Annotated in this window: 51 protein-coding genes (1 of these 51 only partly in view); 21 read left to right on the top strand and 30 right to left on the bottom strand. The window is 46.0% G+C overall.

Annotated elements, in window-relative coordinates:
* Nucleotides 1-38 precede the first annotated feature (38 nt).
* Nucleotides 39-764: a helix-turn-helix transcriptional regulator gene (locus tag ITG12_RS24590; protein WP_248874384.1), complete on the bottom strand. Its 726-nt coding sequence runs from the start codon at nucleotides 762-764 to the stop codon at nucleotides 39-41.
* Nucleotides 765-1,543: 779 nt separating this feature from the next.
* On the opposite strand from ITG12_RS24590, the gene ITG12_RS24585 reads away from it, so the two are divergent.
* The 5 genes from ITG12_RS24585 to ITG12_RS24565 all read left to right on the top strand — a co-directional run bounded on the left by ITG12_RS24585 (nucleotide 1,544) and on the right by ITG12_RS24565 (nucleotide 8,953).
* A complete protein-coding gene (locus ITG12_RS24585; protein ID WP_038879960.1) occupies nucleotides 1,544-2,353 on the top strand; it encodes an AraC family transcriptional regulator in 810 nt (269 codons plus the stop codon).
* Between the two features lie 415 nt (nucleotides 2,354-2,768).
* On the top strand, nucleotides 2,769-5,900 hold the full coding sequence (gene putA, locus ITG12_RS24580; RefSeq protein ID WP_248874382.1) for a bifunctional proline dehydrogenase/L-glutamate gamma-semialdehyde dehydrogenase PutA: 3,132 nt from the start codon (nucleotides 2,769-2,771) through the stop codon (nucleotides 5,898-5,900).
* An 11-nt stretch (nucleotides 5,901-5,911) separates the two neighbouring features.
* On the top strand, nucleotides 5,912-6,619 hold the full coding sequence (locus tag ITG12_RS24575) for a 1-pyrroline-5-carboxylate dehydrogenase (protein ID WP_038871556.1): 708 nt from the start codon (nucleotides 5,912-5,914) through the stop codon (nucleotides 6,617-6,619).
* Nucleotides 6,620-6,756: 137 nt separating this feature from the next.
* Nucleotides 6,757-8,250 carry a sodium/proline symporter PutP gene (gene putP, locus ITG12_RS24570; protein ID WP_038871553.1) on the top strand — a complete coding sequence of 498 codons (1,494 nt, stop codon included), beginning with the start codon at nucleotides 6,757-6,759 and terminating at the stop codon, nucleotides 8,248-8,250.
* Nucleotides 8,251-8,443: 193 nt separating this feature from the next.
* Nucleotides 8,444-8,953, top strand: a complete 510-nt coding sequence (locus ITG12_RS24565; protein ID WP_248874380.1) for a MerR family transcriptional regulator — start codon at nucleotides 8,444-8,446, stop codon at nucleotides 8,951-8,953.
* Between the two features lie 123 nt (nucleotides 8,954-9,076).
* Here ITG12_RS24565 and ITG12_RS24560 read toward each other — a convergent pair whose 3' ends face one another.
* Nucleotides 9,077-9,607: a GNAT family N-acetyltransferase gene (locus ITG12_RS24560; protein WP_248874378.1), complete on the bottom strand. Its 531-nt coding sequence runs from the start codon at nucleotides 9,605-9,607 to the stop codon at nucleotides 9,077-9,079.
* 148 nt (nucleotides 9,608-9,755) lie between these two features.
* On the opposite strand from ITG12_RS24560, the gene ITG12_RS24555 reads away from it, so the two are divergent.
* The gene (locus ITG12_RS24555; RefSeq protein ID WP_038871547.1) at nucleotides 9,756-9,995 is read left to right on the top strand and encodes an RNA recognition motif containing protein; all 240 of its coding nucleotides are present in this window, start codon (nucleotides 9,756-9,758) and stop codon (nucleotides 9,993-9,995) included.
* A 40-nt stretch (nucleotides 9,996-10,035) separates the two neighbouring features.
* Here the strand turns inward: ITG12_RS24555 and ITG12_RS24550 are convergent, their stop codons facing one another.
* The gene (locus ITG12_RS24550; protein WP_248874376.1) at nucleotides 10,036-10,560 is read right to left on the bottom strand and encodes a GNAT family N-acetyltransferase; all 525 of its coding nucleotides are present in this window, start codon (nucleotides 10,558-10,560) and stop codon (nucleotides 10,036-10,038) included.
* Between the two features lie 7 nt (nucleotides 10,561-10,567).
* Nucleotides 10,568-11,173 (bottom strand): histidine phosphatase family protein, encoded by a 606-nt coding sequence (locus tag ITG12_RS24545; RefSeq protein WP_248874374.1) that lies wholly within the window; start codon nucleotides 11,171-11,173, stop codon nucleotides 10,568-10,570.
* Between the two features lie 444 nt (nucleotides 11,174-11,617).
* Here ITG12_RS24545 and ITG12_RS24540 point away from each other — a divergent pair, with 444 nt between their 5' ends.
* On the top strand, nucleotides 11,618-11,866 hold the full coding sequence (locus ITG12_RS24540) for a hypothetical protein (protein ID WP_038871541.1): 249 nt from the start codon (nucleotides 11,618-11,620) through the stop codon (nucleotides 11,864-11,866).
* A 7-nt stretch (nucleotides 11,867-11,873) separates the two neighbouring features.
* On the opposite strand, the gene ITG12_RS24535 is transcribed toward ITG12_RS24540, so the two are convergent.
* Entirely contained in the window at nucleotides 11,874-12,041 is a 168-nt protein-coding gene (locus ITG12_RS24535) for a hypothetical protein (RefSeq protein WP_005428989.1), read from the bottom strand.
* 322 nt (nucleotides 12,042-12,363) lie between these two features.
* Here ITG12_RS24535 and ITG12_RS24530 point away from each other — a divergent pair, with 322 nt between their 5' ends.
* Nucleotides 12,364-12,840 carry an Lrp/AsnC ligand binding domain-containing protein gene (locus tag ITG12_RS24530; protein WP_038871538.1) on the top strand — a complete coding sequence of 159 codons (477 nt, stop codon included), beginning with the start codon at nucleotides 12,364-12,366 and terminating at the stop codon, nucleotides 12,838-12,840.
* A gap of 68 nt (nucleotides 12,841-12,908) precedes the next feature.
* Here the strand turns inward: ITG12_RS24530 and ITG12_RS24525 are convergent, their stop codons facing one another.
* Both ITG12_RS24525 and ITG12_RS24520 read right to left on the bottom strand, forming a co-directional pair.
* Nucleotides 12,909-13,616, bottom strand: a complete 708-nt coding sequence (locus tag ITG12_RS24525) for a DUF445 family protein (RefSeq protein ID WP_038871536.1) — start codon at nucleotides 13,614-13,616, stop codon at nucleotides 12,909-12,911.
* 635 nt (nucleotides 13,617-14,251) lie between these two features.
* The gene (locus ITG12_RS24520) at nucleotides 14,252-16,090 is read right to left on the bottom strand and encodes an ABC transporter ATP-binding protein (protein ID WP_042605099.1); all 1,839 of its coding nucleotides are present in this window, start codon (nucleotides 16,088-16,090) and stop codon (nucleotides 14,252-14,254) included.
* Nucleotides 16,091-16,495: 405 nt separating this feature from the next.
* On the opposite strand from ITG12_RS24520, the gene ITG12_RS24515 reads away from it, so the two are divergent.
* Together ITG12_RS24515 and ITG12_RS24510 are read left to right on the top strand one after the other, a co-directional pair.
* Nucleotides 16,496-17,497, top strand: coding sequence for an arginine deiminase-related protein (locus ITG12_RS24515; protein ID WP_248874372.1), 1,002 nt, complete (start codon nucleotides 16,496-16,498; stop codon nucleotides 17,495-17,497).
* Nucleotides 17,498-17,704: 207 nt separating this feature from the next.
* Nucleotides 17,705-22,201: an Ig-like domain-containing protein gene (locus ITG12_RS24510; RefSeq protein ID WP_248874370.1), complete on the top strand. Its 4,497-nt coding sequence runs from the start codon at nucleotides 17,705-17,707 to the stop codon at nucleotides 22,199-22,201.
* A 698-nt stretch (nucleotides 22,202-22,899) separates the two neighbouring features.
* Here the strand turns inward: ITG12_RS24510 and ITG12_RS24505 are convergent.
* The 4 genes from ITG12_RS24505 to ITG12_RS24490 form a co-directional block, all read right to left on the bottom strand.
* Entirely contained in the window at nucleotides 22,900-24,177 is a 1,278-nt protein-coding gene (locus ITG12_RS24505) for a RidA family protein (protein ID WP_248874368.1), read from the bottom strand.
* A gap of 143 nt (nucleotides 24,178-24,320) precedes the next feature.
* Nucleotides 24,321-25,367, bottom strand: a complete 1,047-nt coding sequence (argF, locus tag ITG12_RS24500; RefSeq protein WP_248874366.1) for an ornithine carbamoyltransferase — start codon at nucleotides 25,365-25,367, stop codon at nucleotides 24,321-24,323.
* A 75-nt stretch (nucleotides 25,368-25,442) separates the two neighbouring features.
* Complete coding sequence (gene aguA / locus ITG12_RS24495) at nucleotides 25,443-26,534, bottom strand: agmatine deiminase (protein ID WP_038871530.1); 1,092 nt, start codon at nucleotides 26,532-26,534, stop codon at nucleotides 25,443-25,445.
* A gap of 14 nt (nucleotides 26,535-26,548) precedes the next feature.
* Entirely contained in the window at nucleotides 26,549-27,952 is a 1,404-nt protein-coding gene (locus ITG12_RS24490; protein WP_248874364.1) for an APC family permease, read from the bottom strand.
* 406 nt (nucleotides 27,953-28,358) lie between these two features.
* Here ITG12_RS24490 and arcC point away from each other — a divergent pair, with 406 nt between their 5' ends.
* Together arcC and ITG12_RS24480 are read left to right on the top strand one after the other, a co-directional pair.
* Entirely contained in the window at nucleotides 28,359-29,267 is a 909-nt protein-coding gene (gene arcC / locus ITG12_RS24485) for a carbamate kinase (RefSeq protein WP_248874362.1), read from the top strand.
* 126 nt (nucleotides 29,268-29,393) lie between these two features.
* Nucleotides 29,394-30,011 carry a TetR/AcrR family transcriptional regulator gene (locus tag ITG12_RS24480; protein ID WP_038871524.1) on the top strand — a complete coding sequence of 206 codons (618 nt, stop codon included), beginning with the start codon at nucleotides 29,394-29,396 and terminating at the stop codon, nucleotides 30,009-30,011.
* 50 nt (nucleotides 30,012-30,061) lie between these two features.
* Here ITG12_RS24480 and ITG12_RS24475 read toward each other — a convergent pair whose 3' ends face one another.
* The 9 genes from ITG12_RS24475 to ITG12_RS24435 all read right to left on the bottom strand — a co-directional run bounded on the left by ITG12_RS24475 (nucleotide 30,062) and on the right by ITG12_RS24435 (nucleotide 39,967).
* Nucleotides 30,062-30,457, bottom strand: coding sequence for a hypothetical protein (locus ITG12_RS24475; RefSeq protein ID WP_038871521.1), 396 nt, complete (start codon nucleotides 30,455-30,457; stop codon nucleotides 30,062-30,064).
* A 67-nt stretch (nucleotides 30,458-30,524) separates the two neighbouring features.
* Nucleotides 30,525-32,576, bottom strand: coding sequence for a glycoside hydrolase family 3 N-terminal domain-containing protein (locus ITG12_RS24470; RefSeq protein ID WP_248874360.1), 2,052 nt, complete (start codon nucleotides 32,574-32,576; stop codon nucleotides 30,525-30,527).
* 319 nt (nucleotides 32,577-32,895) lie between these two features.
* Complete coding sequence (locus ITG12_RS24465) at nucleotides 32,896-33,420, bottom strand: YgjV family protein (protein WP_038879884.1); 525 nt, start codon at nucleotides 33,418-33,420, stop codon at nucleotides 32,896-32,898.
* A gap of 128 nt (nucleotides 33,421-33,548) precedes the next feature.
* Nucleotides 33,549-34,178, bottom strand: a complete 630-nt coding sequence (locus ITG12_RS24460; protein ID WP_038879881.1) for a bifunctional 4-hydroxy-2-oxoglutarate aldolase/2-dehydro-3-deoxy-phosphogluconate aldolase — start codon at nucleotides 34,176-34,178, stop codon at nucleotides 33,549-33,551.
* Between the two features lie 9 nt (nucleotides 34,179-34,187).
* Complete coding sequence (locus ITG12_RS24455; protein ID WP_038879878.1) at nucleotides 34,188-35,165, bottom strand: sugar kinase; 978 nt, start codon at nucleotides 35,163-35,165, stop codon at nucleotides 34,188-34,190.
* A 3-nt stretch (nucleotides 35,166-35,168) separates the two neighbouring features.
* The gene (gene uxaC, locus ITG12_RS24450; RefSeq protein ID WP_038879876.1) at nucleotides 35,169-36,581 is read right to left on the bottom strand and encodes a glucuronate isomerase; all 1,413 of its coding nucleotides are present in this window, start codon (nucleotides 36,579-36,581) and stop codon (nucleotides 35,169-35,171) included.
* Nucleotides 36,582-36,593: 12 nt separating this feature from the next.
* A complete protein-coding gene (locus tag ITG12_RS24445; protein WP_248874358.1) occupies nucleotides 36,594-38,057 on the bottom strand; it encodes a fructuronate reductase in 1,464 nt (487 codons plus the stop codon).
* A gap of 81 nt (nucleotides 38,058-38,138) precedes the next feature.
* Nucleotides 38,139-39,440 carry a TRAP transporter large permease gene (locus ITG12_RS24440; RefSeq protein ID WP_009706640.1) on the bottom strand — a complete coding sequence of 434 codons (1,302 nt, stop codon included), beginning with the start codon at nucleotides 39,438-39,440 and terminating at the stop codon, nucleotides 38,139-38,141.
* Between the two features lie 11 nt (nucleotides 39,441-39,451).
* Complete coding sequence (locus ITG12_RS24435; RefSeq protein WP_038871502.1) at nucleotides 39,452-39,967, bottom strand: TRAP transporter small permease; 516 nt, start codon at nucleotides 39,965-39,967, stop codon at nucleotides 39,452-39,454.
* A 321-nt stretch (nucleotides 39,968-40,288) separates the two neighbouring features.
* Between ITG12_RS24435 and ITG12_RS24430 the strand changes: the two genes are divergently transcribed.
* The 3 genes from ITG12_RS24430 (at nucleotide 40,289) to uxuA (ending at nucleotide 43,488) form a co-directional block, all read left to right on the top strand.
* A complete protein-coding gene (locus ITG12_RS24430; RefSeq protein WP_038879870.1) occupies nucleotides 40,289-41,272 on the top strand; it encodes a TRAP transporter substrate-binding protein in 984 nt (327 codons plus the stop codon).
* 107 nt (nucleotides 41,273-41,379) lie between these two features.
* Nucleotides 41,380-42,171 carry an FCD domain-containing protein gene (locus ITG12_RS24425; protein WP_038871498.1) on the top strand — a complete coding sequence of 264 codons (792 nt, stop codon included), beginning with the start codon at nucleotides 41,380-41,382 and terminating at the stop codon, nucleotides 42,169-42,171.
* 129 nt (nucleotides 42,172-42,300) lie between these two features.
* Nucleotides 42,301-43,488, top strand: a complete 1,188-nt coding sequence (gene uxuA, locus ITG12_RS24420; protein WP_038879867.1) for a mannonate dehydratase — start codon at nucleotides 42,301-42,303, stop codon at nucleotides 43,486-43,488.
* A gap of 61 nt (nucleotides 43,489-43,549) precedes the next feature.
* Here uxuA and ITG12_RS24415 read toward each other — a convergent pair whose 3' ends face one another.
* Nucleotides 43,550-44,440 (bottom strand): LysR family transcriptional regulator, encoded by an 891-nt coding sequence (locus tag ITG12_RS24415; protein WP_038879864.1) that lies wholly within the window; start codon nucleotides 44,438-44,440, stop codon nucleotides 43,550-43,552.
* 149 nt (nucleotides 44,441-44,589) lie between these two features.
* Between ITG12_RS24415 and ITG12_RS24410 the strand changes: the two genes are divergently transcribed.
* From ITG12_RS24410 to ITG12_RS24400, 3 genes are all read left to right on the top strand, one after another.
* Entirely contained in the window at nucleotides 44,590-45,126 is a 537-nt protein-coding gene (locus tag ITG12_RS24410) for a nuclear transport factor 2 family protein (protein ID WP_038879861.1), read from the top strand.
* Nucleotides 45,127-45,235: 109 nt separating this feature from the next.
* Nucleotides 45,236-45,778, top strand: coding sequence for a peroxiredoxin-like family protein (locus ITG12_RS24405; RefSeq protein WP_038879858.1), 543 nt, complete (start codon nucleotides 45,236-45,238; stop codon nucleotides 45,776-45,778).
* 162 nt (nucleotides 45,779-45,940) lie between these two features.
* Nucleotides 45,941-47,179, top strand: a complete 1,239-nt coding sequence (locus tag ITG12_RS24400; RefSeq protein WP_038879855.1) for a DEAD/DEAH box helicase — start codon at nucleotides 45,941-45,943, stop codon at nucleotides 47,177-47,179.
* Between the two features lie 60 nt (nucleotides 47,180-47,239).
* Here ITG12_RS24400 and ompV read toward each other — a convergent pair whose 3' ends face one another.
* The 8 genes from ompV to ITG12_RS24360 all read right to left on the bottom strand — a co-directional run bounded on the left by ompV (nucleotide 47,240) and on the right by ITG12_RS24360 (nucleotide 54,828).
* Nucleotides 47,240-48,016, bottom strand: a complete 777-nt coding sequence (gene ompV / locus ITG12_RS24395) for an outer membrane protein OmpV (RefSeq protein WP_038871471.1) — start codon at nucleotides 48,014-48,016, stop codon at nucleotides 47,240-47,242.
* A gap of 187 nt (nucleotides 48,017-48,203) precedes the next feature.
* Nucleotides 48,204-49,370, bottom strand: a complete 1,167-nt coding sequence (locus ITG12_RS24390; protein ID WP_038879852.1) for a MalY/PatB family protein — start codon at nucleotides 49,368-49,370, stop codon at nucleotides 48,204-48,206.
* Nucleotides 49,371-49,382: 12 nt separating this feature from the next.
* A complete protein-coding gene (gene nhaC / locus ITG12_RS24385) occupies nucleotides 49,383-50,858 on the bottom strand; it encodes a Na+/H+ antiporter NhaC (RefSeq protein ID WP_248874356.1) in 1,476 nt (491 codons plus the stop codon).
* 137 nt (nucleotides 50,859-50,995) lie between these two features.
* Nucleotides 50,996-52,006 carry a LacI family DNA-binding transcriptional regulator gene (locus tag ITG12_RS24380; RefSeq protein ID WP_039973949.1) on the bottom strand — a complete coding sequence of 337 codons (1,011 nt, stop codon included), beginning with the start codon at nucleotides 52,004-52,006 and terminating at the stop codon, nucleotides 50,996-50,998.
* Between the two features lie 207 nt (nucleotides 52,007-52,213).
* The gene (locus tag ITG12_RS24375) at nucleotides 52,214-52,993 is read right to left on the bottom strand and encodes a methyltransferase-like protein 9 (RefSeq protein WP_248874355.1); all 780 of its coding nucleotides are present in this window, start codon (nucleotides 52,991-52,993) and stop codon (nucleotides 52,214-52,216) included.
* Between the two features lie 137 nt (nucleotides 52,994-53,130).
* The gene (locus ITG12_RS24370) at nucleotides 53,131-53,637 is read right to left on the bottom strand and encodes a GNAT family N-acetyltransferase (protein WP_248875088.1); all 507 of its coding nucleotides are present in this window, start codon (nucleotides 53,635-53,637) and stop codon (nucleotides 53,131-53,133) included.
* A 200-nt stretch (nucleotides 53,638-53,837) separates the two neighbouring features.
* Nucleotides 53,838-54,530: an MOSC domain-containing protein gene (locus ITG12_RS24365; RefSeq protein WP_038879837.1), complete on the bottom strand. Its 693-nt coding sequence runs from the start codon at nucleotides 54,528-54,530 to the stop codon at nucleotides 53,838-53,840.
* Nucleotides 54,531-54,585: 55 nt separating this feature from the next.
* Entirely contained in the window at nucleotides 54,586-54,828 is a 243-nt protein-coding gene (locus tag ITG12_RS24360; protein WP_009706629.1) for a hypothetical protein, read from the bottom strand.
* Nucleotides 54,829-54,912: 84 nt separating this feature from the next.
* Between ITG12_RS24360 and ITG12_RS24355 the strand changes: the two genes are divergently transcribed.
* Nucleotides 54,913-55,728: a helix-turn-helix transcriptional regulator gene (locus ITG12_RS24355; RefSeq protein WP_038879835.1), complete on the top strand. Its 816-nt coding sequence runs from the start codon at nucleotides 54,913-54,915 to the stop codon at nucleotides 55,726-55,728.
* Nucleotides 55,729-55,769: 41 nt separating this feature from the next.
* Here the strand turns inward: ITG12_RS24355 and ITG12_RS24350 are convergent, their stop codons facing one another.
* The gene (locus ITG12_RS24350) at nucleotides 55,770-56,252 is read right to left on the bottom strand and encodes an Lrp/AsnC family transcriptional regulator (protein ID WP_005434199.1); all 483 of its coding nucleotides are present in this window, start codon (nucleotides 56,250-56,252) and stop codon (nucleotides 55,770-55,772) included.
* A 121-nt stretch (nucleotides 56,253-56,373) separates the two neighbouring features.
* Between ITG12_RS24350 and ITG12_RS24345 the strand changes: the two genes are divergently transcribed.
* Nucleotides 56,374-56,973, top strand: a complete 600-nt coding sequence (locus ITG12_RS24345; protein ID WP_038879834.1) for a LysE family translocator — start codon at nucleotides 56,374-56,376, stop codon at nucleotides 56,971-56,973.
* Between the two features lie 95 nt (nucleotides 56,974-57,068).
* A protein-coding gene (locus ITG12_RS24340) for a zinc-dependent alcohol dehydrogenase family protein (protein ID WP_038879833.1) crosses the window boundary here: on the top strand, nucleotides 57,069-57,671 show its 5' portion. It continues 411 nt past the right edge of the window; the window shows 603 of its 1,014 coding nt (coding positions 1-603); it begins with the start codon at nucleotides 57,069-57,071; the stop codon falls past the right edge of the window.

Here is a 57,671-nt window from a genome sequence, read left to right as displayed (position 1 = left end):
TTGCACAGAATCAAGAATCAAGAATCAAGAATCAAGAATCACCGTTCGCCGTTAAGCACCACAGAGAGCTGATGTTTAAGTAGGGTCTTTGGCACAATGGAGCCGTAACCAGCTTCCATCGCTTTGTCGATCAACTCATTCTTGCTGTTGGCTTCAAACTTCGTACGTAGACGAGCAACATGCCCCTCTACTGTTTTAGTGGAAATACCCATGACCTGAGAGATGAATTGCGGTTTTTTTCCATACAGCAATAGGAATAAGGTTTCTTGTTCGCGGCAGGTTAGCTTTTCGGGTTCGGGTTCGGGTTTCAGGTTAGAGAAGCGGAAGATTGATTTTTTGCTCGGGTTTCCACCAATGGCTCGACAAACCCAGTAGCCAACTTCAATGACCGCGGTGTCGGTCAGTTCACGCCCATAAAAGATGGTGCCAATTATGTTGCCATCGTCATCTCGCCACGGCGTTTTAGTAAAGATATGCGCTCGCCAATGACCATCAGGATAGGGGTGGATATCGAGGATCTTCAGTGACTCGCCAGTCTCAATAACATGCTTATCTTGCTCTTGAAACTCTTTTGCACACTCAATGGTTGGGCTCGCCATTTCAAAGTCTGTCTTTCCAATACAGGCTTCAGGTGAATCGTAGCCTATCAATTCTGCGTATTCCTGATTCACATATCGGAATACTGACGCTTTATCTTTGCATCCCCAACAACCCGGTAGCTGTCGGAGGAGCGACTGTTCTATGGTATTGACTGGAATATTCACAAGAGGGCTCACTACTGCTACGTATCGCCTGCTTTATTGCAGGTCAGTGTTCTCACTTCGATTATCCTGAAATTTCTCTTACGAAATCGTTCCTTGATCATGCTTTCAGGAATTGCGCCAGACAAACTGGAAAAGAGAGAAGATAGATCAAGTTAGCTCAGCGTGATGATTAAGCTCAGGATACGGTGAGGTGGCCCATATAATATCAGCTTATGCCATTGTTTTCATTGGCGTAGAGCAAAAAAAAGGCCAGCCTGAAGACGGGCTGGCAACACAAGATATAATCTTGTCGACGTGTAGAAGAGGTTCTAAATTACATAGCGAGGGTCTGCTAAGTAAGTTAGAGGTATCAAGTAGATACCGGTGAACTCAGGGTCGTATGCATCCTAGAGCTCGAGGTCTAATGTATTGAATTGAGCGTATATTGGTAAGGGGGGAATTCCCTCTATGTTGCTGTTTTCTGGTTAATTCATGCGCTTTTGATCGTAATTTTGACCTCTTGACTTACATTGGTGTGCACTTCAACCGCAAAGATCTTTTGAGTCGAGCTGTCTCAACTTTAGTAATTTTGACTATCTATCCGTTTTTGTTAAAAAAATTGGTTGCACATTGACCGTAAGTTACTCTTACATGATCATCGTTCCGGAACTATGATCATGTAGAATGCCTTGATCGTGTTGGTTTGATCTTGTGCGATTGAGTTGGGGAAGATTTGCAACCCCACCGAGAAGGTATATGATGCCAAGGTGTAAGCCGACCGTGAAAGACGACAGTTTTAAATGAGTGATTCAAATAACCCGAAAGCCCCGCTGTATAAAGAGATCGCGCTGCCTAAACCAGCAGAGTTGATCACGCTTCCGTCTTATATGGATTGCCATGATCATGCTTACACGCAGATCGTGATCGGTTTGAAAGGCCAAGCGGAATTTGAAGTTCGTGGACAGGGTAATTTAGTTGGTCCGGGACAAGGTTGCATCGTAACGGCGTCTTCTGATCATGCTTTCGGCGGCGTGATTCATCAATCAGACATTTTGGTGCTCAACATGCCAAAGCCTGCTAATGATGACCCTGAGATGCTACAGAAAATCAATAATCTAGAGCGCTCTCACCTTTACTTCCAACTGGATGGTCAAATCCAAAAGCTGATTCAGATGTTGGTACAGGAGATGCGTAATCATCCTGATGATTTACTGCTTAGTCGCGCTTGTAACGATACTGTGATTGCGTTGATGCAACGCCATATCTCTTCATTTGAAACATCAAAAAAAGATTCACGATTCGATTTGGATGCGATAGATCGTTACATCGAGCAGCATTTGAGCCATAAAATCAGTGTTGCGCAGTTGGCAGGTAGTGTGTTCTTGGGCGAAAGCCAGTTCCACAGCTTATTTAAAGAGCAAATGGGTATAACGCCGCATCAGTATGTGCTAGGTAAACGTATTGATATGGCGCGTGATTTGATTGAGCAAGGCCACCTTACGTTCGGCCAGATAGCCGAATTTACAGGTTTTTCTAGCCAAAGTACTTTCACGCATACTTTTACTCGTTTACAAGGTTTGTCACCTTCGCAGTATAAGAAACAGAGTTAATAAAATATCTTTCTTTTTGTTCGTCTTGTTGCTTATTGATAGAACGCCGCGCATTGGTCGCGGCTTTTTTACGTCTGTATTTTGCACAGGAAAGTCGAACTTTTTTGCGTAATTCCCCTTTAAATTTTCAGTGTTTTTGCCCATTCCTCACAAAATCACAATCTAAATCCTTCTTATTCAAATAAAAATTGCCCAAAACCTGTCTACTTTTGTTGTAAATGACATGCAAAAATTAATTTTTACAACACAATATATTATCTAATTGCGTGTGACTATGTAGATGTTTTGTTATAAAAGCGAGTTTTTAGCAAAAAGCTCGGAGTTTTTGACAAGTATTCTTCTCGGGCTCAAAATACACTGCCAGCCATTGATGATCCTCGAAGCGGTTTTCGAGGAGAGAGATTGAGGAAAACGCATGTTTACTGCAACAAACGTGTTAACACCGGAATTTATCGAGCAACCGCTTGATAAGTTGTGGTCACTGATCTCGCCATTGTACATGGTGGACGAGTCTCAATGGCTAGAGCAATTATTGCCACTAGCAACGCCGACAGCGGAAGAAAAGTCGGCAATCACGACCCAAACAACTCAGCTTATCGAAGCCATTCGTGCCGATAAGAAGTCAATTCAGATGATTGATGCGCTGTTGTTGGAATACAGCCTAGATACTCAAGAAGGCATCTTGTTGATGTGTCTTGCAGAAGCGTTGATGCGTATTCCGGATTCAGCGACGGCCGATGCACTGATTAAAGACAAATTAAGTGTTGCGGATTGGAAATCTCACCTTAAGAGTTCAGATTCTGTCTTCGTTAACGCTTCAACTTGGGGGTTGATGCTGACAGGTAAAGTGATTGGCATTGGTGACCAAGAAACCCAGAGCCCAAGTCAGGCTGTAAACCGTCTGGTGAACAAATTCTCTGAACCTGTGATTCGTAAAGCCATGTATCAGGCAATGAAGATCATGGGTCACCAGTTTGTACGTGGTCGTACGATTGAAGAAGCACAAAAGAACGGTCGGCCAATGCGCGACAAAGGTTTCACTTACTCATTCGATATGTTGGGTGAAGCGGCGCTAACCACGGCAGACGCAAGTAAGTACTTCAAAGACTACCTAATGGCGATTGAAGCCGTAGGTCGAGAAACGTATGGCAGTGACACGAGTCCTGCGCCTTCTGTTTCTATCAAGCTTTCAGCACTTCACCCACGTTACGAAGTAGCGAATGAAGAACGCGTGATGACTGAGCTTTACGATACGCTGACGCAACTGCTTAAGCGCGCTATCGAAGTGGATGTTGCCATCACGATTGATGCAGAAGAAGCAGACCGCCTTGAGCTGTCACTGAAGCTGTTCGAAAAACTGTACTGTAGCGATCTACTCAAAGGTTGGGGCAAGTTTGGTCTTGTGGTTCAAGCCTACTCGAAACGTGCGCTGCCAGTATTGGCATGGTTGAACGGTTTAGCGAAAGAGCAGGGCGATCTTATCCCACTGCGTCTCGTGAAAGGCGCGTACTGGGACAGCGAAATTAAGTGGTCGCAACAAGCGGGTTACGAGAATTACCCTGTTTACACGCGCAAAGAAGCGACGGATGTTGCTTACCTCGCGTGTGCACGCTTCCTACTAAGTGAAGGCGTGCGCGGTAATATCTTCCCGCAGTTTGCTAGTCACAACGCGCACACTGTTACTGCAATTGCTGTGATGGCAGAGCACAAAGATTACGAATTCCAGCGTCTGCATGGTATGGGCGATTCGCTTTATAACCATGTGATGGACACTTATGGTCAGCCAGTACGTATTTACGCGCCAGTCGGTAGCCATGCGGACCTACTGCCTTACTTGGTTCGTCGCTTACTAGAAAACGGCGCGAACAGTTCATTTGTGCACCGTTTGGTCGATGCACGTTGTCCAATTTCAGAGCTGACGCATCACCCTGTTGATGTGCTGACCTCTTTTGAGACGCTACACAACGGTCAAATCCCAATGCCAACTGGCATCTTCCCAGAACGTAGAAACTCATACGGTGTGAACGTTGATATCGACAGCGAAGCGAAGCCGTTTGAAGCGCAGGTTGAAAGTTTCCTAACCCAGAAGTGGACTGCGGGTCCGATCATTAACGGCGTGAAACATGCCGAAAGCATGATCAAGGAAAACTCCGCAGAGATCATTACTGCTCCTTACGATCGTCGTATTGAGGTGGGCCAGGTGGCTTTCGCAAGCCTTGATCATGTTTCCGCTGCGATCGAAGCGGCTGATGCTGCATTCCCAGAGTGGAAAGGCACCGTTATTGAACAAAAAGCGGCGTGTCTGGATAAGCTTGCGGATCTGATGGAAGAAAACTTGGCTGAGCTGGTGGCGATTTGTCACCAAGAAGCGGGCAAGACTATCCATGACAGCATTGATGAAGTGCGTGAAGCGGTCGACTTCTGTCGTTACTACGCGAAACAAGCGCAAAACCTTCAACCGTTCGAACTAGAAGGCTTTGATGGCGTGAAACGTATTTCGAGCCGCGAAGGGCTAGGCGTATTCGTTTGTATCAGCCCATGGAACTTCCCATTAGCGATTTTCCTTGGTCAAATCACAGCGGCATTGGTTGCAGGTAACACAGTTGTGGCTAAGCCAGCTGAGCAAACTAGCTTAATTGCGGCGCGTGCGATCGAATTGATGTTAGAAGCCGGTTTCCCAGCGGGCGTGATTCAGCTATTGCCGGGTCGTGGTGGTGAAATTGGTCATGCACTAACGTCTCATGATGCGATTGCAGGTGTAGCATTTACTGGTTCGACGGCAACGGCGCAGCGCATCAACGTGACGCTTGCCGAGCGCAGCGCGAAGCCAGTCCCGTTTATCGCTGAAACTGGCGGTCAAAACGCCATGATTGTGGATAGTACGGCACTACCAGAACAAGTTGTGCGTGACGTTATTCGTTCCGCTTTCGCTTCTGCAGGTCAACGTTGTTCTGCTCTGCGCGTTCTGTTCGTTCAAGAAGACGTTGCGGATCGCATCATCAATCTTATCCAAGGTGCAATGAATGAGCTGCATGTTGGTATTCCTTACCTACACAAAACCGATGTAGGGCCGGTTATCGACAGCAATGCAAAAAATAAACTCCTTGCTCACCTAGAGCACATGACAAGCACACAAACCAAAGTTGCTCAATTGCAATTGGATGAAACGTGCCAGCACGGTGATTTTGTGTCGCCAAGTGCGTTCGAAATCTCGGGCATTGATGTTCTGAAAGAAGAGCAATTCGGCCCTATCTTGCACATTGTTCGCTTTAAAGCGTCTGAGTTGCCAAACGTAGTTGAGCAAATCAACCAAACCGGTTTTGGCCTCACAATGGGCATCCACAGCCGTAATGAAACCACTTACCGTTGGGTTGAAAAACACGCTCGCGTGGGTAACTGCTACATCAACCGCGATCAGGTTGGTGCGGTCGTTGGCGTTCAGCCATTTGGTGGTCAAGGTTTGTCTGGTACAGGTCCGAAGGCGGGTGGTCCTCACTACCTATACCGCTTCACTAAACAACATCTTGTTCAAGCAGAGAAGGCGTAAGGAGTCGCATTATGGTTCATCAGATCACGTATTTTAAAGATGCATTCTCTGCTTGGGAGCAGTGGAATCTGACCGATTTTGATTACAAATGTGAGCATTTGCTGGCATTTAAATCTGCGATAGAAGAGCAGCATAGCGTGGCTGGCAAAGTGGTGTCTTACCACTTGCAACAAGCGTCAGCTCTGTTAGCGGAAACTCATCAGTTAGTGGGCCCTACGGGCGAAACTAACGAGCTGTACGCGGCGGGGCGTGGTGTGGCTTTGGTCGTTTGTGAAAACAACCTAGCGAATACTGAGAACGCACTGTACAGCACTTTTGCAATGATCACCTGTGCCCTGATTGCGGGCAACAGTGTGGTGATTTGTAGTGACAATACAGAACTTAATCAGATGGTTAAGCAGGCTGTAACGTCAGCAAACTTCCCATCTAACTTAATCCAAGTGGTTGCGTACGACGCGTCTTCCCCGCTGTTAGACAGCGACGTACGTAGTGTTGGTTATGTTGGGCATTCACAGGTTGAGCATGCGCTTAACCTGCAACTGGCTAAGCGTGACGGTGCCATCGTCGGTTTAGTTTCTGAAACGGATTTAGAGTCACCGACATTGACTCATGATCCTCATCTGTCGTTGCGCTTCATTACTGAGCGTACTCGAACGATAAATATTACAGCAGTGGGCGGTAACGCGACTCTACTCGAGTTGGGAAGCGACTCCCACTAACCTGACTTGTGATACCAATCTGAATCAAAAGAGCCTGAGAGCTTACTCGGGTTGGTATCTCTTACTTTGATGTATTGCTGCGATGGCAAAATATCAAAGCGGGCAAGGAAGGAAATAATTATAACGAGGACTATCAAATGATAGAAAATAGCTTTGCTATCACGACCACTTTTGTGGCGTATTTACTAATTATGGTTGCCATTGGCGTTTACGCGTATAAGAGGACTTCCAATTCATCTGACTACTTTCTAGGTGGTCGTAGCCTTGGTCCATGGCCAGCGGCACTCTCTGCGGGCGCATCAGACATGAGTGGTTGGTTGCTGCTGGGTCTTCCGGGGTATGCGTATGCAGCAGGTATCGAAGCGTTCTGGCTAGCGGGTGGTCTGCTACTGGGTACGTGGGCAAACTGGTTGATCAATGCGAAGCGTCTACGTACGTATAGTATTCAAACCGATTCACTAACGCTGCCTGAGTTCCTGTCGCGTCGCTTCAACGATAAGTCGAAACTGATTCAGACAATCTCTGCGTTCTTCATTCTTTTATTCTTCCTTTTCTACACCAGCTCAGGCTTGGTTGCAGGGGGTAAACTGTTTGAAACCGTATTCGGCTTGGATTACAGCATTGCCGTTATCATCGGTACCGTGTGTGTGGTTTCGTACACGCTATTTGGTGGCTTCCTGGCGGTATCTTGGACGGATTTAGTACAAGGTCTATTGATGGCGGCAGCACTGATGATTGTGCCTGTTGCTGTAATGGACGGTGGTCTAGGTCAACTAGCGACTGACATGCACAACATCAACCCAGAGCTATTAACGCTATGGAACGATGTGAAAGGTGAACCCCTATCGGCTATCGCGATCATTTCGCTAGCGGCTTGGGGCCTAGGCTACTTTGGTCAGCCACATATCCTAGCGCGTTTTAAAGCTTCTCGTTCAAACAAAGACCTAACAACAGCGCGTCGTATCGCTGTGGGTTGGACTGCGCTGTCTATGGCGGGTGCAATGCTTGTGGGTCTTGTTGGTCTAGTGTGGGTAACAGGTCACCCTGGTACCCAACTGGATGATGGTGAGAAAATCTTCATGCTATTGGTGAATACGGTATTCCACCCAGTCATTGCAGGTATCCTACTGGCGGCAATTCTTGCGGCGGTAATGAGTACTGCAGATTCACAGCTTCTAGTATCTTCATCAGCTCTTGCTGAAGACTTCTACAAGCAAGTGATTAAGCCAGATGCAACGTCTGAAGAAGTGGTAATGATTGGCCGTGTAGGCGTTATCGTGATTTCTCTTATCGCGCTATTCCTAGCAATGACGCCAGATAGCTCTGTTCTAGGTCTTGTATCTTACGCTTGGGCAGGCTTTGGTGCTGCGTTTGGTCCGGCAGTTGTACTTAGCCTTTATTGGAGCGGTATGAACCGTAACGGCGCACTAGCAGGTATCCTAATCGGTGGTGTGACTATCGTGGTTTGGAAACAGCTAACAGGCGGTTGGTTCGATGTGTACGAAATCGTACCGGGCATCATCTTCTCTACTATCGCTATCGTGGTTGTGAGCAAAATGACTGGCGGTGCTGCGCAAGACGTACTAGAGCAACACAAAGAGTACCAGAAGAAGTTGGTTGAACTAGACTAATCATTCTCAAGTGAAAACAAAGCCCGCGACCATCGCGGGCTTTTTTGTGTTTACTCTATGGTTGATGGTCGATGGTGATTTGAATGACCACTAACACCTCAATTAGAGAATTTCTGAGGTATAGTAAAAAACGTGTTGACCCGTCTATCAGTGTAGGGCTGATGCTATGTCTGTACCGACAAAAGGAGCCACTATGCTAACCGTAACCCAACTGGCCAGAGAGTGTGGACTCTCCCGTACTACGATTCTTTACTATGAACGTGAAGGCTTGCTAGCGCCTGCACATCGTTCAGAAAACGGTTATCGATGGTATGGAGAAAAAGAGATGCAGCGTTTAAAAACGATCTCGTCTTATCGTTCTTATGGGTTACCGATTTCCAGCATACGCACTTTGTTGGCACAGAAAGGCAAATCTCAAGCGGAGATCTTGAAAGACCATTTCAGTGAGCTCGAACGCGAGATTCAAAACCTACGAGCGCAGCAAAAAGCGATCGTGGTGCTATTACAAGAACCACAACTGATAGAGGATAATATTGTGACTAAAGAACGTTGGGTACAAATCATGCAAGCTGCGGGTTTCTCTGAAAACGACATGGTGACATGGCACCAGAAATTTGAAGAGATGGAGCCTGCTGAGCACCAAAAATTCCTTGAATCTTTGGGGATTGAGCAAGACGAAATTGTGCGCATTCGTGCTCTATAATTAGCGCCTAAGCAGCGCATAAAAACCGGTTAAATAAGAATAAGCCTCTTCGTGAGGCTTATTCTTATGGCGTTATATTCAATAGAAAAAAGTTTAATAACAGGCAGCTTGATAACAAACCGTTTAGTTGCGGATTTTTGAGTAAACTACAGTGTTGCTCAATTCCCCTGAGGTAGACAGGCGGTCGTGTCTCAACTCGCCTTCAAAATCATAGCCACAACGCTCTGCGACGGCGCGGCTTTTTAGGTTGGTTGAATCTGCCGTAATAGCAATGCGCCTCGCACCAAGATCTTCAAACGCGTAGCGCTCTAGTTCAAGCACCGCTTCGGAGATGTAACCATTGCCCACTGCGGTATCATCTAACCAGTAACCGATCTCAAATGCTGGTATTTCTTGGTCTCTAATCATCAAGCCTACGGCGCCAATTAAGCGATCGCTTTCCTTTTCGATGATGAAGTAACGTAATTCCTCTTCGAAGTTTTCAAAGTTGGCGATGGCTTTTTCTGTTCCCTCAATCATGGCTTCTAGTGTGAGCACATGTGGCACCCAAGGAAGGTACGTTTCGAGCGTCTTCTGGCTGCGCACAACCGCTTGATGTGCTTCTTCTGCACGTTCCAAACAAGCAGGGACTAACTTAAGACGTTTCGTTTCCATGTCGATTCTCCTTTGGGTGAAAAATGAACGAAAAATCATTTAATCAGATGTACTTAGAATGATCTAGTCGTTAGTACAATATTATTCGCTTGGTTTGCTTGGAAGAACCTGAGAGAATCGTACGGTTATTAAACCAACTAGGTTCATTATGAAACTTTTAGTAAGAAACTTGGCTCGTGAAACGACCGAGCAAGATATGCGCACATTATTCTCAGCGCACGGCAAAGTAGAACTTTGTACTCTGGTTCTTGATCAAGAAACGGGTCTATCGAAAGGGTTTGGCTTTGTGATCATGCCAGATGAAGCAGAAGCAATTGCTGCACTAGAAGCGCTAAACCTTTCTAGCGTCGCGAAAAGCAAAATCCGCGTGAAAGTCGCTCAAGACTAAGATAGAGAAAAGCCAGCATCATCGCTGGCTTTTTTGTCCTTCAAACGAACGTTTTTTGATAGACACAAACTTCACGCTCAGCCCCTTTAGGGCCAACCCAAGTGTTTTCGACATAAGGTACATTGAGTTTGTTTATCACCGATTTGGAACGGTGGTTTTCTACTAAGTGCAGTACCTTAATTCCGGCTAACTCAAAGTCGACACGTGCGAACTCGATGAGGGCGTTCGTAGCTTCAAACGCGTAACCCTTCCCCCAGTAAGGGACACCTAGCCAATATCCTAAAGTACCATAACCATCCTCAATTCTCGGTATGCTCACGGCCCCTAATAACTCTCCTGACTCACGCAAGGTAATCGCGTAGACGACACCTCTGCGCTCGTTGTACATTGGCTCATGTCCTTCAATCCATGCTTTCGCCATAGACAGCCCATAAGGATGTGGAATGTTCGCGGTCATATCTGCGATGATTTTTTCACCCGCGAGTAAAGCGACGCGTTCACTATCTTCATGCTGAAAAGGTCGCAGAATGAGTCGTTCAGTAAAGAGTTTTGGTTGTGTTGGCATAACGGCATCACCTTACAGATTGAATGACCCACACATCAAGATCAGGTCGGTAGGTAGTATCGAAGTAGCCTAAATCGTGAAATGCGAATTGAACTCCAGCTTCATTCGCTCTAGGTTGGTTGCCGCAAATCACATTGAACATGGCGCTCATAAAACGGCCGTGGGACACCACCAAGTAACGGCCACGGCCTCTTCTGGTGATGGACTGAAGAGCAAGGCTAGCACGTGCAAAAAGTTCCACACCGCTTTCCCCTTCATTGGCAGAGACAACGCAAGGTTGGTACGGGTTGACGAAATCAGCCATAGGGTATTTGTGTTGAGATTCGCTAAAAGGTAGCCCTTGCAAAGGGCCGTTATCACGCTCCATCAATTCATCATGTGTGGTCATAGGGACATTTAGGTGTGTAGAAAATATCTCTCCAACATGACGTGCACGCTGCATTGAGCTACTTAAAATCGCATCGTACTTTCGCCCTTCTTCGGCAAATTGTTTCGCGCGATTTTCGGCTTGTTGAATCCCTACTTCGGTGAGCGGACTATCAAAGCGCCCTTCGTGAACGCGTAAATCATCCGCTTGTGAACGTCCATGACGAACAAAAGTAATGTGGATCATCGGTGACTTCCTTGTCAGTTATTTTTATTTGGCAGGCACGCTGAACAATAGCATGGCTTTACCAAATAAAAGTGGGTTCAACTAATTCATATCCTTGTGATTCTCTATTATTTTTGTATGAAATTCACACTGTAAATCGCTGAAATTTGAACCGGTGATGATGGGGGGCTTGATAATTGTCAGCCGTCGCCAATCTCTTTTGAATAAAAACAAACCGCAATAATAACTTATGTGCTATGTCGCGTAGAATTACATACATAAGCGTTATTTTTCATAATTGAGGAATGAAAGTTGAGGTCTGACCAAGGTCTCATAATTTGACCACTGGAAAGGGATTTTTTGGAGGTGGGACACAAAAAAACAATGGGGCTTTTTTATTGTGGAATTATTTTGAACAAAATATGTCAATTGTCAGTAGCACAGGAAAAAGCAGGGAGAGATGTAATGCCAGATATTTATTGCTCAGCTTGTAGAAGATCAACGCAGCATAAAGTGATCATGAAGCGTTGTGAACCAGAGCAAATTGCGACACTGAGCGGCAAAGTGGTGAGCTTTACGCAGCTGATGGCCAAGTTTGTAACAGGTGAACACTATTACGAAATGGAGCCTCAATATTATTGTCGTTGCTGTAACCATCGCGCTATTGGTGAATTAGTTCAGCATCCAGCGCGACAGACATCAGCGATAATGTAACCGGCGTTTAGGCTGCGAGTTCTTTCTCGGTAGCAAATGGTAATCCGTCGATCATAACTGGCCAGCCGTAAGAGGCATATTCAGACGCCAGAGACTTTGCGACTTCGTGTGAAACGGTCGTGTACGTCCATTCGCCAACACCAAATGGTTTGTACGCGAGTTGTAGGGTTAACATTGCTTTCTCCTCATTATTTTTGCCTATTATTACCTTACTATTTGGCTCATTTCTTTTCTTTAAAGCTCGTATTTTTCTCTCCAAAGTTCATCATTCCATTTTTTCGTTAACAAAATTATCTTATTAATAAAGTCACCTATATTGGTCTGTGTATCTATAAATTTGGCATATGAATGTTTTCATTTTTTGAACGTTTGACACTTTTTTGTACATGGCAATCGTTAAATGTATGCAGGTTTCACACGTTCTCTCTTTCACTATTTGCAAACTGAATAGTAACTATTAATCTGAAGGCTCCTAAGTTGTTAAAAGGATGTGGTTAATGAGTTATCAACTAGACAGAATTGATTTACAGATTTTAAGGATTCTGCATTCTCGAGGCCGAATTCCGATCGTTGAATTGGCAAAACAAGTCAATTTAACCACGTCTCCATGCTCTGAGAGAGTCAAAAGACTCGAAAAAGAAGGCTACATTAATGGCTATCACGCCGAACTTAATGCGGAAAAGTTAGGTTTAGATGTACAAGTTTTTATCCATATTCGTCTCGATCAAACCAGCTTTTCGATTTTTGAAAAATTTGCTAAAGCCGTAGAGCTGATGCCAGAGATTGAAGAGTGCTATTCATTGTCTGGTGATTTTGACACCATGATTAAGGTAAGAGTAAGGAACATGAAAGCTTATCAAGAGTTCATGTCGAGTAAGCTTGGGACGTTGCCTGGTGTGATTCAGACTCGTAGCGAAGTGGTGATCGAAGAGCATAAAACGGGGTTTGGCGTTAATCCAGAGCTGTTAAGCTAACTAAGGCTAAATGCTAGATACAAAAAAGGAGCCTACTGGCTCCTTTTTTGTATCAGGTAGATAAATGCTTATGCGCTAACGTAGGTGGTTAAAATACCAATTAAACCACCAAAAACACCGCCCCAGACGACTAGCCAACCCAAGTGCTCTTTTATCATCTTCTGCACGATTTCTTTAACAAGAGCGGGCGTCAATTCACTTAGCCGCTGATCAATAATGCTTTCAATGTTTTGTTTGATTTCATCCATCATCGCTGGCGATTCCAATTGATCTTTTAACGCTGCTTTGATGGTGTCGCTTTGGCTCAGTTCTACAATTGATTCCTGCATCTTTTCAACAAACGGTTGTCTCATTGGTTGCAGGGCTTCTGTGCCCCCAAACATTGCAAGCATACCTCCAAACTGTGAGCCTTCGATGACTTCGACAAGTGAATCAAACGCTGGGTTTAAGTCCACTTTTTCGATGACAGGTTGAAGGTTGATGTTTACGCCTCCTGCCATTTCTTTATTAAGGAAACGGTCGATGTTTGCTTCAGTAAAGAACTGCTCCATCATCAAGTTTTTGATGGCCAGCTTAAACTCCTCGAACCGTGCAGGAATAACGCCAGAACCATAAAGCCCTGGAACTTTCTCAAACAGCATGTGGATGGCTAGCCAGTTGGTAATTGCGCCAGAAAACGCAAACAAACCTGCATACCAAAGGTAATCGTTTTGAATTTGGTATCCTGCACCCATCAGAGCGATAGCAAGGATATTAGTCAGCAAACTTTTGTTCATAGTGAGCGATTATGTATGAATTGAAGAAGGAATAAGTGAACATGATTCTATACCTAAGTCACACCGAGATGCTAGGTTGTGAGAATAATCGATTGGGTAAGGCGTGGTGATAAAGAAGCACAATGTTGATAAAGGCCAAAAAAACAAAACCCGACAATCATTGTCGGGCCACTGCTTTTTCTTAGAAAATCTAAGCGTCTTTTTTGGTCTTTTAGAAGCGGAAGATCTTACAGCAAAGTTGGCATTTCCAGCGCTCTGAGTAGCCGAATAGTTTATCTGCCCAACTTTGTTTTACTTGTACGATCTGCATTGAACCACATTTGCACATAAGCTAATTACCTTATTATTAGATTAATAACTAAGCCATCGATTGAGTATAGCTGTTTCTCAAAAAGTGAAATAACAAATGAAGCCAGCTCAATACTCTGCGTTGTGTCCACTGCTTTCGAATACGCAACGGGGCGCTATATTAACAGAAAAAATGTGATACGCACCCATATTATTGTTTTATATGTGAGACTTTGAGTGATCTCGATCACCTTTTGTTTGGGGTTATCAAAATTACCTTAGTAGACAGAAGGTAAAAAAACGGCGCTTGAAGCGCCGTTTCTGTTGGTCTCTTTTTTGAAAGAGATTTAGCTATTGGATTCTTCTCCAAGAAAACCACCGGTCTGGTGTGCCCAAAGCTGAGCATAAATGCCGTTGTTGGCAATCAGCTCTTTATGAGTCCCTTGTTCAACCACGTTACCTTTATCGAGCACTATCAGGCGATCCATTTGCGCAATGGTCGACAAACGGTGTGCAATAGCAATAACCGTTTTACCCTGCATGAGCTCGTTCAAACTTTCTTGAATTGCCGCTTCAACTTCTGAATCCAGTGCTGAAGTCGCTTCATCAAGTACCAGCAAAGGTGCGTCTTTTAGCAGTACTCGCGAAATGGCGATACGTTGGCGTTGACCACCAGACAGTTTCACACCACGTTCACCTACTTGTGCGTCGTATCCAACGTTGCCAAACGGGTCAGTTAGGGTTTCGATAAACTCATGCGCGTGCGCTTGCTTGGTGGCTTTGATCAGGTCTTCTTCGCTTGCATCTGGGTTGCCATACAAGATGTTGTCACGAATCGAACGGTGCAGCAGTGACGTATCTTGTGTCACCATGCCGATATTTGAACGTAGCGAGTCTTGTGTGACACTTGATATCTCTTGTCCGTCAATCTTGATACTGCCTTCTTCAACATCATGAAAACGCAGCAACAGGTTCACTAAGGTGGATTTACCAGCCCCTGAACGCCCGACCAGGCCGACTTTCTCTCCTGGTTTGATATTGAGGTCGAGGTTGCTTATCACACCCTTGTTTTCACCGTAGTGGAAGCTGACGTTGTCAAAGTGGATACCACCTTGAGAAACTTGCAGATCTTTTGCATCAGCTTTGTCTTTAATATCGATAGGTTTAGACAGTGTCTTCATCCCATCGACAACCGTGCCCATGTTTTCAAATAGAGCACCGACCTCCCACATTATCCACATTGACATGCCGTTCACGCGCAGTGCTAAACTGACCGCAATCGCGATGGCACCGACACTGATCGCGCTGTCTAGCCACAAGTAAATTGACAGAGCCGCTACCGAGAAAACCAGCAGGTAATTTGAAATCTCAACCGCGATATCAAAACCAGTCACCAAACGCATTTGACGGTACACGGTATTTAAGAAGCCTTTCATACCCTCTTCGGCGTAGTCGGTTTCACGCTTACTGTGCGAGAACAGCTTTACCGTCTGAATATTCGTGTAACTATCGACAATACGACCTGTCATGGTAGATCGAGCGTCCGCTTGTTCAGACGCAACGTCTTTCAGTTTCGGAACAAAATGCACTTGAATGGCAATATAAGCCAATAACCAAATGATCATTGGAATCATTAAACGCCAATCTGCTGCGGCTAACATCACGATCATGCTGGTGAAGTAGACAGACACATAAACAAAGACGTCCATCGTTTTCATGACGGTCTCACGCACGGCCAGTGAGGTTTGCATTACTTTGGTGGCAACACGTCCCGCAAAATCATCCTGATAGAAGTTCAGGCTTTGATTGAGTAAATAGCGGTGTGCCAACCAACGCACCGACATAGGGTAGTTACCAAGCAAGGTTTGGTGAATCAACAAAGAATACGCAACCACCAAAATGGGCATGACAATCAGTAACAACGCGCCGTAAAACATTAGCTCTGCTTTGTTGTCTTGCAAAAACGTTTCAGGGTTGCTGGTGGAAAGCCAATCGACCAACTGACCCATGGCACCAAATAAAGACACTTCCACGATCGCCACAATGGTCGACATGATCGACATGATGATCAGCGGTTTTTCAAAGCCGCGAGTGTAGTGGCGTAAAAACGCGAAAATCCCAGTAGGGGGCTGGTCAGGCTGTGATTTGGGGAACGGCTCGGTAAAGCCTTCAAATCGTTTAAACATAACTCTTCCTAAAGTTAATGGTTCCCATCTCAGTCATTGAATTCATCAATTCTTCCTGCCTTGGACTAAGCAGTTAATACTGAGTATGGGGTAAGACATATTGTGGTCTGCTAGCCAGAAAAGCAGACAAAGTTACGAATGTGAGAGAGGCGAAAAAATAGTCTAACCGATTGTCTTTTAAATGTAACTAGTTGGTTATTGCTTAATAGTCGGTGCATTATTCTTGAGAATGTGATTCACACTTCATAAAACAGTAAACCTTCAAAGTGACAATAAAAAATCGGGCTTTAGTGGTTTTTTACAGTAAATATTACTTTTGACTAATGGAATTATTATTAAAAACAGTAAAACTGAAGTTAACAATAATTTTACAATCTCATCATTCTAGTCAAAAGGAATGTTTGGATGCTATTACACGAATCAGTGCCTCAGAATGCACATGGAAAAGAAGAAAGCACGCAAAGTGCTCTGCGTCATACTGCAAATTGTGTTGTGATGGTGCCGCCGAAAGAGTTTCGTTTCAACGAAGAGACTGCGCAAGATAACGAATTCCAGCACCAAGTTTCTCTGACTCAAGAAGAAGTATCACGTAACACCATGGCTGAATTTTCCGCGATGGTTGAAATATTGCGTAAAGAAGGCGTGCAAGTCGTCGAGTTTGATTACCCTCAATCAGACATTGCCACGCCAGATGCGGTGTTCCCGAACAACTGGTTTAGCACTACCTCAGAAGGCACTTTGTATACCTTCCCGATGGCGTGTGATAACCGTCAGCATGAAGTTCGCCCAGATGCGCTGGTCGCGGCATTAGCGCAAGCGGGTCGAGAAGTACATCAACAAGACTCACTGACTGAATATCTGGATGAAGAAGCCTACCTAGAAAGCACGGGCGTGATGGTGTTCGATCACTTCAACAAAACCGTTTATGCCGCGCTCTCGCAACGTTGTGATCGTCTGGTGTTAGAAGATTACGCCAAGCGTATTGGCTATGATCGTGTGATTTCTTTTCAAACTCGTTTGCCTTCTGGTGCTCCGATTTACCACACTAACGTGATGATGGCTGTGGGTGAGCAGTTTTGCGTGATTTGTGATGAAGTGATCCCTGAGTTTGAACGCCGCTTTGTGCTTAAATCGTTGGCGAAAGACAAGCAGGTTATCTCGATTTCACTTGAGCAGATGAACCAGTTCTGCGGCAACATCCTTCAACTGGAAACGGTACGCGGCGATAACGTCATTGCTATGTCTCAATCGGCTTACGATGCGTTCTCATCAGCACAAAAAAATCAACTGGCGACTCACGGTAAATTGCTGCCATTCGACGTTTCTACCATCGAATCGATTGGCGGTGGCTCTGTACGCTGCATGTTAGGCGAAGTGTTCCTGCCAAGCCGCAAGGCCGTGCTTTAAGCCAACCCTGAATTTCCCCCCAAAAAGCACCATGTTGAAAGATGTGGTGCTTTTTTATTTGTATTGCAGAAGATGACTAAATGAATAGAAAAACATCTGTTTCATCCTAATGTGCTCTGAGTATGATTTTGTCCATACATCATGCAGGTGTATTATTTAGCTGCTATCTATATGTATTGTGTTTCATATAAAAATAAAGGCTAGGTTATGGTTACGATCAATACGTTCAGAAGGGCGGGGTTGTATTGCCAGATAGGAATGATGTCTTTGCTTGCCATCTCGGGCTGTAATGACTCTACCACTGAAACGACCACCTCATTAACGTCTCAAATCTCTCACCAACAAAGCTTGTCACTTAATGTCTCTAATCGAGTTGATGAGACCGAAATGTCCAACCTAGAACTGCTGTTTGTTTTCGATGTTGCCAATCAGAATGAAACGTTTGCCGTTCGAGTACAAGATGTTCTAGGAAGAGAAGTCGCTGGTTTCCATCAGGGGGAAGCATTTCAAAGTAATGTCGTGGTAGTGCCTGAATCTGGCATTGTGCCATTCACATTCGATGTCGATAACGCCAGCGATGTGAATGGCGGTGTGGCTAAGATGACGGTGATTGTGAGAGGGGATGGTTTTTTCTCTAACTCCCAAGTGCTTGATCTGACCCAAACTACGATGTCCGATAACTATTGGATTGAAATTGTTCCTAAGTCAGAAAAGGCTGAAGAGGCAACTACTTTTGCGGAAGAACGTGTTGACTTAGATGGTCACGTCACCAGTTCTCAAGTGGATGTCGCGACGGTTAGCAAAGATGACAGCACGGATGGAGGCAAAATCCTTGATGGCGCAACTGCCAAGTTATCGATTCCTGCCGGCACGGGGTTCATTGGTGAAGATGGGCAGCCTTTTACGCCTTTAGGAGAGGTTTCTGTTTCGATGATGCTGTTTTCAGCGGATCCAAAAGGCCTAGCTGATGATGAGAATAACCCGCTATACCTTTTCCCTGGTGGTTTATCACCAGATGGATTTGATGGAGAGCTCCCAAGCGATATTACTTCTCCTGACAGCGTGACCTTTATTTCTGCTGGTTTTGTTGCGATTGAGATTGGCGATGAGAGCGGCAACAAAGTGTCATCGTTTGATGGCGAAGGGGTTACCTTGGCATTTGAAGTTCCAAAATCCACGATAAATCCGCAAACAGGTGAACCACTATCTTTGGATGACGGCACGATCCCCATTTGGAGCTATACCGACTCTACGGGTAAATGGCGCTATGAAGGTGATGCCGTCATAGAGCAAGAAAATGAACGCACCTTTACAGTTTCTAAACCAATCACCCACCTTTCTTATTACAATCTGGATTGGTATGGACAAGATCGTTGTCAACTTGATGTCGACGTTGTGGATGCGAATGGCGACCCCAACAATCAAAAGTTGCGTCTCTCCTTTGCCAAAGCTGGTGGTGGTTGGGCTTATAAGCCTTCCGGGTGGGGCGATGACCCTGAAAAGTTAAACATCAATCGAGTGCCTGCCTTCGCTGGTCATTTCGATCTGCTCGATAGCCAAGGGAATAGCTTACTAGCGTCGATCGAAGTGGACGGTGAGGTCATTGAAGTAGCCGATGGTTCAGAGGGGCTCGATCTCGATAACTTCTGTTTTGGTGTATCGAGTGACTCCACTAAATCGTTCAAGGCAACCTTGAATATTGTAAACCCTCCTCGTATTGATATCGAAACAGGGCTGTCATTAGTTTGCCCAATCGACGAAACGAAAACTCAAACAGTCGACTCAGGCTATTACTACTTATATTCCGGTTATTCTTATGAAACTTCGGGTGAAGTCAACGGGGATAGCATTACGTTTTCCAACTTGGTTGAAGACGGGTTATATCGACTCTATTACTACGGTGGGCAGACTTGGGCACAAGTAGAATTTACCGCCAAAGCAGACACGACCACTATTTCACTTATGTCACTTCAATTGTGTGACAAAATTGACCAAGCCATTAAAACCCGCTTGGTATGTACCGACGACGATATGGCCGTCACGCGCTTTAAAGCAGCACCTGAAGCGTATTTTTGGATGTACAACCAAGACTATTCTCACTATTTATGGGGGAGAACTGACTCTGATGGTAACGCAACACAAAGTGATGCGGTCGAATCGATTGAATACATGGGCTCAGCCTATTCTTACTTTGAGAACCGTTATTACTGGGGTGAACGTACAACCGCCACGACGAGTGCCGATAAGGCGATCACTTTTGATATTCAGTTACCAAGCTCCAATGAATATTGTCTTGCCGAATTACCGATTGATTACCTTCAAACGTTCGTTTTTGCTGAGAACACAGAAGCGCTGGCAGACGGTGTCGCAGAAATCATTATTACCGTTCAGGAGCGTGATGAGTTTGGTACGGCTCGTGAATCGAATTCAGGTGATCTTACCTTGAGTGCTGAACCTGCTGAAGAGGTCATGATTTCTGGTGTTACTTCTAATGGCGATGGTACGTATAGCGCCAAGGTGACGTCTACAACAGCGCAAGAAGTCGTTATCTCCGGTAAGATTGATGACAATGCCTTAGGAGGCTCTGCGACAGTAGAGTTTATTCCTGTGGTTGATTTCTCAAATGCCGTCTTTAATCGAGATAAAGCGTCCACCAGTGCGGATGGTAGTGAGCAAATTAAGGTGACTGTACAACTCAAAGATGCGGATGGAAATGACTACACATCGTCTGGTGGTGACATCAAGTTTGGCGAGCTTTCTGGGTTAACTTTGAAGTCTTATCAAGATAATGACGATGGCACTTACACAGGCGTTTTCATCAGTGAAACGTCAAAAACTTTCAATATCACAGCATCGATTGCAGGTAGCGCACTATCTAGCAGCATAGATATCGAGTTTACTCCAGTGTTAGATACCAACAGCGCTGACTTCTCACTTAATAAGAGTTCAGCAAACGCAGATGGTGTTGACGTCATTACCGTGACCTTGCAGCTAAAAGACAAAGAGGGGGATGATTTCACCAGTTCTGGCGGTGCAGTCGTTTTTGATACACCAAATGGATTAACTAAGTTCGACAGCCGCGATAATGGCGATGGCTCTTATACTGTGAAGTACAAGAGCTCGACGTCAGGTTCCTACACAGTGGGAGCTTCGCTAGACGGCAGTAAATTTGTTGAATTCATTACTTTTGAATTTACTCAGGTTCTTGACCTCAGCAACACCGAGTTTACTCCTGATAAAAGCTCAGCTAACGCTGATGGTAGCGAAGTTATTACGGTGACGGTTCAACTGAAAGATTCTGAAGGCAACAACTACACAAGTTCAGGTGGCACTCTTCAGCTCTCTAGGCCAACAGGCGTTAGTTCCGTTACTTCTCAAGATAATGGTGATGGTACTTACACTGTGAGTTTCTCTAGCTCGAGTGCAGGTAACAAATCAGTAGGAGTGTCGATTGGTGGCACCCAGTTATCCCGCACTATTTCTTTGTCTTATGCTCAGGTCTTAAATCTGTCTGCTGCTGTATTCAGTCGTGATAAAGAATCCGCGAACGCAAATGGTAGTGACCAGATTACCGTAACGGTTCAGCTAAAGGACACCAATGGTACTGACTATACATCGTCCGCGGGGGAGATTTCATTCTTTGTGCCTAGTGGGGTAACGGAAAAATCAAAAACAGACAACGGTGATGGTTCGTATACGGCTGTCTTTACAACGGTGAACGCAGGTACTTATACCTTTGGTGCGAGAATAGGTAGCACTCAGTTGGCTAACGATGTTGAGCTCACTTTTAATGCCGTCATTGATTTATCGCAGTCGACATTGCAAGCCGATATCACCACTATTGCAGCAGATGGCAACAGCACTGCTCAGTTGACAGTCACGCTGAAAGACTACGCTGGTAATGCGTTTGTACCATCATCGAACGGTCCTGAGCTCACGATTACAGCGGGCTCTGCTGATAAGACGGAATTAGTGAATACAGGCGATGGGGCGTATACAAGCAGTGTTAGCGCTAGCGTTGCTGGAGAGGTCACTGTTACCGCGACCTATGACTCTGGAACCATTGGTACATTAAACCTCACATTTGAGGCGGTAGCGCCAAGCGCTTCTCAGTCTACCATCACGAGTGATATTTCCACTTTTGGTGTGGGAGGCGCTCATAGTGCAGTTATCACGGTTGCTTTAAAGAAAGCCGATGGTAGTGCTTACACACAAAGCTACGGAGAGTTGGTGCTGAGTCCACAAGGTACGGGTTTAAGCTATGGCACCCCCGTAGATAATGGTGATGGTACGTACACGGTGTCAGTTACCGCAGATACTGCTGGCAGTTATACCGTGAGTGCTGCTGTTGGGGACCTCTCATTGAGTAATTCGTTGCCTTTAACGGTTACCCAAGTCGATGCTGCAGAAAGTGTTGTAACACCTACGGAGTTAAATGGTTCAGGTAATATCACAATCACGCTTAAAGATTCGAGTGGTACCGATTTAGGGCATGGAGGGCACGTAGTGACGGTTGACTCTTCTTCGGACGCATTCATATTCACAGCAGGGGGATTTGGCTCATTTAGTGATATTGTGGATAACAATGATGGAACCTACTCGGTTTCAGTGACATGTCTCAAATCAACCAATGGCAATAGTTTTAACATTGAAGTCCAAGCCGATAGTACTTTGGTTGGTAGCGTCGATGTAACCTGCCCGTAAATCTCAGACAATACGAAGAAAAATGCCACTCAACATTGAGTGGCATTTTTATGCTTCGTCGCTGTTTGATTTGTTTAATCTAAAGCGACCAATTCTTTTTCATGGGTGTTTTCGCCCACTTCATGACAGCAATGGTTGTGGTGATCCTCGTAGCCATCATACGCGCATTCGCCAATATTGTTTCTAGGACAGATAAGATAGTGACTTCTATCGAGCAACTCTGTTTGACATATTGGACAGTACTTTTCCATAGCAACCTCCCACAACTAACGATTGAAAATTTCGTCCGTAGACACGAGTTCAAAGGTAATTTTAGACCCTAGATTATGACCGTGATGTGAAGGTTTTATGTGAGGACAAGAGTGTGTTCTCTGTCTTGACAAAGCTCTGACAGAGGGCGAAGTGAGGAGCATTCTCGCATTTTCATTAGAAGTCTGATTTCAAAAGAAAAGGAGAGATTTAAAGCGTCGCTTTATACTTGATGCTTTGCTGTATCACGCCATAATTTTGCAGCTTCTTTTAGAAGGCACATCACAAAGATATTTGTCTTCATTTCGTGCAAAATTGTTGGGGTATTTTGGTTGTTTATAGGTGAGCTTTGAAGTGCTGGGTTTTGGCAATATGTCGGGCAAGGAAAGCACAGAAAAAAACAAGGTCAGCAGTTAGGCTGACCTTTTTTCTCGATAATTTTATGAGGCTCAGTAGCTAAGCTCTTCTTTTGGAAATGTGCCTTCACCATTAGAAACGATCGCGTCTATTTGGATTGAAGCGCCCATAAAGATTTCTGATACACCGATGACAGTGCACGCTGGAAGTTCTTTATCAAAGTAGCTTGCTAAAATATCCTCCACAACTTGCAAGTCGCTGATATCTTTTAGCTGAATATTCAGTTTCACGATGTCGTCCATTACATGGTGCACGCTTTTGATGATGGCTTTGATGTTGTCGAGGCATTGCATGGTTTGCTCGCCTACGTCATTAGCAATGACTTCGCCACTCGGCGGATGGATTGGCAGTTGTGCAGAAACGTTATTGTAATGCGAGAAAGCGACAGTTTGAGTTGAGAACTTGCTGATTGGTGCCGCCTCTGTGTTGTGGGCGCGAATCACAATCCCATGTCGATCTTCAACGGCTTGTGGTGGCGTTCCGTCTCCATGAGAAACCGTCGCGTCGATTTGCACCAAGGCGTCCATTGGTAACCCCTCAGCTTTGATGACAGTACGAGCGGGCACGTAGGCAACGCTTCTTGCTATCGCCGAGTCTGGAAAAAATGTGCTGTAGACTTGATTGACAGCAAAGGCATCGTCGAGACTTCTCAGATGGATATTGAGTTTAACAATGTCATCAAAAGGGACATCAATACTGTTCAGTATGCTCTTGATGTTTTTCAGACATTGTCGAGTTTGAGCTTTGATTCCGCCTTCAGCAATATTGCCTGTTTCTGGTTCGATTGGCAGTTGAGCTGAAATGTGGTTGTAATGTGAGAACGCAACACTTTGGCTCGACAGCAAACTGGCTGGGGCTTTTGCTGTGTTTCTTACCAGCTTGATCAGCTCGCAAGGTTCTTGAGGGTGCGTTCCTTCGCCGTTTGAAATGAGCGCGTCGATTTGAATTAAAGCGCCTTCCAAAGGCAGTGCAGCAACGGCAATTACGGTTCGAGTTGGAAGGTGGCTGATGAAGTATTGTTTATAAACCTCATCGACAGCATCCAGATCGGTCATAGATTTAAGATAAATCGTGATTTTAACGACGTCATTTAAGCTGTGCTCGATGCTATCCACGATAGACCTAATATTGCTTAAGCATTGCTTAGTTTGCTCTTTGATGCCCCCTTCCACTAACTTTTGGCTTTTTGGGTCAATCGGCAGTTGCGCTGAGATATTGTTGTAATGGGAGAAAGCTACCGATTGAGTTGAGCCGTCGTGGATTGGTGCATTTTCTGTATTTCTAGATACTTTGATGATTTCGCCGTGCATTTCGAATGTTCTCCAATTCTGGCTGCTGTAGGAACGCTGTGGGTACGCTGATACAGGCAATAGATAGCCAGACCAACCGCTCAAAACAGAGGCAAGTCTGGCTATGTGTGCCGAATAAAAACGTTAGTTAGTGAATGAGATCGTTATAGGGTGCTGAGGAAGGTCAGGATTTTGTCTTCGTGGCGCTTGATGGTGTCTTCGCTTGGCGTGATGGCATCTTTATGGGTGAAGTAAACCAATATGGCCATTTGCGCTGTTAAGCGGTTCTCTGCTTCGTCGAATGCCACAGAGTATTCACTTTCTAGCGCACCGCGAGTGACTTCTTCTTTATCGTTTGCAGGTAAGCAGTGTAGAAGCATGGCACCTGGCTTCGCTTTTGCCATTAGTTCTTCCGTGATCACGTAGTCAGGCATGAAGGCAGCCAAGCGCTCTTCTTTCTCATCCATTTGAGTAACCCAGTAGAAGCTGTCGCCGTAGACCACATCACAATCGCTGATTCGCTCTACATCATCGGTGATCTCGATATGACCGCCAGACTCTTTGCTGAACGATTCTGCAAGCTCAACCCATTCTGGTTCCATGTGGTATTTAACCGGACCAATTTGCTTAAAGCCCATGCCGTATTTCGCACAAGTTAGCATCAATGAGCGGCATACATCAGTAGCGTCACCCATGAATGCCAAAGTCAGTTCATTAAGCTGGCGACCATCAGTGATGTGTTCACGAATAGTAAATAAGTCAGCCAGCATTTGTGTTGGATGGAAACGGGTATCTAGACCGTTGATGACTGGTACGGTAGACATGTTTAATAAACCATCTAGCGTTTCAGGACTGTTAGTGCGAGCCATGATCACATCACACATGCGTGATAACACGCGTGAGGTGTCATCAATCGACTCTTTGCCACCAAGATGGATGTCTTTTGGCGATAAGAACAAAGCGTGACCACCAAGTAGCGTTGCGGCAACTTCAAATGAAACGCGTGTGCGAGTCGAGCCGGCTTCGAAAATCATCCCGACTGACTTTCCTTTGAACAGTTGTGGGACTGCATTGTCTTTACGCGCCTGTTTTAGGTAGCTCATCAATTCCATCATGTTGTCCATTTCTCGGACTGAGAAATCTTTCATAGACACCATATGCTCAATGTTTGCTTTGTGTAGGTCAGTTGCACTTGAAGAAGGTAATTTCATAATCATATTCCTATTTTCATTTGGGGCTTACTTAAGCTCGCCCCTTTTATTTTGAGTCGTTGGATTCGTATGGATTTAAACTTGAGGTACTTGTTGAGTAATGCAGTGGATATTGCCGCCACCGAGCAAAATCTCACGAGCAGGAACACCGTTTACTTCATAGCCTGGGTAGAGCTCCTCTAAGAGCGCAATCACCTCTGCGTCGTATCGCTTATCGAGTAGAGGTAGAACAATCTGGTTGTTCGTGATGAGATAGTTCGCGTATGAGGCGGCTAGACGCTCTCCGGCTTCACGCTCCATCCCTTCTGCAATATCAATCCCTGCTGCTTCTTCTTTTGCCATGTACAAAGGACCTGGCATTGGCAGCTTATGGACTTTGATTTTGCGGTCTTTCGCGTCTCTTTGATTTGTCAGGCAGTCGTAGGCTTCTCGACTGATTTCGTATTGCGGATCATTTGGGTCGTCGCACCAAGTCAGTACCACTTCTCCGGGCTTAACGATGTGGAGAATGTTATCGACGTGACCATTGGTTTCGTCGTTATATAAGCCACGAGGCAACCAAACAATTTTCTCTATATTGAGATGTTCACGAAGAACTTTACTCAACTCTTCTTTGTTTAGATCTGGGTTACGACTCTCGTCCAGCAGACACTCTTCTGTGGTGTATAAAGTGCCGTCGCCATCGATGTGTATGGAGCCTCCTTCAAGTACAATTGGCGCTCTATAACGAGAATCAGCGGTAATTTCACACATTTTCTGTGCGACTTGGTCATCGCGTTTCCAAGGCCAGTAAAGGCCATCGACAAAGCCGCCCCAAGCATTGAATTCCCAGTCGACACCGCGACGTTCACCCTCATCATTCACGACATAGCTTGCGCCGATGTCGCGCATCCAAGAGTCATCGGTTGATACTTCAAGCACGCGGATATCGTCAGGTAAACGAGATACGGCATTGTCGTACTGATCCGCACTTACCAGCATGGTGACGGGAGTGGTTTGGTTGATTTGCTTTGCCACTTCAGCGAACACTTTTTGTGCCGGTTTTGCTCCGTTTCGCCAGTTGTCAGTGCGTTCTGGCCAAGCCATCCAGATTTCGCTATGAGGCTCTTGCTCGGCAGGCATTCTGAAGCCGTCTTGTTTTGGTGTGGTTTGTAATAGCTTTTTCATATCAATCTCCTGAATTACGCTTCAGAGTGTTGTTCCGTTTGTTGGTTTTTGCGTTTCAATGCGCCCAGTAAAATCCATTCACCAATCAAGATTGTCGCGATAACTCCGATGAGCACTGGCGCTGTGTAATTCCAGTCTGCGACGGTGAGGTCAAGTGCTTCTGGGAAGATGAAGAGCACCACGGCTTGAAGGATTACCAAGAAACACACAATTGAGATGACGTATTGCGTACCCATGCCACCCGGAACTTTGAATGGGCGCTCACGGTCGCCATCCACTAGGCGCAGTTTTAGGTATGCAGGGAACATGAACAGATAAGGCAACAAGAAAATGCAGCTTGAAAAGGCGAAGATGGACCAAAACAAGTCGTCATTACCTTGAGCGAATAGGGCGTATGACAAGATCACAACGGTAGAAACCGTGCCAGTGATATTGTTCGCACCTACTGGAGAGCCTTTGTCCGACATTTTTGCTACAGCGGCTGGTAGTTCACCTTCTTGAGCGGCTTCGGCAGCAGCGCGACTTGCACCCATTGTCCAACTCACCATGTTGCCGATGAGCGTTAATAGTGCACAGACACCAAAGAAATACACCATGGCATTGCCCAATGGACCATCACCAAATAAGGTTTTAAATGTGTCGATTAACCCAGCGACCAGACCGATGCTTTCAACAGGTAACGCCATCAGAATGCCAATCGTGCCGAAGATGTAGAGGAACGCAGTGATACCAATAGAAAGGAATACGGCTTTTGGCATATCACGCACGTCCTTCATCTCTTTCGTCATGGTTGCAACCAATTCGAAACCCATTAGGTTGAAGACAATCGCAGGAAGAAACGCAACCGCTGAGTCGAGAGTTGGCACCATGGCAGACAAAGAAAATTCGTTTGCGACGCCATGTTTCATTGCGTAAACAAAGCCCCCTACACCTAACGTGCCGATCACTAAGATTTTTAGGATGGCGCCTACATTCGTGACCCAAACTCCAATGTCTGCCGATACGTTGCAAATCCACACGGTGAACCAAGTCAACGCAATGCAAATCGCTATTTGGCCCCACAACGATAGATCTGGCATGAATAGCTCGGCAAACATGCCTGCAAACATGATGTACACCGCTGGCATCCATAGACCGACGTTAATCCAATAAAACCAAGTTGTGCGTACGGCCCATTTGAAATTGAAGGCTTCTTTTACCCAGTCATAGATACCACCGTCGCCTGGGTAAGTTGTGCTTAACTCAGAAGTGATGAACCCATAGGGGATAACAAAAAAAATCAGCATTACAACCCACCAACCGATCGAGCTGACCCCTATACTTGCGGATGCGGTGAGTGTGTCGACCACCAGTACTGCACATAACGTAAATAGCGCAATACTCATGACCCCCATTTTTCCTTGAGTTTCGTTACTCATTGTTTCGCTCCTTAACTACTGAATATGGCAATTATTAGAAGTGAAATTTATGTAACGAACTTTGATGTGAACTTAATATCGGTATTGAGGAAACGAATTGCGGGGAAAATTAAAAGAACCTAGACATTTTATGAGGAAAAAAACACTAATCGCAAAATAGTTGTTCTTGATCAATTTATTAATTTCAGAATTTTCTTACTCATTAAAAATCTAAAAACACATTCGAGATCACATATCGGTTTTTAAACGATTAATAATGAAAATTACGTGACGTCAACTTCATTTTCTATGCCAATTATTGAATAGGAATTGAACTGTGATTTTTATCTCCAACCGTAAAATTCCAATTAAATACAGTTAGGCCAGTCTAATCTGACATCATTTATTTATATTTGGAGATTTCGATATGTCAAAACCGATTATTGTTGTTGCTGTTGGAGGGAATGCTTTATTGCAGCGTGGTGAGATCATGAGCTGCGAGAATCAACAAAAAAGCATTGCGCAGACGGCGAGTTCTCTTGCTGAATTGAGTAAAAACTACCGTTTAGTCATTGTGCATGGTAATGGTCCTCAAGTCGGCTTACTTTCCCTACAAAACAACGCTTATAAAGATTGCCCTCCCTATCCATTTGATGTGCTTGGCGCAGAAACACAAGGCATGATTGGGTATTTGATTCAGCAAGGTCTCAATGCTGCAATTGAAGATCGTTACACGACGACGATACTTACGCGAATTGTCGTCAATGAAAACGACCCTGCCGTTGTGGACCCTTCTAAGTTCATTGGCCCTGTTTACACTGAGGATCAAGCAAAACAACTTGCCGAGGAAAATCACTGGGTTGTGAAACCTGATGGTGCGCATTGGCGTCGTGTCGTCCCTTCTCCTAAGCCACAAGAGATCTTAGAAATCAAAGCAATCAAAGACTTACTCGAAAAAGAACACTTGATCATTTGTGGTGGCGGCGGCGGTGCTCCAGTAATCGAAAAAGACGGGGCGTATGTCGGTTTTGAAGCGGTTATTGATAAGGACATGACTGCGGCACTAATTGCAGAACAAATTGGGGCGGAGCATTTGCTGATTCTGACAGATGGCACCCACGTTTGTCTCAACTGGGGAACACCACAAGAGCAAAAGCTAAAGAATGTGACCATTGAGCAAATGAAGCAATATTCTTTCCCTGCAGGATCGATGGGACCGAAAGTCGACGCATGCTGCCAGTTTGTTGAAAAAACAGGACAAAGTGGTCATATCGGTGATTTATCTTTTGCGTTAGAAATCATTGAAGGGAAGTCTGGTACACATATACAACCATAATATGCAAATAAGTTAATTCACAAATCAATAAGGTCGCATGTCAAAGTTACGGTCGTTTTTGGCGGACATTGATAGTGTGACCTTATATATTAGGTTTTAATTAAAATTTGGAAGGACAACATCACGATGCGAAAAGTTAGTACAGAAACAAAATTGTTGAAAATTAACGAAGCAGTTGTCCGTTTGATGGAGAGGCGAGAAGCGACGGATATTTCGATGTACGACGTTGCTAAAGAATGCGGAATGGCAACGTCAACGGTTTATCATCATTATCCAAATATAGAAAACTTATTTCATAACTTATTGGAAAATGTTTTCTCTGATTTTGATTTATTACTCGAGCAGTGTATTGACGAAGAAAAGATTGTCCATTGGAGCGATATTAATCGAATGATAGAAACGGCTTATGTGAATTATTATAATAACAATCCTATTGCCAAAAAATTGATATTGGGTCGACATACGTTTGCAGAGTTAGGTCACGCAGATACAGAGCATGATCTTGAATTAGGGTATCAAGTTGAGATGATTTATCGCCAGTTCTTCGACATTCCTCAGCTACCTCAACCGATTAATATTTTTGCTATATCCCTGCAAGTTGCCGACAAAATCTACTCTCTCTCGTACCGCAAATATGGCTACATCACCCCAGAACTGGCTAAAGAAGCCCTTCGCCTATCTGAGTCCTATCTTCAGCTTTACATCCCGCCAATTTGTCAAAAGGTTGATTTTCATCCGTACTGAAGCAAAGCACAGATAAACACAAGGTCAGCTGCTGGGCTGACCTTATTGGTTTAACATGCCTCAGCGTGATGTTCTTGTTGAAAGCGAGAATCTTGCTTTGAATGTTTCGGTACAAAACAGAGCTTGTCAGCAGACATCTTCAAACCATTTTGCATCTTGATATGAGTGACGGCCCAAATCACGCAACCATGAGGAAGGTTGAACAGCGAACGGGTTTGAGTGAAAAGGACGCCATCATCATAAGCGGGTGTAACGTTGATAGCTTTACCTTGCCATGCCTGACGAACGTTTTTCACATCAATGTTGGGCACAATCAATGAGAGCATTTCTGGCTCAACATCCTTGACGACCTTTAGGCAAATGCGGCAGCCGTCGTAGTATTGTTCAACCCAAACTTTATGGGGAATGCTTTGGTCAACCCAGTCTAACTGCAGTATGTGTTCCATGGTTTATTCCTCAAGTAGATCCAACAAAGGCAGCGCCGAGACACTGCCTAGTTCGGTGGATAAAAGGTTATTCGTAACTTAGGCCGTGACCGAATTCGTACAAGGTGTCTGCGTCGTCATAACCTGGGTAGTCAGAGTGCTGGTTCAAAATCGCTTGCGCGCTGTTTGCCAGTGCAAATGGAAGCTTGCCTTGAGGAGCGAAGTTGCCAGAAAGGACTTCCATTAAGTTGCTGTCTGATACACCGAAGGTGGCTAAGATTGCGCCCGATTTTTTCATGTTACTTGCGTCATCCAGTACGAACGGTTGACGGAAGTTAATTGAAAGCACGGTCTTCTGTGCGCCAATTTCATTCATGACGGCTTGGATATCGGTCAGACTTGGCTCAATTTTCCAAGATGCTGCGGTTGCCATTTGACTGAATGCCAGCAGGTCGAGTTCATCTGGGTTTGCACCACCAAAGATAAGCTCAGGATCCGCACCTTCATTGGAGACGCGAACGCGAATAACGGCGTAATCAGTGCCTGCTGGTACTGGTGGGCGAGCTTTGCCATCTTCATAATCACCAGACGTTACATCAAAGCCAAAACGCTCGTCACCAGCGATGGTTTCATCCATACCCATCACATAGAGCGAAACTGCTCTGTCGGCGTTTGGTTTGGCTAGAGGCAATGTCTTGTCTGTGTTTTGCAGCAGGACCACGGATTTCTTCTGAGCGTAGTCTGCACGTTCTTGATGTTCGGCGTTGCCTAAGATTTCTTGGGCTTTATCGACGTCCACATACGTGTTCTCAAACAAACCAAGTTGGAACTGCTCTTTGACTAAGCGAGTCACTGAAAGATCGACACGCTCTTCGTCAATCAGTCCTTTGTTGACCAGATTTACGATGACGTCTTTATCGTTAAAACCAGAGAGAACGTCGACGCCAGCTTCGATTACCATCGCAACTTGTTCGTCGATGGTTTTATCTTCCACACCCCATGCTCGGTCGCCGATGATACCGGTATCGGAGTTGACGTTGCCGGTATAGCCCAGCTCACCACGCAGCAGATCGGTCACGATACCTTTAGAGAAGGACATGCCTACATCATTTGGCATCCACTTTTGATCTACTGGTATACCGTAGTAAGGCATGATCGAAGAGGCGCCAGCATCAATCGCGGCAATAAACGGGATCAAGTGGTAATCAAAGTTGTCTTTTGGATAGACTTGGTTTTGCCCAAAGTCGTAGTGAGGATCACCGCCGTTTTCTTGAGGACCACCACCGGGGAAGTGTTTGATCGTAAGGGCGATACTGTCTTGGTCAATAGCGCCACCACCTTGTAGGCCGTTGATCAAAGAGCGCATGATATCTGCTGCAAGATCCGCGTCTTCTGTAAAGGTTTCATGTACGCGGTACCAACGAGGCTCTGTCGCCAAATCCATCATGTAGCCATACATACTGCGTAAACCAATCGACGACCATTCTTCATTCATGATGCCCGCAAACTCTTCAATCAGCGCCATATCGCGAGTGGCTGCAAGTCCAGCTTCTTTTGGCCAAGCCGAGAATGCACCCGAAGAGACGTTGATACCCGCTTTTGCAGATGGGTCGATGTGGTTGCGTGCATTGGACTTAAATAGCGCTGGGATACCCATTCGGGTTTTCTCTCTCAGCTCTTGAACGCTATTCATGAAAGTCGCGGCTTCTTTAGGTGAAATCTGGCAGCCTGAGCGTCCACTGTCGCAGTTTGGCGCGTTTTCTGGTGTTTCCACCACGCTGTTACGGAAGATAAAACGTGTCATTTGAGCATCGGCGATCATGTCCTGACCTTTGCTTGTCACGACACCGCCTTCACCGGAGTTGAGTGTGTCGATAAGCATCATGCCGGCTTTCTCTTCAAGCGTCAGTCGGCTAACAAGATCGGCGGCACGCTCTACCGGTGTTAGACGCCAATCCTCGAACGGTTCTAACGTCCCGTTGCCATTGGAGTCTCTAAATTGATAACCATCAACGCTGAGCACGTCGTGCACTCGAGAGAAGACTTCTGGTTGAGCATAGTTGCTGTCATCGTCGGATGAATTACACCCTGCGAGAACAAGCGCCACTGCGATAGGAGTGAGTTGGGTAAGACGTTTCATGTCGCTGTCCTAATGTTGGTATAGTTGTTTGTTCAAGACCAATATTAGTAATTAGCGATGTTTTGGTTAACCAAAATTAATTGAACTAAAGATTTGGATCACCATATTTTTTAATTAGGTGATTAAACTCAATATATAATTAAAAATAGGTTGACCAAATTAAATGTGAGCTTGATTTTGTAGTCTGTTTGTTTTTATTTAAGATCTTTAAAATCAATACTTTACTTTTATGTTATGTCGCTTCCAAATTCTATGTAACGCTATGGCTGTTATTGTTTACTCCAAAATTATTACCAGGTGAGAAAAAGCGCTAAATACATTAATCCTGATTTAAAGTTTGTGTCTGGTTATTATTTTTATTCGATTGATACAAGCGATATATGGTCAGTAAGTTGGTGATGATAAAAGTACTCTCGACTAATGAACCACCGATAGAACCAAGCCAAATATTGTGGCTGACCCAGCAGAAGGAATTAAACAAAATTAAGCTGCGTAGAGTGATGCCTTGTTTGGAAAAGAGTGCCCAAGTGGCGACGGATGATCCGATTACAGTGAGTAACTCAAAAAAGTGAGTGATGTTTGGAAGGGTCATCAGCCACATAAGAGCAATGAAGAACCACATTACTTTACGTGATTGAGTTTTGATTGAGGCGAAACTGCGAATGCCATTAATGATCACACCAATGGCGGCGACGGTTGCGCCCATCAGGGTAAAGTGAATACCCATGATGAAACAAAACGTCATCATCTGATAGCGAAAGCGCATGTCATCTTTCTGCCAGAATGCCATCACGCCAACCATAAATGCGATGCCACCAATGCCTTGTGCTAACCAGTTTTCCATTTGTTTCCCTAGAGTGTTGTTCTTTGAGCCATGCTTTGAACGAATCAGCCCTCCACAAAGGGAGGGCTGGGCACTTTATCTAAATCGCTAAGGGGTTACCCAAGAGCCTTGAGATGACTTACCAATCATTACGCATTCACAAGTGCTACTGCTTCGCGAGTTAGGCGTGCAAGCTCTTCCCAGTTGCCCGCTTCGATCAGTTTCTTGTCTACCATCCACGTACCACCACATGCCAATACGCGCGGGATAGCTAAGTAATCTTTGATGTTCGCAGGGTTAATGCCACCAGTAGGCATCAGTTCAATGTCGGTGTATGGCGCGAGCAGTGATTTCACCATGTTGATGCCGCCAGAGGCTTCGGCAGGGAAGAACTTCAAGGTGGTCAATCCCATTTCTAGCGCGGCTTCAACTGTGCTTGGGTTGTTCACACCCGGTACGATATCAATCCCGATTTCTTGGCACGCTTTAACGGTATTTGGGTTAAAGCCAGGCGATACGATAAAGGTTGCGCCTGCTTCTTTTGCTGCAATTGCTTGCTCGCGGTTCAGTACCGTACCTGCGCCAATCAGCATGTCTGGCTGGGTTTCACGCAATAGGCGAATCGCTTCTGCAGCCGCTGCTGAACGGAAAGTGATTTCAGCTGCTGGTAGTCCGTTTTCTGCCAGTACTTTACCCAATGGGATAATGTCTTCTGCTTTATCAATGGCGATAACTGGGATGACTTTCAGAGCTTTTAATTGTTGTTTAATGCTAGACATGAGTGTTCCTTAAACGACGCCAAGCGCCGGTTGTGTGAATGCTTTGGGAATGATGGCACCGCGATGTTGAATCACAGCACCTGCCAGTGCGTTGCCTCTTTGACATGAAGTCGCGAGATCTGTGCCAGTAAGGTATGCCGATAAAAAGCCACCATTGAATGAGTCGCCCGCCGATGTGGTGTCCACCACTTGAGCGACAGGTTGGGTTGGCACGGCTTGTGGAGCCAGAGCCGCGCTCGAACCCTGATTTGTAGAGTCTTGAACTAAGCAGCCATCTGCGCCGAGCTTGACGATGCATTTGCCTACGCCAAGAGAGGTAAGGCGTTTAATGGTTTGCTCTGGTGTATCGTCACCCCAGATCAATTGCTCATCATCAAAAGTCACTAAGGCAACGTCCGTCAGTTGATACATGGCTTGGTAAACGTTTTTGACGGTTTGATTATCGTCTTGAGGCCATAGTGCTGGACGGAAGTTACTATCAAACGCGATTTCAACGCCTTGAGCTTTTAGTTCGACCAATAAGTTGAGCAGTGAAATTCGGTCTTCTTCTGGCAAGATGGCCAAAGAGATACCGCTGAGAAACACCGCATTCACTTGAGTTAATGCTTGCTTAACCAGTCCAAAATTTGGATGTTGAAGTAAGTAACGCGCAGCTGATTGGTTACGCCAATATAGGAACGTACGCTCGCCTTGGTCATCAAGCTGAATCAAGTACAAACCCGGCGTGCGAGTCTCATCGCGCAGCACTAAGTCTGTTGATACGCCTTCGTCTTCCCAGCGAGTCAGCATTCCCGTACTGATTGGGTCATTGCCAAGCGCTGTAACGTAAGAGATTTTAACTTCATCAGGTTTGCTATTGGCTTCGCAGCCGCGGCTCAAATAAACCGCAGCATTGAGCGTATCCCCACCAAATGTTTGATGCATTGAGCCGAACGGTTTGCCATTCAGCTCAATCATACATTCACCAATAATGGCGATGTGTTTCATTGGTTACGCCCTCTCTTCAAAGTAGCGTTTTGCGTTACCAAAACAGATGTCTTCGACCATAGGGCCAAGCAACGATAGGTCATTTGGAACTTCGCCGTTCTCTGCCCAACGACCAATCATGTCACACAAGATGCGGCGGAAGTACTCGTGGCGAGTGTAAGACAAGAAGCTGCGCGAATCCGTTAGCATGCCGACGAATTGGCTGAGCAAACCAAGCTGAGAAAGCTGTTCCATTTGGCGTTGCATGCCGTCTTTCTGGTCGTTGAACCACCAACCCGAGCCAAACTGCACTTTGCCCGCGATGCCGCCACCTTGGAAGTTACCAATCATAGTCGCCATCATTTCGTTATCACGAGGGTTCAAACAGTAAAGAATGGTGCGAGGCAGCTCGTTGGTTTGGTCCATTTCATCCAATAGATGTGCCAGTTCAAAAGCAAATGGGCGATCGCCAATCGAGTCAAAGCCAGCGTCGGCACCTAACAGTTGGAACATGCGTGTGCTGTTGTTGCGTTGTGCGCCAATATGAAGCTGCATGACCCAGCCCAATTGCGCGTAGCGTTTGCCGAGCCAAACTTGAACTGCGGTAGAGAACTGCGCACATTCAAGCTCTGACAATACTTCGCCATTCAAACGACGGGTCAGCAACGCATCTAAATCAGCCTCGCTTGGGATCGGTGCGTAACGGACGATCTCAATGCCGTGGTCTGCCGCACGACAGCCATGTGCATCGAAGTGTGCCAAACGTTTATCAAGCGCACTCAATAAATCATCAAAGCGGCGAATTTCAATGTCTGCTACTTCGCCCAGTTTGTGCATGTAATCCGCAAACACGTCCAATTCAATCTTGAACGCTTTATCCGGACGCCAACTCGGCAGCACTTTAACGTTAAAGGTGTCGTCTTCTGCGATCGCTTTGTGGTGTTCTAGTGAATCAATAGGATCATCGGTCGTGCCCGCCATTACGACGTTCATTTGCTGCATGATGCCGCGAGCTGTGAACTCAGGTGTCGCAAGCAGCTCATTACATTGATGCCAAATTTGGTCAGCGGTGTCTGGGCTAAACAGCGTATTGGTAATGTCGAATGGGCGACGCAGTTCTAGGTGTGTCCAGTGGTAAAGCGGGTTGCCCAAGGTTTGAGGAACCGTCTTCGCCCATGCCATGTATTTGTCGTAATCGCTCGCGTCACCGGTAATTAAACGCTCTTCAATGCCTGCCGAGCGCATGCCACGCCATTTGTAGTGATCGCCTTCAAGCCAGATTTGACCCAAGTTATCGAACTGACGATTTTGCGCTACTTCCGCTGGGTTGAGGTGGCAGTGGTAATCATAAATTGGCTGGTGGAACGCATGCTCATGGTACAAGCGACGTGCAGTTTCGTTTGAGAGTAAAAAGTCTTCACACAAGAAATTCTTCATCGTTAACTCCTATTACAACGCAGCGACAGTGGCACGAGCACCGTTATCGATTAGCGATTGGTAAGCACTGCTCACCGCATCAATCACTTGTGGGTTTTGACCAAGCTCTACTGGGAAGATAGCTTCAACAGCGAGCAATGCAGGCACAACAGAAACGTTCAAGCCGTGTTGGTCGCAAATCTGACGTAGTGTCTCTGCCATTGGATCGCGGACATCAATGTCGTTGCCTTGCTCATCCACGCCGGAGACATAGCGCATCCAGCCTGCAATCGCTGTTGCCAACCATGGGAAGTTAGAACCTTGAGCAAGATGGAATCGTAAGCTGCCACCCATGCGTTGTGGGATCTTCTGGCTGCCATCCATCGCGATTTGCCATGTTTTGTGTTTCAAGCTCGGGTTAGTGAAGCGCTCGATAAGCAGCTTGGCGTAGCCTTCTAAATCGGTGCCTTCTGGCATGGTCAGCGAAGGGGCTTGCGCTTGCATCATCATATCGAATGCCGCTTTGCGGTAGCCTTCATCTGTCATGGTGTCAGAGATGTGCGCGTAACCGCCAAGGTAACCTAGGTAGGCTAGGAACGAATGGCTACCATTTAGCATGCGCAGCTTCATTTCTTCGTAAGGCACAACGTCGGCAACAAATTCTGCGCCAGCCACGCTCCAATCTGGGCGACCAGCCACGAAGTTATCCTCGATAACCCATTGGCGGAATGGTTCACAAGCGATGCCACATGGATCTTCACAGCCAAGTAGCTCAGCGATTTCAGTCAGTGTCTCTTCGGTTGCTGCTGGCACAATGCGGTCAACCATGGTGCAAGGGAAGGTAACGTTGGTTTCAATCCAGTCACGCAATTCTGGGTCGAGCAGTTGAGCGAACTCAAGTACCGCTGCTTTTGCTACGTGACCGTTCTCTTGCACGTTATCGCAAGACATCACGGTAAATGGCGTCAGACCGCGTTCACGGCGCATCTTCAGCGCTTGCACGATGTAACCCAATGCTGATTTTGGCTCCGTTGGGTTGGCAAGGTCAGCAATGACTAGCGGATTGTTTTTATCAAGCGTGCCCGTCGCTGGGTCGGCGCAGTAGCCTTTCTCGGTAATCGTCATTGAAACGATCGCCACTTGTGGCTCTGTCATTTTTTCTAACACCGCTTGAATGCTGTCGAGGCTTGGGTGGAGTGATTCGGTCACTGATCCAATCACTTTTACCTCTGTCGATTCTGCGCCTTTTTCTGCCACTGTATAGAGGTGGTCTTGTGCGCGCAGCGATTGAATTAACTCTTCACCACCAAATAGGTTGATTTCGCAAATGCCCCAGTCCGAGCCCGTTTTGCTCAGCATCTCGTTGGTGAATAGAGCTTGGTGTGCGCGGTGGAAAGCACCGAAACCAAGGTGAACAATACGGCTTTTAAGCGTTGGGCGGTCGTAGTCCGGAAGCAGAACGTTTTCATTCAGAGTGGAATTCGAAATAGTCTTCATTGTTGTATCCCTTTTCCCGCAGGCGAACCTGCGGGATGGTGTATTTTAATAATTCGTAATCTAAAACTTATAACCCAGCGCTTAGTAGCCAAGAACAAGGTTAGGCAAAAACAGACTTAGCTGAGGAATAAAGGTCACGGCCATTAGTGCTGCAATCAGTGCAACGTAGAATGGAAGTAGAGGCTTAATTACTTTGTCGATGGCAACGTTCGCCACAGAACAACCGATGAACAACGCGCTACCTACTGGTGGGGTACAGATACCGATAGCCAAGTTGAAGGTCATCATGATGCCGAAGTGCACAGGGTCAATACCCATATCCAGTGCGATTGGCAGGAAGATAGGCGTAAAGATCAGTACCGCTGGTGTCATGTCCATGAAGATACCGACAATCAGCAGAATGACGTTGATGATCAGTAGAATCATCATTGGGTTGTCAGAGATAGCCAGTAGGGCATCTGCAATCATGTAAGGAATGTCGGCGTTCGCCATCGCCCAAGACATGCCCATCGATGCGCCAACCAGTAGCAATACGATAGAAGTGGTGACTGCAGACTCTAGGATGATCTTTGGAATGTCACGCCATTTCACTTCGCGGTAAATCAGCACCGCAAGTACAAAGGTATAAACCACCGCGATAGCTGAAGCCTCTGTTGCTGTAAAGATACCGCCAATGATGCCACCCATAATGATCACAATCAGTGCAAGAGATGGGGCGGCTTTCAAGAAGGTATTCCAAACCATTGCAAGAGAAGGGCGTGCTGCCACTGGGTAGCCACGACGTTTTGCAATGATACCCGCCACTACCATGATGCTTAGACCCATCAAGATGCCAGGAATGTAGCCTGCTAGGAACAATGCCGCGATAGATGTACCACCTGATACCAATGAGAACACGATTAAAGTGTTACTTGGTGGAATCAACAAACCAGAAGGACAAGAAGTGATGTTCACTGCTGCAGAGAAGTTCTCATCGTAGCCATCTTTCTTTTGCAGAGGAGACATGGTGCCGCCAACCGCTGCTGCAGACGCTACCGCAGAGCCAGAAATCGAACCAAACATCATGTTCGCCATTACGTTCACGTGTGCTAGTGAACCAGGAAGGCGGCCACCGAGTACTTTTGCGAAGTTGATAAGACGCAGTGCGATACCACCTTGGTTCATGATGTTACCCGCCAAGATAAAGAACGGGATTGCCAATAGAGCAAAGTTATCAAGGCCTGCCGCCATACGCTGCGCCACAACGGCGATCGCAGGCTCTAGCGGTAAGCTCATTAAAATAGTGGCTAGCGATGACAAACCGATAGCAAAAGAAACCGGTACGCCAATCGTCAATAAGACCGCGAAGCTACCGAACAGGGTGAGAATTAATTGCCATTCCATTGTGGAACCCTCTATTGATCAAGCTGGGTGTCGGTGAGTAGGGCTTCACCAGACGTCAATTGTTTTACACGGTCGAAAGCAAATACCGCAGAGTAAAAGATCATCAGTGCGCCACTGATTGGTAGGCAGAAGTAGATGTAGCCCATTTCCAAGCCTAGTGCTGGCGTTAACTGGCCAGTTGCCAGTGTTTTCAGTGCGAGTTGCGTACCGCCGTGAACCAACACCACGTAAGAGAACAGTGCGATGGCAATTTGGATGACGATTTCATTGATGAGTTTGCGCTTGCCTTGCAGCTTCATTGTTAGCAAGTCGATAGCAAGGTGACGTTTAAGGCCGGTGGTGTAGGCGGCGCCAATTAATGCTACCCACATAAAGAGATAGCGAGCAAGTTCGTCAGTAACGGTACTTGGTCTGCCAATCACATAGCGTGATAACACTTGCCAGACTACGCAAATGACGAGGAAGGTCGAGAGAGAGACCGTAAAGGCAGCCAGCCCCCTGTTTATGTATTTGACCAATTTATTCATTTTTATTTCCTTTAAGTAAATACGCGCATCTCATAACAATTGGTTTACCAATGTAAGGAACTGTTTCTGTGTAGGGCAGCAACATACGCTAATCTTTCTGAGTGGATTATAAGTTAGCCGATTTGGTTGTCCGTGAGCAGCTTCACAATTGGATTGGTTGACCAATTTAACGATTGCTATTGTGATTTTGGTCAATCAATTTGCATTTTTGTTTTGACGATAGGTTTTTTGATCGCCAATAATGGCTTCGAAACAAGAAATACCGATAAAAAATTAAAACTACCCTACATATTGGACAACCAATCCAAGGAGAATAGAACAATGATGACGCGTAAGACTCTTTTAAGCGCTGTAGTAGGTGCTGCAATGACCTTCGGCGCCACTGCTTCTGCTTATGCTGCGACCACTTTGAAGCTGAGTCACAACCACCCTCGTGACCATGCGGTACATAAAGCAATGGACTTTATGGCAAAAGAAGTTCGTGAAATGACAGATGGTGAAGTTCGTATCCGTATTTACCCTGATGCACAGCTAGGTACACAGCGTGAATCGATGGAGCTAATGCAAAACGGCGCTCTAGATATGGTGAAGAGCAACGCGGCAGAATTGGAAGCTTTCTCCCCGGCTTACGCGGCATTCAACCTGCCTTACTTGTTCCGCGATAAAGACCACTACTACAAAGTGACAGATGGTGAAGTGGGTCGTGAAATCCTGAATTCTTCAGCGGACAGCGGCTTTATTGGTGTGACTTATTACGATGCGGGTGCGCGTAGTTTCTACACCAACAAGCCAATCAACACGCCGGAAGATCTAAAAGGTCTAAAAGTGCGCGTACAGCCAAGCCCATCAGCGATTGCGATGGTGAAAGCATTGGGTGGCAACCCAACGCCGTTGGCATACGGTGAGCTATACACGGCATTACAACAAGGCGTGGTCGATGCTGCGGAAAACAACATCCCATCGTTTAGCTTGAGCCGTCACAGTGAAGTATCGAAATACTTCAGCTTGGATGAGCACACCATGGTGCCAGACATCTTGGTTATCTCTACTAAGACGTATGACAAGCTAACGCCAGAGCAGCAACAAGCACTGATGAAAGCAGCGGCAGACTCTTCGGAATACATGAAGAAGCTGTGGGCTGAGTCAGAAGCGAAAGAGCGCGCGAAAGCAGAGAAGATGGGCGTGACTTTTGTAGAGCCAAATAAAGCGGCATTTGTTGAAGCGGTTCAGCCAATGTACGCGGACCTAGAAAAGACAAATCCTGAATTAAATGAATTGGTTGAGAAAATCAAAGCCGTTCAATAATTCACAATTTAATTAGTACGAAACAATCGAAAACAAGGTGTTACCACATTCTGGTACATAGAGGTTGACCAATTGTTATTGGTCGTTATGATGGCGTGAGAAGTTAGATGGAATATAGTGATAATATCATCATGATGCCTTTTGAACCGAAAAGACCGTATCAAGAAACCGGTCTAGTCCTAAGACAAGAGTTAATCAACGGCCTTTACAAGGTTGGTGATAGGTTGCCGCCTGAGCGCGATATTGCAGAACGTCTCGACGTTAGCCGCACAGTTGTGCGTGAAGCGATCATCATGCTTGAGCTGGAAAACCTTGTCGAAGTGAAAAAAGGTTCTGGGGTGTATGTCATCAATATTCCATCTCAACCCAACTCCCGCGAGAATGTGATCAGCGATGATGCTGGTCCGTTCGAAATGCTCCAAGCTCGTCAGTTACTTGAAAGCAACATCGCTGAATTTGCCGCGATGCAAGTGACGCCAAGCGACATTGTGAAAATGCGTGCAGCCCTTGAACTGGAACGAGAAGAACTCGCCAGTGGCACCGCAGATTGCAACGGTGATGAGAAGTTTCACATGTGTATTGCAGAAGCAACCCAAAACTCTGTATTGGTGGACATGCTGAGACAATCTTGGGAGCGACGTGAGAGCAGCCCAATGTGGAATAAACTCCATTCCCACATTGCTGGTCAAGACTACCGTGAAGAGTGGTTAGACGATCACGCCAAAATCCTCGCCGCATTGCAGCGTAAAGATCCTATCGCTGCAAAAAATGCCATGTGGCAACACCTTGAAAACGTTAAACAGCGCCTGTTGGAGCTGTCTGACATCGATGACCCAGATTTTGATGGTTACTTATTCAGTTCCAACCCTGTTGTTCTGCAGGGTGCTGAAAATAGTTAACCACATTGCCGGCTTTGGTCGGCTCTAGTCAGCGCAGCTGCATTATCGTGGCTGCATATTAAGAAGTCGTTGTGCACTTAGCTTGAATAATTTGAGCGGGCTGAGTGCGTCTTAAAAAAGGTGAGTGTCATGGAACAAACTTGGCGTTGGTACGGTCCGAATGACCCAGTGTCGCTAGACGATATTCGTCAGGCTGGCGCAACAGGCATCGTAAATGCCTTGCACCACATTCCAAATGGGGAAGTGTGGTCGAAAGAAGAGATTTTAAAACGTAAAGCCATCATCGAAGAGAGAGGCTTAACGTGGTCGGTGGTTGAAAGTGTCCCTGTTCATGAAGAAATCAAAACTCAAACAGGTGATTACCAACAGTGGATCGACAACTACAAACAGACGCTGCGTAACCTTGCAGAATGTGGCGTAGATACAGTCTGCTACAACTTTATGCCAGTGCTAGATTGGACACGTACCGACCTAGAGTTTGAAATGCCAGATGGTTCTCGAGCACTTCGTTTTGACCAAATCGCATTTGCGGCATTTGAGCTGCACATTCTTAAACGCCCGGGCGCAGAAGCGGATTACACCGAAGCTGAACAAGCGCAGGCGCTTGAGTACTTCAACAACATGACGGCGGAGCAAATCCAACAACTGACAAGCAACATCATTGCTGGTTTGCCGGGTGCTGAAGAAGGTTACACGTTAGAAGAGTTCCAAGCACAGTTAGACCGTTACTCGGGCATCAGCAAAGATAAGCTGCGTGAGCATATGGCGCACTTCTTAGCGGAACTTATGCCAGTGTGTGAAGCGCATGGTTTGAAGTTGGCTGTACACCCAGACGATCCACCGCGTCCAATTCTTGGTTTGCCGCGTATTGTTTCAACCATCGAAGACATCGATTGGTTGACTGAAAAAGTACCGAGCAAAATGAACGGTTTAACCATGTGTACGGGTTCTTACGGTGTGCGTGGTGACAACGACCTAGTGAAGATGATTAAAAAGCATGGCGACCGCGTTTACTTCACTCACTTGCGTTCAACCAAGCGTGAAGAAAGCAACCCGATGACGTTCCACGAAGCAGCTCACCTAGATGGCGATGTGGATATGTACAACGTGGTGATGGCAATTTTGGACGAAGAACAACGCCGCGCAGAAGTGGGTGATCACCGTTTGATCCCAATGCGTCCTGACCATGGTCACCAAATGCTGGATGATTTGAAGAAGAAGACCAACCCAGGCTACTCAGCCATCGGTCGCTTGAAAGGCCTTGCGGAAGTGCGTGGTCTAGAAATGGCACTAAAACGCGCTTTCTACACCAAGTAACGATTTACAATGTAAAAGCACTTTTAAAAGCGCAGAGTTTTGGCTCTGCGCTTTTTTGTTGCTACTCAACGTTGGGAAGCTTTTCTTTCAGATAATCAATCAAGCAGCGAACCTTAAGAGGCGTATAACGGCTTTGTAAGTACACCGCATTGAAAGGTAAATTTTGCCCTATGTAGTCGCTCATCAATTGTGTAAGTCGCCCTTCTTTTAAGTGATGTTCAACCATCCAAATCGGAAGAATGACAATCCCTATTCCAGTTAATGCGACCTCTAGTAATACATCCCCATTGTCGCTTTGAAAATTACCATTTACCGCGACGGCATGTTTCTGATTTTGCTTGGTAAAGCTCCATACATTAATGTCTCTCATCCGCGAATAAACCAAACAATTGTGTTGTTTTAAGTCTTCAGGAGCTTTGGGTTCTCCGTGCTGTTGTAAATAACTCGGTGCCGCTAAAATGAGCATTGGGTTATCAAACAAATGGCGCGCAATCAGCGTTGAGTCTTCCAGTTGTTTAGCTCGAATTGCGACATCTATCCCATCACTGATCAAGTCGGTGTGCTGGTCACTGAGCTGCAAATCCACTTTGATATCAGGATAGCGTTGGAAAAACTCTGCCATGATAGGAGCAAGCAAAATGCGACCAAACGCCACTGGTGCTGAGATGCGAATCGTCCCTTGGGGAGAAGCCACCTCCGATCTTGCCTCAGCTTCGGCTTCATCCAGTTCACCTAAAATATCAACGCAAGTTTGATAATACTTCGCGCCTGCAGGCGTTAAAGCATGGTCGCGACTGCTTCGAGCGAGGAGCTTGACGCCGATTTTCTTTTCTAACGCTGCCACTTTTTTGCTGATCGTTGTTTGTGAGGTATTCATTTCACGACCCGTGGCAGAAAAGCTGCCCGTTTGTACCACTCGAACAAATGCGCGCATTGCACTTAGTTGGTCCATTAGTGCTCTCAATTATTCTAAATAGGCATAGGTGCTAGTCATTGTAGCTCAGTTTTAGTCGATATTGGTTGGTTCTAAGATACATCCCAAGCCGAAAAACAAATCGGTAAGAAAGATTAACCAAGATTGATTCGCCAATGGAGGCGCTTATGGACATGCAACAAAAACTGCAACTTCTACTTGATAAACAAGATATTACTGAAGTGATTTTCCGTCATGCTCGCTCTTTAGATCGTATGGACGCAGAGCTGATGAAGTCCACTTACTGGGAAGATGCTATTGAAGACCATCAAGACCCAATCTTCCCAGATTTGTTTTTCTATAACGACAATGCCCACGCTTTTGTGGAACCAGCAATGAAAGGGTTTGAAGCAATCAAAATTACACAGCACCGCATCAGCAACATTCTCATTGAAGTAGATGGTGATACAGCAACTGCAGAGAGCTATGTGTGGGCGTACCACGTGCATGAAGAAGATGGCGTGGACAAAGAAGGCATTTTAGGTGGTCGTCACCTGTACCGTTTTGAACGTCGTGATGGTGTTTGGAAAATGGTGCACCGCTTTACCGCTTTTGATTGGAATCAAAACCAAGATGCGAGCGCAGTGTGGTCCCCAAACTTTGAAGATAAGTACGTAGGTAAACGCAACAAATCTGACGAAAGTTACGAATACATTCAACGATAACTCAGGTCTGTTAGTTCGAGCGCGACATGTGAGGGCAGCAATGCTCTCCACTCCAACCTGTGTCGCGCTCGTTTTATCTTAAACAACGTGAAGTAAATAGGACTGAATAATGACAACCACAAAATTTACCGCAGGTGACTTGTTCCCCTCTATCACTCTGCCAACGCTAAGTGGCGAAACTATCGAGCTGGGTACACCTTCTGAGAATGTCGATTGGCGCTTAGTGGTGGTTTACCGCGGCAAACACTGCCCTTTGTGTACTCGTTACCTCAACGAACTAGAGACACTAAAAGCGCGATTCTTACAACTCGGGATGGACATCGTGGCAGTCTCCGCAGATAGCCAAGCACAGCTACAGCAGCATATGGAGCAACTTAGCGTCACGTTCCCAGTCGCTTATGACCTGACAGTAGAGCAGATGCAAACGCTAGGTCTGTACATCTCGGAGCCTCGCTCAGAAAAAGAGACAGACCATCTCTTTGCAGAGCCAGGTTTGTTTGTGGTGAACAGTAAAGGACAAGTTCAGTTAGTCGATATTTCCAACGGTCCATTCGCTCGACCTGACCTAGAAGTCTTGCTCTCAGGATTGGCGTTTATCCGTAACCCAGAAAATGATTACCCTATTCGTGGTACCTACCAAGCGGCAATCTAATCGCTGTTTTTGCTTCAGGCATTAAAAACCAACGACGTTTGCAGATTTCCTCTTCTAAAATGGGATGGTTCGTCTACTGGATTGTGGTAAAGTCCGCGCCTGCGATTTACTGCATCTATATTGTTGTACTGCCTCTTCAACCAAAAGCACAAGGTTAAGCTAATGCCATTTTCTACTCTCTCTTTGAGTTCTGAGCTGATTCATGCACTGCCAAAAGACTTCAAGAAGCCAACCGATATTCAGGCTTTGGCAATTCCTGAACTACTCAGTGGTAAAGACGTATTGGCATTAGCGAACACGGGCAGCGGAAAAACCCTTGCTTACGGTTTGCCTTTGTTGGAAAAGCTAAGTGTAAATCCAGAGCAAAAAGCGCTGATTCTAGTACCAACACGCGAGTTGGCGACACAAGTGAGCGAGGCGATTAACCAAGTTGGTCAAGCTATTGGTTTCAACGCAGTGTGTTTGTGTGGTGGTGTGGATAAAGAGACGCAACTACAAGCACTTGCGGCAAACCCTCACATTCTTGTGGCGACAACGGGTCGTTTAGTAGATCTGGCGAGCAACGGGTTGAACCTGAGTAATATCCATTACCTAGTGTTGGATGAAGCGGATCGCTTGTTGGATATGGGCTTTTGGCCTGACGTGCAAAATATTGCAGGGCAGATTTCAAACCAGCGACAAACCGCGATGTTCTCAGCAACGTTTTCTGAGGAGTTGAAGGGCAAAGCCAAGCAGCTGATGCATGCACCAAAACAGGTAGCAGCGCATCAAGAAAACAGCACCAATCAAGATATTGCTGAGACGCTATATCTCGTCAACAAAGGCAGCAAAACCAAAGCGTTGATTGAACTGATCAAGCAAAATGCATGGGCTCAGGTATTGGTATTCATTGGCGCGAAAGAGAACGCTGATGGTTTGGCGAAGAAGTTGAACAAAGCTGGAATCACAACCAATGCGCTGCACGGTAATAAGAGCCAAGCAGAGCGAGAAGAAGCGCTGGCGCAGTTTAAATCTGGGCAAACACAGGTGCTAATTGCCACCGATCTATTAGCTCGCGGTATTCACATCGAGCAACTACCAGTAGTGATTAACTTTGAGTTGCCAATGCACGCAGAGACTTACGTTCACCGAGTAGGACGTACAGCCCGTGCAGGCGAACAAGGTGTTGCAATGTCGCTAGTCTGCCATGGCGAAGCCGAAGCGCTTACGGCTATTCGTAATTTGACTCAGCGTGAATTGCCAACGCAAGACCTTGAAGGTTTCCCAGTAACGGATAAGCCATCAACAGGCGAAAGCAAACGTGCTCCACGTGATAAAAAAGCCAATCGCCGAACCAATGCCAAAAAGAGCATTAAGCAGTTTCAAGGAAAACCGAAACGCCAAGCGCCCAAAGCTAAATAAACCAAGCTAAACAAACAAAAAGCCATCGTGATGATGGCTTTTTCTATTAACGGAAAGAGACTAGAAGTTGTAAGAAACGGTCGCGCCAACTGTCCATTGGTTTGCGCTCTCTACGATAGAAGAATCACTGATGCCACTCCCTAGACGCGTGTATTGTGATACTTGGCTGATTTGCCAGTTATCGGTGATTGGCACAACCAGTTTGTAGCCTAAACCATAGTTTACCGTAGCTTCGCCTTTGTAAGCTTTGCGGTTTGCGCGTGCTTCTTTGTCTGTGACACCGAAGTAGTAATCTACATAGTCTTCGCTTTGGTAAGACACGCTCGCAAATGGTACGAAATCAGCATTGCCGATGTTCATGATGTGGAAGTAAGTCGCACCACCTTGGAAGCCTTTATAGGCACCAGAAACATCGTGTTGTAGGTAAGTTGAAATCACGTTGTTTGGATCGAGTGTGAAGTCTGCGTTTAAACCTAAATCGACCGCAAAATCACGACGCTTAGTACCTTTTAAGCTTTTCGCTACATCGCTATCGCGAGGTACGCCACTGCCCACCACATAAGCACTCATGTTTAACAATTCGTTAGTTTCACCAAGAAAGCGGTAGTTGATGCCACCAAGATCAGCGTTGAAATCTTCACCGTGATAGCCACCGTTTAACACTGGTGCTGTATTGTGCTTTTGGTCTTTGAAAAGATCACTGGCTTGCACTACGCCAGCTTCGACCATCCAACCGCCTTCGTTGTTGTAGATGTTACCGTTACGAATGTAAGTGTCGCCAGCTGTTGCTGTTCCTGCTGCCGTTAAAGTGATTAACGCGATGAGTGTTTTGTTCATTATGCTGTCCTAATCATTTGGTTTTGAACAGTGTACAAAACGAATGTGTAACCTTCTATCAGCAGAACGTATGGAAGTGTAATGATGGCTTTAGGGAAGTGTTGTCTGTGCAGTCTGGGGAAAGGGAAACAAAAAGCCACGCCTTAACATGAAAAGCGTGGCTTTGTTATATCGGTTGTTTGTATGGCTAGTTTAGTGCGTGTTTGATTCTTACCAAGGCTTCATCCAGTGTGCCTGCTGGGCAGCCTAGATTAAGGCGAACAAAGCCAGAACCTTCTTTACCGAAAGCGATGCCCATGCTCGGGACAAGCCCTGCGGCGACAAATTTTTGCTCCAGCTCGGCGTCGGTCAGGTTGAATGCGCGGCAATCTAACCAAGCCAAGTAGCCTGCTTGTGGGGCGATAAATTTCACCTCTGGCAGTTCCGTTTGTACAAACTGATCAAGTTTGGCGATATTAGCTCGCAAGTAGTCTTTTAAGTCCATCAACCAATTAGAGCACTCTTGATAAGCAACAGTCGCTGCACTCATCGATAGGCTATTGAACACGTCCATACCATGAGCATCTAATCGGCGAGTAAACTGTGCTCGGAGTGATTCATCTGGAATCATAAAGTTAGAGATTCGCAGTGAAGACAAACCAAACGTCTTACTTGCAGCCGTAGCTACTATCAGACGTTTTGTAAGATTTTTTGGAAGACGTAAAGCAGAGTAGTACTCCGCATCGCCAACCACTAAATCGCCCCATATTTCATCACTCAGCAGCCAAACTTGATACTGTTCACACAGTTCGGCAACCTTTGTCATTTCGCTTTCAGACCAAACTCGCCCTGTTGGGTTATGTGGGTTACAGAAGATCATTGCTTTTGCGCCATTAGCAAAGCAGGTTTCGAGATGATCAAAGTCGAGTTGATAGTCGCCTTTGGTTTCCGTCAGTGGGTTCTCTACGACAACACGATCGTTGAATTCAATGATCTTACGGAAGGAGCCATATCCCGGACTCTGCATCACGATGCCATCACCTTTTTCGGTGAGCATTTGCAATGCCATCGCGAGTCCAGGAAGTACGCCATGTACCGTAGTGATCCACTCACGCTCAACGTGGGTACCATGCTGGTTTTGATACCAATCGATCGTAGCTTGGTAGTACGTATCATCGCGTTCTGCGTAACCAAAAATTCCATGCTCAACACGTTGTTGTAGCGCGTCTAATACTACTTGCGGCGCTTTAAAATCGTAATCGGATACCCACATCGGGAGTAAATCCGTGCCAGCCAATCCCAGCTTTTGCTGCATAAAGTCCCATTTAACAGAGCCACTTTCCTTGCGGTTCAGAATTTGGTCGAAAGCGTTCATCAATGATTTACCTTATTTTGTTTCTACTGCTGGTGTATTTGAATGCTCTTTAGCAATCTGTTGTTCGTTTTGTTCTGGCTTGGCTTTTGCGATACCAAAGCCAGTGAAGCCATAAATCAGAGCGAAGATCACGCCGGTGTAACATTGAATCGCCCATGGTAGGTAATCCAACGTTGCCACGCCTAGCGTACCCGCCATATAGATACCTGCGGCTGTCCAAGGAACCAATGGTTCAATAATGGTGCCGGCATCTTCGATGGTTCGAGACAGGTTCTTCGTGTCTAATCCCATTTTTCGGTAAGCGTTTTGGAACAACTCACCCGGAATCAACAGCGCTAGCTTGCCGTCAGAAGTGGTGAAAACCACAGTGATGGTTGCCACAACGGTCGAAGCAATCAGCTGACCTGTGGTGTGAATCGCATGTAGGAATTTGCCTAGTACCACGTTTAGTGCGCCAGTTAGGCTCAAAATACCAGCGAAGGCAAAGGCACAGAATACTAGTAGAATCGTGCTCATCATTGAGAACAGACCGCCACGGTTAAGCAGTTTGGTGATATCTGGTACTAAGCCATTTACGCTGTGACCGTTTGCCTCAAACATGGCTAGGTTGAAGCCGTCTACGTAAGCTTGGAAGCCTTGTTTTAGTGTGAAGTCTTGGAAAAACATGCCTAAAACAATCGCGATAGCCGATGCGCCAAGCATCAATGGCAGAACTGGCTTCTTAGTTAACGCGCCCCACAGGATCATCACTGGCGGGATAAGAAGTAGAATGTTGAAGTTGTATAGATTATCTAAGCCCGAGATGATTTGAACAACTTTCTCTGGCTCGTGAATGTTCGCGATATCAGCGCTTTGACCCGCAAAGAAGAAGACGACAGACGCAATCACAAAACCCGGCAGAGTGGTGTAAAGCATATGTTGAATGTGTTCGTACAAGGTGGTGCCTGAAACGACAGGCGCAAAGTTGGTTGAATCTGATAACGGTGAGATTTTGTCACCAAAGTACGCGCCAGATACCACTGCACCAGCCGCAGCTGCGAGCGATACATCAAGTCCTGCTGCCACACCCATTAGTGCGACACCAACGGTCCCCGCTGAGCCCCAAGACGTGCCGGTACAAACGGAAACGACACTGGTCACAAAGAAAGCGGCAATAAGAATGTATTCAGGGCTGATGACTTTAAGTCCCCAGTAAACCATGTAAGGTATTGTGCCGCTGACCATCCAGCTGGCAATCAAACCACCAACCGAGACCAAAATCAGAATGACTGGCATCGCTTTGGCCAGTTTTTCTACGATGGCGTTAATGATGTCATCCCAGTTGTAACCGATCTTCCACGCGATAAGACCAGTAAAGGCAGCTGAAATCAGCAACAGAACTTCAATGCGAAGTCCGAGTATTCCGTATCCGACAGCCAGAAGTGCAAACATCACCGCAATAGGGGCGAGTGCTAATCCGAACGACGGCAGAGGCTTAGAATTTGTCATGTTATTTATCCTCAGGATCGATGTAGGGTTTGTTCGAAATGGATAATAACGGTCACATAATAGGCAAAATGAGAGCGGTGTGTTGTTTTCATGTAAGCGCTTACATGAGGTGTGCGAATGTAAGGTTCATCACAATTTTATCCGATCTTTTGTATTGCTTTGACGGTTTGTCTGCTGACTAAGCTTGCTTCAAATTGATGCAGGTTTGGTGGCGAATAGCCGTCTTTACTTAAGTTTAGTGCTAATTTCGCTGCATAAGTCGACATTTCGTCAATTGGGTTATGCATGGTGGTCAATCGTGGATAGAGGTAGCGTGCAAGCAACACATCATCAAATCCAACCACGGAGATATCATCTGGCACCGACAAACCCTGCTCATGCAAACTTGCCATTAAGCCTGCTGCCATTACGTCGTTAAATGTGACTACCGCAGTGACTCCCGGACAGGATTGAATAAGTTGGCGACCTGCTTCCTCTCCTCCAGACTCACTGAAGTTTTGGTTGATTACCCAACCTGTTGGGATAGCTAAATTGGCTGCATTCATTGCGTCTCGATAACCTTCAAGGCGGTCGGTTCGATCTTCAATGGGTAAGTCACTGGTGACACAGGCGATCTTGCGATGACCTTGCTGAATCAAATATTCGACCGATTTGCGCGCACCGACTCGGTTGTCTACCCAGACAGAACGATTGGAGATTTGTGCAATGGTGCGGTTGAGTAACACCATCGCCGGAAGCTGTGCAGCGTATTGCATCAGCGTGGTGTCATCGAGCATCTTTGAGTGTACGACCATCGCCTCACAGCCCTGACTGATGAGAAAGTCGAGCCCTTCTTTTTCTCGTTGCGCATTGTGCCCGCCACTGACTACGACCAACTGGCAACCATTGGCACGAGCCACTTCTTCTACGCTTTTGGCGATCAAGGCGAAAAAAGGGTCAGCCAAGTTCCCAGTGAGTAAACCTAGCGTGTTATTGCTGCGGTTTGCTAGCGCTGTTGCTCGCGCATCTCGGCGGTAGTTGAGCTCTTTAATGGCGCGTTCGACTCGCTCTTGCGTTACTGGTTCAACATAACTGGTGCGATTGATAACACGCGAGACTGTTGCCGTAGAGACACCAGCCATGTCCGCGACGTCTTTCATGGTTGCCACTAGATTTCTCCAAGAGAGTAACAGGGTGAATTGAAAGGGAGGATATGAGGCAGAGTGTAGCGGCTATTAATTGTTGGTTATGTTAGTAAGTTCAAAGGATAGAACTTTAGAAAAAAGCGCTCCTATCTTGTTTTATTAATTCAACAAGATAGGAGAAACAAAAAAGCCACGAACCTGACGATATCGGGTGCGTGGCTTCTTTATCTATTAGCCAATCTTTTTATAGGCGACGATATGAGACAAGAAAAGGAGAGAGTATCTCTCGTTGAATCTGATTTTATACTCGTGCTCAACTTCGGATAATGGAGTCCAACCATGGCCAAAATAATCGTTTATATCGTCAACTGCTTCAGTCTCATCTTTTAAATGTTTTTTGCTCCACTGATAGGTACAGGCTAAAACCAAAACACCATTAGGAGCCGTTGCGTCCATTAATGCTTCCACGACCGTTTTAGGGGAGTCACATTGATCCAGTACATTCAAGCAAAGACTTAAATCGTGCTGCTCCGCGACCACGCCACTTTCAAAAGGTGCTTCGATGAGAGAAAAATTCACATGGTCACAAGCTTTGGCTATTGAAGATGCATCAAATGTGAAATGCTTTTGCTCTTTTAAGCTCTTAATATAGTGGAAGTCACACTCTCCCCCATCGATCAGTAGCTGTTTCAAGTTTGATAACAAACGATGAGAAGGTTCTACGAGCGTAGCCGAATTGATACTTGATATGTTGGTTATCAATTCATAACAGTTTCTCCCGAGAGCAGGTCCCACTTCTAATAGGCTTTTAGGAGAAAGGTTTTCACTACCGAGAGCTTCAACAACAAACTGCGCGACGTCTTTCGAGTGGCTTGAAGAGACAAACCAATCTGGCACTGACTTAGACTGGCTATCAAGCAGTTTGCTCACGCCGTTTTGTCGAAGTTTATCAAGCCACTGAATCTCGAAATATGCTGCTAACCCTTTGTGATCGATATAGAAATCTTCCACTTTTACTCCTTTTTGATATTCCGTTATTGAGCGCTGATTTTGCCCCATCGATCAAAGGTGAGTAAATGCTAAATACCAATCATTGAAATTCTGTCTGCCTTTATTCTTTTCATATTTACAATGAGTTGATGTTGTTTTTATGCTGAGCAGATAACTTTCGGAATGTGCCTAAGACCCAACATGGCGCATCCATCTTCCAAGTAGCTATCGGTGACAACATCGAAGCCGAACTTGCCATAGTAGTCTTTCAAATGTGCTTGTGCGGATATAAAAATGCTGTCGTTCGGGTAGATCTTTCTTGTGGCATCGAAACTCACTTGCATCAATTGGTTACCGATGTTTTTCCCTCTGTAGTCCTCTGCGACGATAACGCGACCAATACACACGTCATTGGCATCAGAGTTCAGCAAGGGTAAAACGTCAATAGGGTATCCGAGTTTCGGAGGCATAATGCGACTATAAGCCACCAGATGTTCGTTGTCATATCCCATCACGTGGTAGGTGTCGGGATGGTTATCTTTACCATCCAAATCGCTGTATGGCGTGTTCATGTCCACGATGAAAATATTGACTCTTTGCTGCAAAAAATCGTAAAGCTCTTGAACAGACAGATCTGCGAATTTCTTAATTCTCCATTCGAGCATCATGCTTCCCCTTGTATTATTTTGGGTACAACATAAAGCGTATTTGTGCGCGATTCATTAACCTTTGTTAATTGCTAAGCTCCAGCTTCAATACAGATTTGCTGTATTGAACGGCTAAAAAGCAAAAGCCCCACTGACTTGGTTGTGGGGCTAATATTGGAAGGGATACGCTCCGATCTATCGGGGAGTCAAAACGGGAATTAACCCGCAGTCGGACCAACCAAACGCATTTCCCAATCTTCGACTTCACCGGTTTCTAGTCGGCGTTCAACAAGCTTGCCCCAAGATTCAACCAATGGAAGTCCTGCCAGTTGGCTTAGCTCTGATTTATCTAGGCAACCAGTAAACACCGCGCCCATGATGCGAGCCAATGACCAGTCTGGGTAAGGTCTTTCGCACAGAATAATTTCGTCACCTGCGCCGATATCGCCTTCTTGCAACACTCGGAAGTACCAGCCCGTTCGAAGCGTGTCTTGCAGTCTTCTAGCCATGTCGTTTTGCTCGAAACGGACGTTGAGTTTCCAGCAAGGCATGCGCCCTTGTGATACTTCCAGCAAGGTTGAGCCGATGCGGATTTTATCTTTCAAGCAAATGGATTCTTCTGTTACGCCGCTTGAGCTTAAGTTCTCACCGAACGCCCCAGCTGATTGGAAAATCGCTTTGTCGCCGAGCTCCTGCTGCCAAACCGGATAGTGCTCGCTTGGGTAAATATGAAGGGCTTTTTGAATCCCACCATGGAAGCGTGGATCGCCTTGTTCGTCGTTGGTAAAACCCAGTTCTGTTGCATGCTGACGCTGCGGCAGAACCTGTTTGTTAATCGCACTTTTCGCACCATGTGCAAAGGCAACGGTTTTACCCGCTAATACACTGTTAACTACGCCTAACTTCTTCATATTCTCTCCTTATCGCCTAAAACTGATTTGCCATACAGTGTGAAACAAGACCACGTTAGCGCTCGCCCAATGACTTAAATACCGGAATCGCTGCCAGTACTTCAATGCGCTTTTCTGTACTTTTTAAGTAACGCGTTTCGCTATCTGAAACCAACACATGACGTTGATAACCTTCCGTTTTAGGAAACTTGGTTAACACAGTTTCAAGCGATGCTTCGCACTTGTCTTGATTGATGTTATCAATATCGACTTTGAATAAGAGTTGGTTTTCTTTGGATATTTCAACTTGATATCGCATACGTCGCACCTCACGGCTTCATTCACTTTGCCGAGCATGATAGCCTAATGAGCTTGTGTCAGTGTAGGGATGTAAGGACAGTTAATGATGCCAACCCGCCAAATCGATTCTCACTCCGGTGTCATGACCTCCAATGAGATGATGGCTGCCAATCCCCACTCACCGGCACTGGTTAAGACCATCGATATGCCCAAAGGTTACATTGATACGCTGCACCAACACACGTGGCATCAAGTCATCTTCCCGATCAAAGGGTTATTACAAACCAAAACCGATCATTACCAGCACCTTGTGCCCCATACCTCTGCGCTGTTTGTGCCTGCGGGTATTCAACATGAATCCATCGCGCTAAGCCATACGACATTTGTCGGTATCTATCTAAACCCTAAGTTCGGTACTGAGTACGAGCATCAAGTGAGAACCATCACTCTCACGCCGTTCTTAAACGAGCTGTTACAGGAAATACGCCGCCAATGTGAAGGGGACGTGAGTGATGAGGAAGTATCACGATTGCTTGGCGTGTTGCATGATCAAATCATGAAAGACAACGTGCAGACCTTTCAGTTACTGCTGCCTGAAGACAGACGCTTAAAGTTGATATTCGAAGCGTTGACCGACACGCCGGCATTGGATTGGTCACTCAGACAGTGGGGAGAGAGAGTCGGTGCATCCGAACGAACTTTGTCGCGCTTGTTCTCCAAAGAGTTCAACACCTCGTTTCAACTTTGGCGGCAACAAATTCGGCTGATTTATTCGCTCTCTTTGCTAGATGAAGAGCTCTCTATCCAAAGCATTGCCGATCACGTGGGGTATCAAAACGACTCTTCTTACATCAAAGCGTTTAAAGCCTACTTTGATGTCACCCCACAGCAGTTTCGCGTTAATGGTAGAAGGGGATAGCGAGTACAATCTTGTCCACAACATCGGTCTCGTCCATCACACTACTCTAGCGGTAACTGGAATGTACTCTTGATTTCCTTAACTGAGACGTTGGATTGAATGGCGCTGATGCCTTTCACGCGGCGAATAGCACTGATGTGGTCAAAGTATTCGTCTAAGTCTCTCGCCACCACTTGCACCATATAATCCGCGCTGCCAGCAATGCAGTGACACATTAAGATCCAATCGGTTTCTGCGACGAAGTCTTCAAACGGCGTGGTGTTTTCCACTTCATGGCTGCCTAGTGTCACCAGCGTAAAACCAGAGACTTGAAAGCCGAGCTTTTTGCGGTTCAACTTAGCGGCGTAACCCTCAATGTAGCCTTCCTCTTCCATTTTTTTCCAGCGTCGCCAGCAGGGCGTTTCACTCAGGTTAACCGTCTCCGCGAGTTTGGAATTACTCATGCGACCATCTTTCTGAATATGGTCAAGAATGGCGAAATCGGTACTATCCAATTCAAAATTGGTGGATTCTTTCTTTTTCATAATTGTTTTGGAAATAGTCTGCTCAAATTGACTTTTATCGTAGCGCAGATAGCAATTTTCTTTCTACCCAAATCGTTAGACTGTTTCACATATTCGTTGATTACTTTTTGGGAGAGAGTGCATGAGTGCTCAATTGTTGGCGGCATTTTTGTTGTTTGCCGTTTCTATTTCTTTAACGCCGGGAGCGGGTAACGTCGCGCTGTTAAGTATTTCGAGCCGATATGGGTTTTCTGCGACCGTGCCGTTTGTATTGGGCAATGCAGTCGGGGTGATCATCATGTTGGTTGGTGCAAGTGTGGGGCTTGTCAGTTTGTTTACCCTTTACCCAGATTTGTACATGGCGTTAAAGTGGATTGGCGCGGCGTACCTGCTGTATCTCGCATGGTCGATTGCCACGATGGAACTCGACAATGATTCGAATGCAAAAAAGTCCGGCTTTTTATCTGGCGTTTGGGTGCAAATTCTTAATCCGAAAAGTTGGGTTGCGTCGCTGACGGTGTTCTCTCAATTTATCTCGCCAAACAATGATTACCTGACTCAAGTGGTGATCATTATCAGCGTGATGGTGGGAACTGGTGTGCTGGGGATGTTTGCTTGGGCGTACTTTGGCACCGTATTGAACCGCTTTATACAGTCACCACAAAAGGTTATATGGGTAAACCGATGCATGGGCAGCAGTCTCGCTTTAGTGGTGGTGTTTATGCTGAGTCAGCCCGTTTAAGCTCTTATTCAATTTGACGTGCGCGCCGAGAAAACGTTATATACCCGTTTCGCTATGGCGCGCCATATTCCCTCTAGCAATCTCGCGGTATCCAGATGAGCTTAACCAAGACCAACTCGCATAAGACAAACACTCGCGTTAATCAACTGAGCTTTGGCTCGCCAAGTGTGTCGCTGATGTTGGAGCATGTTGAGCTAGAGCCACTCGCTTTGAGTAAAGTTCGCGTGCAAATCGAAGCCACAAACATTAATCCAAGTGACCGATTGTCGATTCAGGGAGTAGGGCAGTATCGTCGTACCCATGTACCGCCGCGAGTCCCAGGGTTTGAAGCGGTTGGACGTGTGGTTGAGATAAACGATCCGCGTCAAACCGAATTTCACATCGGGCAAAAGGTGCTGGTGGCACAAAGCGGGACTTGGCAAAGCTATGTCGATGCGCATGCGGAGAATGTCTTTGCCGTGCCGGAAGAACTTGAGAATGGCTACGCTTGCCAGTTGTATATCAATGCCCTGACGGCTTGGGTGATCACCACTCACGTTGCCAAGTTAGGCCAAGAGGGTGTGGTGATCATCAACGCGGGCAATTCTGCGATTGGTAAGATCTTCGCTCAGTTATCGCACTCACTTGGATTTACTTTAGTTGCGATAAGCTCCGCGCCAGAGCGTTATCCATACGATTCCAATGCAGTGCTAGATTGT

Source organism: Vibrio sp. ED002 (assembly GCF_023277445.1).
Taxonomy (GTDB): domain Bacteria; phylum Pseudomonadota; class Gammaproteobacteria; order Enterobacterales; family Vibrionaceae; genus Vibrio; species Vibrio jasicida.
Note: the sequence above shows the minus strand (reverse complement) of the source record. Positions and strands in the feature narration are given on the sequence as shown.

What these genes read in the sequence shown, in the direction of transcription:
- ITG12_RS24440 (WP_009706640.1), bottom strand. Translation starts at nt 39,440, where the DNA reads ATGGAATGGCAATTAATTCTCACCCTGTTCGGTAGCTTCGCGGTCTTA.
- ITG12_RS24355 (WP_038879835.1), top strand. Translation starts at nt 54,913, where the DNA reads ATGATGCCAACCCGCCAAATCGATTCTCACTCCGGTGTCATGACCTCC.
- ITG12_RS24350 (WP_005434199.1), bottom strand. Translation starts at nt 56,252, where the DNA reads ATGAAAAAGAAAGAATCCACCAATTTTGAATTGGATAGTACCGATTTC.
- ITG12_RS24480 (WP_038871524.1), top strand. Translation starts at nt 29,394, where the DNA reads ATGCGAAAAGTTAGTACAGAAACAAAATTGTTGAAAATTAACGAAGCA.
- arcC (WP_248874362.1), top strand. Translation starts at nt 28,359, where the DNA reads ATGTCAAAACCGATTATTGTTGTTGCTGTTGGAGGGAATGCTTTATTG.
- uxaC (WP_038879876.1), bottom strand. Translation starts at nt 36,581, where the DNA reads ATGAAGAATTTCTTGTGTGAAGACTTTTTACTCTCAAACGAAACTGCA.
- ITG12_RS24445 (WP_248874358.1), bottom strand. Translation starts at nt 38,057, where the DNA reads ATGAAGACTATTTCGAATTCCACTCTGAATGAAAACGTTCTGCTTCCG.
- ITG12_RS24545 (WP_248874374.1), bottom strand. Translation starts at nt 11,173, where the DNA reads ATGATCCACATTACTTTTGTTCGTCATGGACGTTCACAAGCGGATGAT.
- ITG12_RS24505 (WP_248874368.1), bottom strand. Translation starts at nt 24,177, where the DNA reads ATGCACGGCGAAATCATCAAAGTATCTAGAAATACAGAAAATGCACCA.
- ITG12_RS24460 (WP_038879881.1), bottom strand. Translation starts at nt 34,178, where the DNA reads ATGTCTAGCATTAAACAACAATTAAAAGCTCTGAAAGTCATCCCAGTT.
- ITG12_RS24345 (WP_038879834.1), top strand. Translation starts at nt 56,374, where the DNA reads ATGAGTGCTCAATTGTTGGCGGCATTTTTGTTGTTTGCCGTTTCTATT.
- ITG12_RS24535 (WP_005428989.1), bottom strand. Translation starts at nt 12,041, where the DNA reads ATGTTAACCCTACAACTCGCGTACAAACCATTTGGTGTTGGCGAATGG.
- ompV (WP_038871471.1), bottom strand. Translation starts at nt 48,016, where the DNA reads ATGAACAAAACACTCATCGCGTTAATCACTTTAACGGCAGCAGGAACA.
- ITG12_RS24585 (WP_038879960.1), top strand. Translation starts at nt 1,544, where the DNA reads ATGAGTGATTCAAATAACCCGAAAGCCCCGCTGTATAAAGAGATCGCG.
- putP (WP_038871553.1), top strand. Translation starts at nt 6,757, where the DNA reads ATGATAGAAAATAGCTTTGCTATCACGACCACTTTTGTGGCGTATTTA.
- ITG12_RS24390 (WP_038879852.1), bottom strand. Translation starts at nt 49,370, where the DNA reads ATGAACGCTTTCGACCAAATTCTGAACCGCAAGGAAAGTGGCTCTGTT.
- ITG12_RS24360 (WP_009706629.1), bottom strand. Translation starts at nt 54,828, where the DNA reads ATGCGATATCAAGTTGAAATATCCAAAGAAAACCAACTCTTATTCAAA.
- ITG12_RS24520 (WP_042605099.1), bottom strand. Translation starts at nt 16,090, where the DNA reads ATGTTTAAACGATTTGAAGGCTTTACCGAGCCGTTCCCCAAATCACAG.
- ITG12_RS24425 (WP_038871498.1), top strand. Translation starts at nt 41,380, where the DNA reads ATGGAATATAGTGATAATATCATCATGATGCCTTTTGAACCGAAAAGA.
- ITG12_RS24525 (WP_038871536.1), bottom strand. Translation starts at nt 13,616, where the DNA reads ATGAACAAAAGTTTGCTGACTAATATCCTTGCTATCGCTCTGATGGGT.
- ITG12_RS24560 (WP_248874378.1), bottom strand. Translation starts at nt 9,607, where the DNA reads ATGGAAACGAAACGTCTTAAGTTAGTCCCTGCTTGTTTGGAACGTGCA.
- ITG12_RS24550 (WP_248874376.1), bottom strand. Translation starts at nt 10,560, where the DNA reads ATGCCAACACAACCAAAACTCTTTACTGAACGACTCATTCTGCGACCT.
- ITG12_RS24470 (WP_248874360.1), bottom strand. Translation starts at nt 32,576, where the DNA reads ATGAAACGTCTTACCCAACTCACTCCTATCGCAGTGGCGCTTGTTCTC.
- ITG12_RS24410 (WP_038879861.1), top strand. Translation starts at nt 44,590, where the DNA reads ATGGACATGCAACAAAAACTGCAACTTCTACTTGATAAACAAGATATT.
- ITG12_RS24510 (WP_248874370.1), top strand. Translation starts at nt 17,705, where the DNA reads ATGGTTACGATCAATACGTTCAGAAGGGCGGGGTTGTATTGCCAGATA.
- ITG12_RS24455 (WP_038879878.1), bottom strand. Translation starts at nt 35,165, where the DNA reads ATGAAACACATCGCCATTATTGGTGAATGTATGATTGAGCTGAATGGC.
- ITG12_RS24515 (WP_248874372.1), top strand. Translation starts at nt 16,496, where the DNA reads ATGCTATTACACGAATCAGTGCCTCAGAATGCACATGGAAAAGAAGAA.
- ITG12_RS24465 (WP_038879884.1), bottom strand. Translation starts at nt 33,420, where the DNA reads ATGGAAAACTGGTTAGCACAAGGCATTGGTGGCATCGCATTTATGGTT.
- ITG12_RS24565 (WP_248874380.1), top strand. Translation starts at nt 8,444, where the DNA reads ATGCTAACCGTAACCCAACTGGCCAGAGAGTGTGGACTCTCCCGTACT.
- ITG12_RS24365 (WP_038879837.1), bottom strand. Translation starts at nt 54,530, where the DNA reads ATGAAGAAGTTAGGCGTAGTTAACAGTGTATTAGCGGGTAAAACCGTT.
- ITG12_RS24575 (WP_038871556.1), top strand. Translation starts at nt 5,912, where the DNA reads ATGGTTCATCAGATCACGTATTTTAAAGATGCATTCTCTGCTTGGGAG.
- ITG12_RS24400 (WP_038879855.1), top strand. Translation starts at nt 45,941, where the DNA reads ATGCCATTTTCTACTCTCTCTTTGAGTTCTGAGCTGATTCATGCACTG.
- ITG12_RS24475 (WP_038871521.1), bottom strand. Translation starts at nt 30,457, where the DNA reads ATGGAACACATACTGCAGTTAGACTGGGTTGACCAAAGCATTCCCCAT.
- uxuA (WP_038879867.1), top strand. Translation starts at nt 42,301, where the DNA reads ATGGAACAAACTTGGCGTTGGTACGGTCCGAATGACCCAGTGTCGCTA.
- putA (WP_248874382.1), top strand. Translation starts at nt 2,769, where the DNA reads ATGTTTACTGCAACAAACGTGTTAACACCGGAATTTATCGAGCAACCG.
- ITG12_RS24430 (WP_038879870.1), top strand. Translation starts at nt 40,289, where the DNA reads ATGATGACGCGTAAGACTCTTTTAAGCGCTGTAGTAGGTGCTGCAATG.
- aguA (WP_038871530.1), bottom strand. Translation starts at nt 26,534, where the DNA reads ATGAAAAAGCTATTACAAACCACACCAAAACAAGACGGCTTCAGAATG.
- ITG12_RS24490 (WP_248874364.1), bottom strand. Translation starts at nt 27,952, where the DNA reads ATGAGTAACGAAACTCAAGGAAAAATGGGGGTCATGAGTATTGCGCTA.
- ITG12_RS24370 (WP_248875088.1), bottom strand. Translation starts at nt 53,637, where the DNA reads ATGCTCGAATGGAGAATTAAGAAATTCGCAGATCTGTCTGTTCAAGAG.
- ITG12_RS24530 (WP_038871538.1), top strand. Translation starts at nt 12,364, where the DNA reads ATGAGTTATCAACTAGACAGAATTGATTTACAGATTTTAAGGATTCTG.
- ITG12_RS24405 (WP_038879858.1), top strand. Translation starts at nt 45,236, where the DNA reads ATGACAACCACAAAATTTACCGCAGGTGACTTGTTCCCCTCTATCACT.
- argF (WP_248874366.1), bottom strand. Translation starts at nt 25,367, where the DNA reads ATGAAATTACCTTCTTCAAGTGCAACTGACCTACACAAAGCAAACATT.
- ITG12_RS24540 (WP_038871541.1), top strand. Translation starts at nt 11,618, where the DNA reads ATGCCAGATATTTATTGCTCAGCTTGTAGAAGATCAACGCAGCATAAA.
- nhaC (WP_248874356.1), bottom strand. Translation starts at nt 50,858, where the DNA reads ATGACAAATTCTAAGCCTCTGCCGTCGTTCGGATTAGCACTCGCCCCT.
- ITG12_RS24555 (WP_038871547.1), top strand. Translation starts at nt 9,756, where the DNA reads ATGAAACTTTTAGTAAGAAACTTGGCTCGTGAAACGACCGAGCAAGAT.
- ITG12_RS24415 (WP_038879864.1), bottom strand. Translation starts at nt 44,440, where the DNA reads ATGGACCAACTAAGTGCAATGCGCGCATTTGTTCGAGTGGTACAAACG.
- ITG12_RS24435 (WP_038871502.1), bottom strand. Translation starts at nt 39,967, where the DNA reads ATGAATAAATTGGTCAAATACATAAACAGGGGGCTGGCTGCCTTTACG.